Below are 57671 nucleotides of genomic sequence, written 5' to 3'. Positions count from 1 at the left end.
ATAAAGCCATCGAGCTTCTCGCTGTCGCCAGCCAGCTGAACGGTGTAGACCGAGCTGGTGACATCCACGATCTGGCCCCGGAAAATGTCCACCGTGCGCTTGATTTCGGCACGCTGGGAGCCCGTTGCCTTGAGCTTGACCAGCATCAGCTCCCGCTCAATGTGGGAACCTTCGGTCAAGTCCACCAGCTTGACCACCTCAATCAGCTTGTTGAGCTGTTTGGTGATCTGCTCGATGACCTTGTCCGAACCCGTGGTGGTGACGGTCAGGCGAGACAGGGTCTCGTCCTCGGTTGGCGCCACCGTCAGCGTCTCGATGTTGTAGTTGCGCTGGGAGAACAGCCCCACCACCCGTGACAGGGCACCCGGCTCGTTTTCAAGCAAAACAGAAATGATTCGACGCATGATCACACCCTCTCCGTTTTGCTGAGCCACATGTCTTTCATGGAACCACGGGCCACCTGCATCGGATAGACGTGCTCGAACCGGTCCACGTAGATATCCACGAACACCAGATCGTCTTTCATCGCCAGCACTTCCTTGAGCTTGGTCTCCAGATCCTCCTTCTTCTCGATCCGGACGCCCTTATGGCCATAGGCTTCCGCCAGCTTGATGAAGTCTGGCAGGGATTCCATGTAGGACTCGGCGTGGCGCGACTCGTAGTTCATGTCCTGCCACTGCTTGACCATGCCCAGGGCCTGGTTGTTCAGGTTGATGATCTTCACCGGCAGGTTGTACTGCTTGCAGGTGGACAGCTCCTGGATGTTCATCTGGATACTGCCTTCACCGGTGATGCAGAGCACTTCATCGTTCGGGTGCGTCAACTTCACCCCCATGGCTGCCGGCAAACCGAAGCCCATGGTGCCCAGGCCGCCAGAGTTGATCCAGCGATTGGGCTTGTCGAACTTGTAGTACTGGGCCGCAAACATCTGGTGCTGGCCCACGTCCGAGGTCACGAACGCCTCGCCATTGGTCAGCCGGCACAGCATTTCGATGACTTCCTGGGGCTTGATCACGTCCGGGCTGGTCTCGTAACGCATGCCGTGGAACGCCCGCCATTCATCAATCTGCTTCCACCAGGAGGCAATCGCATCCGCATCCGGCTTTTCTTTGGCTTCCTTGACCAGCGACAGCATTTCCTTAAGCACCGCTTCCACCGGGCCCACGATGGGCACGTCTGCGTCAACGGTCTTCGAGATTGAGGCCGGGTCGATATCAATATGGATGATGCGAGCGCCCGGGCAGAACTTCTCGGTGGCGTTGGTCACACGGTCGTCAAACCGGGCGCCGACCGCCAGAATCAGATCCGAGTGGTGCATCGCCATGTTGGCTTCGTAAGTACCGTGCATGCCCAGCCAGCCGAGGTGCTGCTTGTCACTCGCCGGATAGCAGCCAATGCCCATCAGGGTGTTGGTGATCGGGTAACCCAGCAGGCGCACCAGTTCGGTCAGCTGATCGGAGGCCTTGCCAAGAATCACTCCGCCACCGGCATAGATGATCGGCCGTTTGGCCGCCAGCATCATGTCGACCGCTTTCTTGATCTGGCCGGCATGGCCGCGAATGGCCGGATTGTAGGAGCGCAGCTTGACCTTCTTGGGGTAGGCGTACTCATAGCGCTCATTCGGCGTTGTCATATCCTTGGGGATATCAACAACAACCGGACCGGGGCGACCGGTGGCGGCTATGTAGTAAGCCTTGCGAATGATCTCCGGAATTTCTTCCGGGTGACGCACACTCAGGTTGTGCTTAACAACCGGACGGGAGACGCCCATCATGTCGGTTTCCTGGAACGCGTCCTCGCCAATCAGCGTAGACGCGACCTGACCGCACAACACCACCATGGGGATGGAATCCATGAATGCGGTGGCAATGCCGGTAATGGTGTTGGTGGCTCCAGGACCCGAGGTCACCAGTACGGTACCTGGTTTTCCGGTTGCGCGGGCATAGCCGTCGGCCATATGGACCGCCGCCTGCTCGTGCCGAACCAGAATGTGCTTGACTTTGTCCTGCCTGAACAGCGCATCATAAATATGAAGGGCTGCACCACCCGGATAGCCGTATATGTACTCGATACCTTCATCCTGAAGGGACCGGATCAGCATATCGGCGCCAGACAATAACTCCACGATTTTCTACCCTCTTCTACGAGTGAATGAGCCGGGAACACTCCCGGTTGCCTGGATTCACGGTGTCCGTGCTTCTTGTGAAAGCGGAACCGGCTGCTCCTCCACACCTTGATAAGAGGTTGTCTCCTGGCCAGCCGCCCTCCTGAGGGTTGCGGAGAACGGCCAATCAACGGGTTGCACGTAAGCAACAACCATCCCGCGACGAATGCGCGGCACGTTCAGTGTGGTCATTGATGGGGGATACTCGCTCGGGATTGCCTGCCGTATTGACCCCAGTCTTCAGGCAATCGGTAATTCTGACAGCGCGAAACTCCCTGTCAATAGCCGCTGCACCTTTCTGTGCCTATACTGGCCGAAGGTCTGCCGTGTCGGGCGCTGTTCTGGCACAAAGATTTGAACCAGATGGAAGAAAATTCGAGACGCTGGTGGCATGATATGCCTCAGCAAATCGATAAAACGGGCCCGGTAGTTTCAGGTTGTCCGCCTGCCCGGGAGCAGTGAACACACGTGAGTAGAGCCATGAAACCAAGAATTCTGACGCTGACCCTTTTGCTGGCTGCCCTGCCCGGCCTTGCGATGAGCGCCTCTGTTTACAAGTGGACCGATGAAAACGGCGTTACCCACTTCGGCGACAGGCAACCTGTTGGCTCCCAGGCTGAGCAGGTGAATGTCCGCTCCGGCACCTCTTCCGCAGCCTCTGGCAACCGGCCGAGCCCACAGGAACGGATGCAGAATATGGAGGAGAACCAGGCCGCAGCGGAGGAGCAGCGTAAAGAAACAGCCGCCGAAGAGGCACGCCGCAAGCAGCGAGAGGCCAACTGCGCAACCGCCCGGTCCAATCTGGACATCATCGCCAGCAACGCCCGCATCCGGGTGGAAGAGAACGGCGAGCAGCGCTACCTGTCACCCGAAGAGATTGCCGAAAAGCGCGCTCAGTTCGAGGAAATTGCCGCCGAAAACTGCGGGCCGGCGGACGAGTAATCACACAAAAGCGCTTAATAAAAAGGAGCCAGAGGATGCTGTCCGTCTGACTCCTTTTCTATTATTGCCCTGGTCACCAGGGCACTCGACAGGGATAAACCCTCAGCAGGCTCAGGCCTTGCTAAACACCAGCTTGTGATCCTCCACGGTGCCGCGAATCACATCCCCCGGCACGAACTCACCCTGCAGCAAGCGCTGAGCCAGCGGGTTTTCGATCATCCGCTGAATGGCACGCTTGAGCGGCCGCGCACCATAAACCGGGTCGTAGCCGACTTCCGCCAGCAGCTCCATGGCCGCTTCGTCCAGCTCCAGCTTCATGTCCTGATCCTTCAGGCGCTTGCTAAGAGATTCGATCTGGATACGGGCAATGCCCTGGATCTGGTTCTCGGCCAGCGGATGGAACACGACCACCTCGTCCACGCGGTTGATGAACTCCGGGCGGAAGTGGGTGCCGACCACCTCCATGACTGCGTTCTTCATGGCCTCGTAGTTCTCCTCGCCCGCTTTCTGCTGGATGATGTCGGACCCGAGGTTCGAGGTCATCACAATCACCGTGTTGCGGAAGTCCACGGTACGACCCTGGCCGTCCGTCAGACGGCCGTCTTCCAGCACTTGCAGGAGGATGTTGAACACATCCGGGTGCGCCTTTTCCACCTCGTCCAGCAGTAGCACGGAGTAAGGCCGGCGACGCACGGCTTCAGTCAGATAGCCACCTTCCTCATAGCCCACATAGCCGGGGGGCGCACCGATCAGGCGAGCCACCGAGTGCTTCTCCATGAACTCGGACATGTCGATACGCACCATGGCCTCTTCGGTATCGAAGAGGAACGATGCCAGCGCCTTGCACAGCTCTGTCTTGCCCACCCCGGTAGGGCCGAGGAACAGGAACGAGCCGTTCGGTCGGTTGGGATCCGACAGCCCGGCCCGGGAGCGGCGCACGGCGTTCGAGACGGCTTCCACCGCTTCGTCCTGACCGATCACCCGGTCGTGCAGGGCTTCTTCCATGCGCATCAGCTTGTCCCGCTCGCCTTCCAGCATCTTGGAGACCGGGATGCCGGTCCACTTGGAGACGATCTCGGCGATCTCCTCATCGGTGACCCGGTTGCGCAGCAGCTTCATTTCCATCATTTCCGCCTGGCTGGCCATATCCAGCTGGCGCTCCAGCTCCGGAATCTGGCCATATTGCAGCTCGGACATCTTGCCGAGGTCGCCGGCACGGCGGGCGTTCTCGAGATCAATCCGGGCCTGCTCCAGGCGGCTCTTGATCTTCTGGGAACCGTGCAAAGCGGCTTTTTCGGTATTCCAGACCTCTTCCAGATCCGCGTACTCGCGCTCGACACCGGAAATCACATCCGACAGCTCTGACAGGCGCTTCTTGGAGGCCGCATCAGTCTCTTTCTTCAGCGCCTCACGCTCGATTTTGAGCTGGATCAGCCGACGCTCGAGACGATCCAGGGCCTCGGGCTTGGAGTCCATTTCCATGCGAATCTGGGAGGCGGCTTCGTCCACCAGATCAATGGCCTTGTCCGGCAGTTGCCGGTCGGTGATGTAGCGGTGTGAAAGCTTGGCGGCAGCAATGATGGCGCCGTCGGTCACTTCCACGCCATGATGCACCTCATAGCGCTCCTTCAGGCCACGCAGGATGGCAATGGTGTCTTCTTCGTTGGGCTCACTCACCAGTACCTTCTGGAAGCGGCGCTCCAGAGCGGCGTCCTTCTCAATGTTCTCCCGGTATTCGTCAAGGGTGGTGGCGCCCACGCAGTGCAACTCACCTCGGGCCAGGGCCGGCTTGAGCATGTTGCCAGCGTCCATGGAGCCTTCGGCCTTGCCGGCGCCGACCATGGTGTGAATCTCGTCGATAAACAGGATGATTTGCCCTTCCTGCTTGGCCAGTTCGTTCAATACAGCCTTCAGCCGCTCCTCGAACTCGCCCCGGAACTTGGCGCCGGCAATCAGGGCGCCCATGTCAAGCGACAGGACTTTTTTATCCTTGAGGCCGTCCGGCACCTCGCCATTCACAATGCGCTGAGCGAGACCTTCCACGATGGCGGTTTTACCAACGCCGGGCTCCCCGATCAGCACCGGGTTGTTCTTGCGGCGACGTTGTAACACCTGAATGGTGCGGCGAATTTCGTCGTCACGGCCGATCACGGGGTCGAGCTTGCCGGCTTCGGCACGTTCAGTCAGATCGATGGTGTATTTGGACAGCGCCTGGCGGTTTTCTTCCGCACTGGCGTCGTTAACGGCTTCGCCGCCGCGAACGTCGTCGATCGCTTTCTCTAGGGCAGCCTTGTCAACGCCCTGTTCGCGGAGAACACGCCCCAGGGTTCCTCGGTCTTCCAGCGCCGCCAGCAGCATGAGTTCGCTCGAAATAAACTGGTCTTTGCGCTTCTGGGCCAGTTTGTCGGCGATATTGAACAGTCGGCCCATGTCGTTTGACATGGAGACGTCACCGGCCGAACCCTGCACTTCGGGCAGGTGTTCGATCTCGCGGGCGATGGCCTGGCGTATACGACCGGGCTCTGCGCCAGCCTGTTTGAGCAGGGGTTTGACGGCGCTGTTTTCCTGGTCCAGCAGGGCCTGCATCAGGTGCACCGGCTCAATAAAGTTGTGGTCTTTGCCCACCGCCAGCGACTGGGCGTCAGCGAGGGCGGTCTGCAGCCGGCTGGTCAGTTTGTCGATTCTCATGTGTGCGTTCCTCAAATTCTCTGCGAATTCCGGTTCAGGTGTTCAGACGGATATTCGGTTTGCTTTGAGAATTAATGTAGGGGCGCTGAGCGGGACTTCAAGCCGGGTTCCGGGCTATTCGTCAGAAAATTGACGGCCGTCAGTTCTTGGTTTGGTGCCCGGCCGGGGTGGGAGTCGAGCTCCAGAACACGCCGTGAATACTTCCCTGTAGGCTTGGCTGCAGCATCCATGCTGCAGACAGTTCTGGAGCTCGACTCCCACCCCGGCCCTCTAACTTTCAGCACAACCGAACCGATTGTTAGCTGCCTGCCAGCCAAACCAGCGTCGCCATGCGGCCGGTGTGACCATCGCGCCGGTAGGAGAAGAAATGATCGTTATCGCTCACGGTGCACAGGCCGCCACCGGAAACCGAGGTTATGCCCAGGCGGTTCAATCTCTGGGTGGCGAGCGCATAGATGTCCGCCATGAAATGGCCCGGTCGGGCGCCGCTGGTGTGGAAGGCGCTGGCTGCTGCGGGATCGGAAGCCAGAAAGGCGTCCCGGACTTCCGGGCCTACCTCGAAGTGGTCCGGGCCAATGGCGGGGCCGAGCCAGGCCTGGAGGGTGTTCGGCTCGACGGCCATGGCGGTGACCAGGTTTTCGAGCACGCCTCCGCATAGGCTTCGCCAGCCAGCGTGGGCAGCGCCGACGACGGTACCGCGTTCATCTGCGACGATCACCGGGAGGCAGTCGGCGGTCAGGATGGCGCAGGCAATGTCGGGATGGCGTGTGAAGCTGGCGTCCGCTGTCGGCACTTTCGCCACCGTGGCGGGTGTGAGTTCGACGACGTCGGTGCCGTGTACCTGCTTCAACCAGCCGATGCCGTCCGGGTGCAGTCCTGAAGCGTCTGCAAGCCGCTGGCGGTTAGTGCGTACATGGTCCGGGTTATCACCAACGTGGTCGCCGAGATTGAGAGTGCCCCACGGCGGCTGGCTGACGCCGCCGGCGCGGGTGGTGCTGAGTGCGCGCACTTTAGCCGGCACTGGCCAGTCCGGTTTCAGTAGATCGTTGTCAAAACTCACGGTGTTCCAGCTCCCGGGCGTGTTTGCGCAGGGCTTCGATCAGCTCGATCAGGTCGTCCGGTAACGGCACGTCCCAGCTCAGGATTTCGCCGGTTTCCGGGTGTTCCAACGTTAGCTTGCGGGCATGCAATGCCTGGCGGTGGAATGCTGAGAGCGCGTCCCTGAGTTCGTCGGTAGTGCCCTTGGGCAGCCGCAGTCGGCCGCCGTAGAGCGGATCGCCCACCAGTGGATGTTTTACATGGGCCATGTGCACCCGGATCTGGTGGGTTCGGCCGCTCTCAAGCTTGCATCGGATGTGGGTGTGAGCGGCGAACCGTTCAACCAGCCGATAGTGGGTCACAGCCGGCTTTCCCGACGACACAACCGCCATTTTTTTGCGCTCGCGGGGATGACGTCCGATGGGCGCATCCACAGTGGCTCCGCCGGTCAGGGTACCAACCACCACGGCTTCGTATTCCCGGCCCATGGTACGGGTCTGCAACTGATCCACGAGAGAGGTGTGAGCTATCAGACTGCGCGCCACCACCATGATACCCGAGGTGTCTTTATCAAGCCGGTGCACAATGCCGGCTCTTGGCAGGTTCTCCACTTCCGGCGCGTAATTCAGCAGTGCGTTGACCAGCGTGCCGTCGGCGTGACCGGCCGCCGGATGCACCACGAGGCCGGCCGGCTTGTTGATCACCAGGAGGTGTTGATCCTCGTAGACGATGTCGAGGGAGATGGCCTCGGCCTGCCAGCTCACCTGGGCCTCCGGCTCGGCCTCCAGTTCCAGCCGATCGTCCAGCATGACCTTGTCCCGGGGCTTACGGCTCTCGCCATTCACGGTCAGCGCACCGCTCTTGATCCAGGACTGCAAGCGCGAGCGGGAATGTTCCGGCATCAGTTCGGCAGCGGCCTGATCGAGACGCCGGTCGCTCAATTCGGGCGGTACTATAAAGCTGGCAACAATTTTGTTTTCAGATGACATTCAGCCCCCGGGGCCTGGGTGTGTTACGTTTCGGTCAGATTTCTTGCGTCTGCGGGGCAGAACTCTGCACATCGGCCGACTTCCCCGCTACAATGGCTGCCCTTGAATCAATCGACATTATACGGGATTCCGGAATGAGATCAGGTCTTCGTTTATTGCTACTTTCCGCACTGGTGGTGCTGGTCAGTGCCTGCGCGTCCAACAAGCAGGAAGAGGTGCTGCCGGAGAAGACCTATTACGAGAATGCCCGCGAAGCCATGGATTCCGGAAATTTCAACGAGGCGGAAGAGAACCTGGACGCACTCGAGACTTACTACCCATTCGGACGCTATGCGGAGCAGGCCCAGCTGGACCTGATCTACGCCCGCTACCAGAACCTTGATCTGGAAGGCGCCCGTAACGCGGCAGACCGTTTCCTGAGGCTCAACCCGCAGAGTGACCACGCCGACTATGCCCTGTATATGCGTGGCCTGGCGTCCTACAATCTCGACCTTGGCCTCGCCGCCCGCTACTTCCCGATTGACGTCGCCGCGCGGGATCCCGGCGAACAGTTGCAATCGTTCCGGGACTTCTCGGAACTGCTCAACCGCTACCCTGAAAGCCCCTACGTGGCCGATGCCCGCCAGCGCATGATTGCCGTCCGCAACCGGATGGCGGAGCTTGAGATCCATGCTGCCCGATACTACATCAAACGCCAGGCCTATATCGCAGCCAACAACCGGGCCCGGTACGTGGTCGAGAATTACCCCTCCTCACCGGTTACCGAAGAGGCCATCATCATCATGGCCGAGACCTTCCGGTTTCTCGAATTGAAGAAAGGTGCCCGGGACGCGATTGCCCTGCTCAGGTCAAATTTCCCGAACAGCGAGGCGTTCAACGAGGAGGGCGAGTTTGACGTCGATTTGCTCGAGGGCGAGAACCGCTCGCTGACAAACGTGGTGACCTTCGGCCTGATGGGCGACGAGTAATCCGCGATCTGCACCACAAACAAAGGGTCGGATACGCGCGCATCCGACCCTTTTTGTTCTCTGATGCAGCCTGTGCCTCAACCTGGCGCTATTTGCCGCTTTTCCAGCCGTTGGTGATCGGGTATCGACGATCCTTGCCGAAGCCTCGTTCGGTGATTCTCACGCCGATAGGCGCCTGCCTCCGCTTGTATTCGTTGATGTCCACCAAACGAATCACTCGCTCGACGTCCGTCCGGTCAAAGCCCTCGGCAACAATCGCATCGGCACTGAAATCACGCTCCACGTACAGATTCAGGATCTGATCCAGCACGTCGTAACCCGGCAGGCTGTCCTCGTCCTTCTGGTCTGGCGCAAGCTCGGCCGAGGGAGGACGGGTGATGACCCGCTCGGGTATGACCTGAGAGAGGGAGTTGCGGTACTTGGCCAGACGGAAGACCAGGGTCTTGGGCACATCCTTCAGCACATCGAAGCCCCCGGCCATATCGCCGTAGAGGGTGGAATAGCCCACCGCCATCTCGCTCTTGTTGCCGGTTGTCAGCACCAGTGAGCCGAATTTATTGGACAGTGACATGAGCAGAACACCCCTCAAACGAGCCTGGAGGTTTTCCTCGGTGGTGTCCGGGCGCGTGCCCTCGAATGGCTGCGCCAACGCGGCCATGAACGCGTCGTACATGGGCTCAATCGAAAATACGTCGTACTGCACGCCCAGTGCTGTCGCCTCCGCTTCCGCGTCCTCCAGACTCATGCCGGAGGTGTACCGGAACGGCATCATCACGGAGCGCACCCGATCCTTGCCAAGCGCATCGACCGCCACCGCCAGAGTAACAGCCGAATCAATGCCACCGGACAGCCCCAGCACCACGGACTTGAATCCGTTCTTGTTCACATAGTCGCGAACGCCGGTCACCAGCGCCCGATACACATTGGCCTCCAGGGACGGTTCCTCAGGCCGGGGCCGGGAAACCGGCTGGCAGTGGTGTTCGCACAGGAATTCCACCGGATACAGCCCCTCGTCGAACTGGGGGGCTTCTGCCATCAACACCCCCGAGTGATCAAACACCATGGAGCCACCATCAAACACCAGCTCGTCCTGACCACCCACCAGATTCACGTAAACGATGCTCACCCGGTTATCCCGGGACTTGGCCTCCAGTAGCGCCTTGCGCCGGGCCTGCTTGTCGATGTCGTAAGGCGAAGCGTTCAGGTTCAGGATCAGCCGGGCGCCGGCGGCGGCGCAGTCCTCGACCGGCCCTTCCTTCCAGATATCCTCGCAGACGGTAATACCAACCGGAACGCCACGAATCTCCATCGTGAGGGTTTCCGAGCCCTCGGCGAAATAGCGCTTCTCATCAAACACCTGGTAGTTGGGTGGGAAGCGTTTGAAGTAACGACCGGTGATTTCTCCACCCTCAATCACAACGGCACCGTTGTACAGCAATGCACCCTCCCTGAGCGGGGCGCCAATGACCATGGCGGGCTCCAGTTTCTCGGCCCGCAGCTGTTCGATGGCCTCCGCCACGCGAAGATCAAGGCTTGGCCGCAACAGCAGATCCTCCGGCGGGTAGCCGGTCAGACAGAGCTCCGGAAACACCACGATGTCAGCCTGGTGTTCGGTACTGGCCCTGCGGGTGGCCTCAATGACCAGTGCGGTATTGCCTGGAATATCGCCCACCAGGAAATCCAGCTGCGCCATCACGACCTTCAGCTTTTTCGCCGGGGCCGACAGGGTGGCCTTGGTTCCGGAAACGGACATAAAAGGGGCTCCTGTAACTCATTGCCGTTAAAAGGCTATTATAACCCCGCAGACGCATGGATTTCCTCCGACCAACAACGGATTCCCCTGGATCATGGCAGCCGACACCGTTTCCCGTTCCGCTGAAACCCTCAGCCCTACCCCATCCACGCCTTCGGGGCTGCAGCAGGCCAAGCTGTTCAGGATCTACAATCACTACCGGCTGGTGGTCAGTCTGATGCTGGTGGCCCTTCTGTTTGTCGATCCGGTGAACTTCGACATGCGCTTTCGCCTTCTGGACTACTACCAGGCTGGCGTGTCTGCCTATCTTGGCCTTAACGCCTTCATCGCCCTGCTCCTGCTGGCCGGCTTTCACCCAAACCAGCGGCACATTACCCTGTCCATACTGCTGGACATCCTGATCATGCACGGATTGCTGCTCACCAGCACCGGCATCACCAACGGCCTGGCCAATCTGGTCATTGTCTCGGTGGCCGCTGGCAACATCCTGACGCCGAGCCGCATGGGCACTTTCTACGCCGCGCTTGCGGCCATTTGTTCTCTGGGTATTTCCGGCTGGGCGGTACTGGCTCTGGGTGATTCCGCCGATGACATTGTCCGGGCGGGGTCCCTCGGGATTCTCTACTTCGCGGCGGCGTTTGTGCTGCAGAACATCTCCCGCAGGATGATGCGCAGCGAAGCACTTGCCAGCAGCCGTGCCCGCAGCATCGTTGAGCTGGAAAAGATCAACCAGCAAATCATCCAGCGCATGCGCACCGGCATTCTGGTACTGGATCGCTTTGGGCAGATCCGACTGGCCAATGCCGCGGCAGAAGAATTACTTTACGGAGCGGCCAGACGATCCAACCGCCTCAGCGAACACCCCACCGTGTTGCCACGCCCTTTGAAACTGGGACTTGAAACCTGGCTGAAGGATCCAGGACGGCGTATCGAACCGTTCCAGCCGTCACCCACCTCCCCCATGCTTCAGGCGAACTTCACCCAGCTGGACCAGGAGCGCGGTGACCAGATTCTTGTTTTCATCGAGGACATGAGCAAGGTAACCCAGCAGGCACAGCAGATGAAGCTCGCCTCTCTGGGCCGCCTCACCGCAGGCATCGCCCATGAAATCCGCAATCCGCTCGGGGCCATCAGCCACGCAGCGCAGTTGATGGAGGAGTCGCCGAGCCTCGATCCAGGCGACCGACAAATGCTGGAGATCATCCGACGCCATTCCCGGCGGGTAAACGGCATCATCGAGAACGTCCTCGATTTATCCCGCCGCCGGGCCGCCAACGCCGAGCTGATCGAGCTTGCTCCCTGGTTAAAGGAGTTTCGTGAGGACTTCCTGCAAACGCAGGATAACGGCGACAGCCCGGCCAACATTGTTCTGAAAATTGACCCACAACTGCCCCCAGCCCGATTCGACAAGAGCCAAATCGAACAGGTGATGGTAAACCTCTGCGACAACGGGCTGCGCTACAGCGAACAGCATTCCGGACAACGCCAGATAGGCATTCACGCAGGCGCTACCGAAGACGGCGAACGCGCGTTCATCGATATCCGTGACCAGGGACCCGGCATTGCTGCCGAGAACCGAAGCTCGGTCTTCGAACCGTTTTTCACCACAGACAAGCGTGGCACCGGGCTGGGACTTTATCTGGCCCGGGAACTGTGCGAGGCTAATCAGGCCCATCTGGCCCTGGTGGACGACGGCCAGCCCGGCTGCTGTTTCCGGATTACCTTCGCCCACCCCGGGCGGATGATCTGACCAGGCGCCGGCGGAATTCGGGCGTCTGAATAACGACATGGAACCGATAACACACAATGACCACACACACTGCGCTGATCGTCGATGACGAGCCTGACATCCGGGAACTTCTGGAGATTACCCTCACCCGGATGGGCATCACCACCTACACAGCGGAAGATCTCGGCGCGGCCCGTGCGCTTCTCGAAAAACACGCTCCCCAACTCTGCCTGACCGACATGAACCTCCCTGATGGCAACGGCATCGAGCTGGTGCAGTGGATCCAGAAACACTCACCCTCCACACCGGTGGCAGTGATTACCGCTTATGGCAACATGGACACCGCCATTGAATCACTCAAGGCCGGCGCTTTTGATTTCGTCTCCAAACCGGTGGAACTGCCCCGGCTCCGGGAACTGGTGAACAGCGCCCTGAAACTCTCGGAACCGAAAGCCGAGACCGAAGACGCCGCCGACGAACCGGGCCTACTCCTTGGAAAGTCTCCTGAAATCAAGAAATTGCGCAATCAGACCCGCAAACTGGCCCGCAGCCAGGCGCCCGTGTTCATCAGTGGCGAATCGGGGAGCGGGAAAGAGCTGGTCGCCCGCATGATCCATCTCCAGGGCCCGCGGCGTGAAGGCCCTTTCATCGCGGTGAACTGCGGTGCCATTCCCTCGGAATTGATGGAAAGTGAGTTTTTCGGCCACAAGAAAGGCAGCTTTACCGGCGCCGTGGAAAACAAGGACGGCCTGTTTCGATCCGCCAGCGGTGGCACACTGTTTCTCGACGAGGTGGCTGACCTGCCGCTTGCCATGCAGGTCAAGCTGCTGCGTGCCATCCAGGAAAAGGCTGTTCGGCCGGTGGGCGATACCAGGGAAGTCCCGGTGGATATCCGTCTGCTGAGCGCTACCCACAAAAACCTGCCAGAGCTGGTGCAGGAAGGCAGCTTCCGCCAGGACCTGTTTTACCGGATCAACGTGATTGAACTGGCGGTGCCGCCGCTGCGGGAAAGGCAAGACGACATCCCCCTGCTGGCGAATCACATCCTTGAGCGGATTGCGCGGGAGTACGAGTGCCCGCCCGCCTCCCTGACGTCAGACGCCATCGCGCGCCTGCAAGCCTACGACTTCCCCGGTAACGTGCGGGAGCTGGAAAACGTTCTCGAGCGCGCCTTCACCCTCTGCGATGCCGACCAGATTGATGCAGACGATCTACACCTGGGCAACGGTGTTTATCAGCCAGCGTCTGCTTCCCAAATCATTACTGAAGGCCAGGCCGAGGGCGCCGGTGCGATAGAGGTTCCGGATGGCGAAATCGACCTGGAAGGCTACCTTGAGACAATTGAGCGCCAGGCCATCGAGAAGGCTCTGGAAGCCACGCGCTGGAACAAGACAGCGGCGGCAAAACGGCTGGGCATCAGCTTTCGGGCGCTGCGGTACCGGTTGAAGAAGTTGGGAATGGAGTAAGCCGGGACTATAGATCCTGGCGCACCCCCGGCTTATACTGACCCCGACCAGAACAGGAGGTTCTGGTCACTTAATGCTTTTCACTATCTGAATTCGTTACAGGGACGTAGACGATGAACAATTCACGCCAGGCCGGCCTGACGCTGGTCGAGCTGATTGCCGTTATGGCCATCAGCGCCATTATTCTCGCTTTCGCGATTCCAGGGACGTCCAGCCTGATCAATCACTCAGGGCGCCACTCTGCGCTGGCCGATTTGATTGCCACCCTTAACCTTGCACGCAATACCGCCATCAACGAGCAAACAACGGTGACCGTGTGTGCCATCGGAGCCGATTCCAAATGTTCGAATGTCTGGTCACTGCCGATCACCGCGTTTCGAGACCCTGGACGAACCCGGAAAATAACCGATGTCAGCCAGATTGTGCGCGTGATTCAGCCCCTGGAGACGGGCCGTCTGACGATCAGTTCCGGCATCCACAACTATTTCCGGTTTGAAAGCAGCGGGTGGTCCCGGGGAACCCTGGGGAATTTTATCTGGTGTCCAGACTCTGACGACGACCGGTACGCGGCCCAGGTCCGGATCAACATGGGAGGCCGTCCCCGCACGGCACGAGACCACGACGGAGACGGCATTGTTGAGGATTCGTCAGGCAACCCGATCGACTGCAGCAGCCTCTAGCAGGGCGACGGTCAGTCCCAGTTGACCCTCTGGCCATTTGAAAGCAACGCGATGGTTCCACCGCCCTGGCCATTCTTCGGCTGAGCCTCAATACGGAAGGCAGTCGCAGTTTGTGTAGTAATCGCCAGGTCGTAGAATTTGGCGCTGCCATCGAGCGGCGCCTCATCCGGAAAGATAGCGCCGGCAGTACTGCCGATCGTCGCACCAGCGTAGGTCATGTTCTGGGTATGAAAGCGCTCCATGGCGTTTGCCAGCGACATAAGCGCACTCTTGGCGTCCGCTGCGCGGGCGTTCTCGACGTACCGGTTGTAACTGGGCAAGGCGATCGCCGCGATAATGCCGATGATCGCGACAACGATCATCAGTTCGATCAATGTGATGCCAGACTGCCGTTTGACTGCTGTCATTGTTGCTTCCCAACTCTGTTGCTGTGGGCCGGGGCAAACATCTTGCCCCGGCTGTCGTTATCAATCCTGAATATCAATCGTAGAGTTCCTGCCAGCTCATCCGCCCCGTATTCTCGGAGGTGCTGCCAACATCCACCTCTTCCGAAAGGATTTCACTGTCGGACCGCGGAATGAGCGCGTAGTCACCCAGGAAGCCGGTTTTGTTGGGCAGTCCACCCTTGGTCTTGAAGCCAACATAGGGTGCGCCAAGTTTCGGCCAGACGGCACGATCCGGAGTCTGGCCATCAAGGCCAAACGCCATCAGCCAGCCGCTGCCACCCACGTCGCAGGGATTGCTCGAGGGAATGGTGGAGTTCACGAATACATAGTCACCTCGCACCTGGGGAGGCTGAACAATCCGTTCGCCGGTTTCGGTTGTAAAATCGGCATACCAACCATTCTGGGTATCGAAATCTTCGCCGGAGGAAGAGCGAACGTCGAACACCTCGTTTTCCACGGTAATGACGGAGTCGGTAATTGTCCGACCAATCAGATCGGATCGGTCGAGCTCAGACGTGCCCTGGTCCAGCACACCATAGAACGACTGGACATCTTCACTCACCGTGTCGTCCTGAGTCAGATATTGCCCAGTCCCAAAGAGGACCATGACATCCGGGTCCGGATTGTTTTCGTTATCGTTGGGGTTCCGGACTACCATGGGTGCGGCAGTTATAGGCTGTACAACACCAGAGCGCACCGCCGTGAACAGCGGTTTGGGAGTACTGCCCTGGCGATAGGCGGATGCCCAGCTTCCATTCCCTGTGTCGGCGGCCACCCAGATATTGCCTTTGAGGTCACCGGCATAAACGCGGTCGACAATCCGGTCACCATTCAGGTCTACCTGCCGCACGGAAGACAAGCCGGTGGCGTCCGCCGCTGCATCAAACTGTATGTAACGGTAGTCTCCTGAGTCCGTCCAGTCCCCGTCCAGGCCACCCTCAATGTCGAGCATAAACAGCCCGGTAGACGCGCTTGTTGAGTTGTAGCCGTTGGGTACGAAGGCCGTCCAGCGGTAGTCGTTGTTACCCCACTGAACCAGCGACACGGTCGGGGGTTCAATGATGTAGCCCATGCGGCTGTCGTCAGCGCTGCTGAACTCCCACATCACCAGACTCGAAGCGTTCAGCTCGGAGAAATTGGCGGGATTGGTAACATCCAGGGCGAAGACCCCCTTGCCACCGGTCCGGGCACCACCAATCACGATGGTCCGCCAGTCGTCTGCGGTACCACCAGCGCCCTGCGTGTAGACATCCGAAACCACCGGCGTTAGATCCACATAGTAACGGTGCTGGTAGGCCTGCTGCGTCAGGTAGTGAAGACCCGCGTCTGCCTGGTCAGAGAAGATAAACTCCGGGATGTAACCAAAGAGCTCTCTACCGTCACTGCCCCGGAACGCATGCAGCATGCCATCGTTGGCACCCACATAGACCACTGGGGTGCGGTTACGCTGCTCGCTTCTGTAATTGGCATAGGTATCGGTAGCCGTACCGAACGGCACGCCTGTAGGCCAGCCGAGGTCGGGCTCTGCCACGTAAACCGGGGTGGAATTGATAATGTCGCCCAGCAGACTGGCCCTGGTCCTCATTCCGGTAATCGGACTGCCCCGGAGATAGGAGATGCGATTCTCCGCAAGAGTTAGGCTACCGGCTCCGCCGTCGTACTTCAGGTCGTTCTGCTGGCGGGTTGTCAGGCTGCCCCAGTTGGTCCAGTTGAAGGCCAGGCCGTTGGCGCCGTTGTAGGTAATGATCTGGCGCGCATCCTGCGACAGGTCCCGGGCGTCCAGAACGCTGCCGGCTTCCCAGGTTTCGGTCTCGTCGATAGTAGGCGGTCCTGACTGGTTCTCGGTCAGCCCCGTGGCGAACAGATCGCCAGTCCAATTCGCCGAGTCAAACCGGGCACCGAACAGGAGTGTATCGGTCTCGAGCGTGGCCGTGTTGAAGGTCACGCCCGTGGAGCTACCAACGGCTTCCGCAACGATGCTCTCAAAGGCCTTTTCGAGGCTGGCGATCATTCGATCTGCCTGGCCGGCAATGTAATAGTTGTCCGGTCGCTTGAAGCTGGTACCGCCCAGGGAAACGGTTTCGCCGTTGGTGTGCCACCATTCCTCTGGGAGCGCCTCTGTCCGCGTTGCCGGATCAAAATCGTCCGGAACGTCGAAGCCACCGTACTTGGCCGCCAGGTAATACTGGTTGCTGGCCGGTGGCTGCAAAACCTGGTTTTCCAGAACGTCGACCCAATGAGTGGTCGCAGTCTGCTTACCATCATCGTTCGGCCGCATATCGTTAACGAGGTTATCGAATGCCAGACCCGCAATGTAGGCGGAGTTCTGGCGACCAGTAAACGAGTTGGTCTCACCCAGGCTATTGCCAAGGCCTTCGATGATACCCACACGGTTAGTCATGGTAATCACATTCACAGTATCGTCCTGACGAACTTCACTGGGCATGTTCGGTTCGTCATCCCGATAATTTGTCGACTCGTTACCGGGCAGGTTCTTGTCGTCGTGGGTGTTTACATCACCGATGCCCAGGATCGCAGCCGGCTGACACTCGTACTGAACAGGGTCGACCCAGTCAGTAATCACCGGGAATCCGTCCGTGTATTTGTTCGTGGTGGCTGCATCCAGGCCGTTCAGGCTTGAGTAGGCACTGACAGAACCAAGCCCTTTCAGATAGCGTGTTGCCGCGTAATAAAGCTCACTCACCGGGTCCAGCGACTTGTGGTTGTTGCTATTCAGTTGCCCGAATTTGTTGATGTAGTTGATAACACCACTATTCACGACCGTTCCGGGCGTATTCGAGGCAGCCGTTGGATCAGGATTGGTAACCAGAACACCAGTCCTCGCATCCCATTCCGCGTTCGGATTGCTCGTTAATCCGGTGGAGGGCAGGAACTGCTCCGGGCCAATAAATTTTTGCTGGGCTCTCAGAACACCGCCATCCCGGCTGTTGCTGTCGTCGTTCAGATAACCGAATACGCTGTATCGCAAGGTCTCCGAGTTTTTCTGTAAAAGCCCCTCGGGTTTCCAGGCGCTGGCGTACTGAACGCAGTTGGCCTCCAATCCTACGCTTGAATCGCAGACCTTGACTCGAACATGGGCTTCCTGGGCGTTGGCCGCCGAGAACGTCGCCGTAGGATTGTATTTCACCGGATTGTTGTTCACGTCGGTGTCACCTACGCTGAAGCGCATTTCAACGCCCAGGCCCTGAATCCTCACTCGAACGCGATTGGCCGTGAACGGGGTTGCACCCGCAACAACCGTGGAACCGCTGATCTCCCGCACTGCGAGGCCACTTTGGCCCGGATGGCGAGCCTTTTCCAGCCAGGTTTCCGTGGTGGTATCCAGATACCGGTAGCCACCAGTGAGGACCTTGCGGAAGGGGTCGATGGTCTGGGTCGTGGCCCAGTTCAGAAAGTTACCACTCCATTCCCCGGCACCACTGCAGGTTGCCGAAGTCGACACGCTGGAGGGCTTGAAATGTCGCTTTGAGGCATCGGCGTCGTAGTTGTAGAGATAACACTTCTGGGGATCAAAGTAGCCTTCGAACCGACGCTCGGCTGTGTAGGAGCCAAGGTTGGCCAGACTCTGGATCGTCGGAAACTCCACGGAGGGGGTCAACACCAGGTTGCCGGGAACCCCCCGGCCGCCAGCCAGATACAGCGGCTGATTCGCCAGCACGCCCGGTGCCGCATAGCCCTGGACAGGAAGCACGATGGCAACGCCGAAGAAGAAATAACAAAGCTTTCGTTTGAGCTGACTCATAGCATTATCCCCGGAGCTTACGCTCACATTTCCCGTGCGTAGTAGGATTCGATGATGCGGGTAGACTCGCCGGTCGGTCCGGGGCTCCACGCAACGATCCGGAAGGCCTGGGCCTCGGTTGCACCTGTTTCATGGGAGTACCCCTCAACCACCAGATCGGTCAACTGCTCCGGCTGTCGCGCCTCTCCCATATGCTGAATGAAGTACCTCGGTGTCACGCCATCAACGGCATTGGCGGTCCGCACGTTGGTGCTTCCGGTCCAATCGAACGTTTTTGGGTCTGGCGCGGTATCCGTCTCCCCGTACAATCCTCCCGAGCCGTCGAATTCCGACAGGAGGTTCACGTTCTCTATATAAAGTTCCGCATCACGCAGCGCAGACTCCGCAATTTCCAGGGACTGCATACCCTCCCGCTCACCGGAGACCATTCGCTCCTGCATGATGGTTCCCTGCATGCTCGACACTGCCAGAAGCGTGAGCACCAGCAGCATCAGTAATGACAGAATCAGCGCGGCACCTGCCTGCCTGGTGAAATTTACTCTGCCCATCACATCAGATCCTGTTTCTCATGGTGATTGTGGTTGTGTAGACCCGATACAAAAAGGTGTCGTTGGCGGCTGCGGTTGTCGTCAGGCCGGTGTTGGCAACACAGTCGAGCCAACCCGGATAGCAGTACTCCTGCGCCCCGTCCGTCACGCCATCGTCCGGAGAGCGAACCAGAACACTCAGGCGTATCGCGATAGTGTTATCCGCCTGGGTACGACCGGAGGTTGTGAGGCCTTCCGGATCCTCCCAGGCGTTCACCTGACCGTCCTGATCGCTGTCCACGCCGAACTGGAACTGGAAGTTCACGACATCCTGCAAGATGGCCACCGGCGTCGAGAAATTACCGATTCCAGATCCCGATATGCCCACGCCGTCGGTTACCAGTTCGCGCACACCATTCGCGTTGTCAGCCAGATAGAATCGCTGTTGACGGGGCCTGAACACCGACGCGCCGTCAGGGTCATCGTTGTAATTCGTGGAGAGTGATTGGGTAGAGTTACCAGGGCCAACGCTTACGCTACCGGAGTTATGCACAACCACTTCGTTGTTAGTGTTCAGGTTAGTGACCTGAAAAACATCACCGGCACTGCAATTTGTAACGATCAGAATGTCATTCAAATTGAAGGAATCGCTGTCATCCACCTGAAGGTTGGCAGCCTGCTGGCTGGGCTGGAAGGTTACTCTGATCTGAGAGTTACCGTTCACACCACCCAGATAAAGGATGTCAGAATTCCCGGCACCAGAGTTGTTCTCGGCATCGAGACCGCGCAAAAGAGCACCGACGTCAAAGCCGGTGTCATTCAGGATACTGTTCAGGCGCCCATCTCTGACGCCATCACTACCCAAACAACCCCAGTAGGACGAATTACGGATCTCCCGCCCGACAATGGATGTGGCCAACCGACCGGTTTCCTGGATGCGGGCACTGGCCTCAGCCACCCGAAAGCTCTGGCTGTTGGAGGTAAAAATCTGCGTGAGTCCGAGCGTAATGATCAGCGACAGCGCCAATGCAACCATCACTTCAATAATCGAAAGGCCTCTCTGGCGTGCCGAGATCCTCATTGCTCCAACCTCGCTGTCATGGTGTAAGACTGCTGCGCTGCGTCGTTGCCGTATTGCCGCTCATCCCAGGTGATGGTCACGTCAACGGTATTGGTGTTCATGGTGACTGCGCCGGTTGCTCCCGGAACGTCTCGCCCCAGACTCGCTTTCCAGGCATCCACTTCAGCGGTCGTGAGCGCGTCGTTATCGTTTGCTCGGATCATTTCCACCATCTGTTGGGCATGGAGGTTGACCTGCGATCGCAAATTCGCATTGTTGACCTGCTGGAGTGACAGGTATTGCATACCCACAACCCCAAGAAGCCCAACCAGAAGCACCAGTAGAGCAACCAGCACCTCAATAAGCGTAAAACCAGTCTGAGAACGTGAACCTGATCTGACCAACATGAACATTTTTCTCCAGAGATCTCGTCTGTTCCCCGGGATCAGGGACAATTAAAGTCCGCGGTAGACACACGGCCACCCGGCGTTACGGTAACGCTTGTGCCATCAGCCTCGCCCGCGCAAACGTTGAATGTAACGTTCGCTGTGCTGGTGGTAAGTCCGTTCGCCCGAAACGTCACGGAACCCGTGCTGATACTCAAGTCCCCGCTCGCTTCCTCAATCTCCCGGATGACGGTGCCGCTGGAAGCCACGGTCGCCTGCATGGTGTTCGACGCAGACGTCGCTGTGACCCGCTCACCCCTCCGAACAGCCTCGCTGCGGGAATAGTTCAACAGGCCCACGATGGAGTTGCTTGTGGATACCACGCGATTGTTGTCGATGATCCGTCCGAATTGGGGAACCGCGAAGCCAGCGATCACCGCGATGAGCGCAATCACGATCATCAGTTCGACGAGAGTAAAGCCTTCATTGCCTGACTTTGAATGCATAGTCTCTTCCCAGTTTTCCTGTAGACAAATTAATGGCCGAGCGGCAGACCCTCCACCATTATCTGACTAGCGGCAGATGTGAGCGGATGAACGGCAGAAACATCTTCATACTACGTGAACAGAGTCTCATTCCGGGCTGAGGGGTCACCGGAGCGGGATCAGGCGTTTTTAATCAGTGGACGGCGCAAGAGGGTACCGATCTAACGGTACCCCCGAGAGATACGAAAGGGAGGCTGCCAGCTCAGTTTATTTCAACGGCGTCGATGCGGAGCTCCTTCGGCATTGAAAACACAATATTCTCCTCTCGCCCGGCAACTTCCTCCGGCACACTCCCACCAAGCTCCCGGAGCCGGGCAATCACATCACTCACCAGCACTTCGGGCGCCGAAGCACCGGCCGTAACGCCGATGGCCTGCTTGCCATCCAGCCAGGCCGGGTCAATCTGTGCCGCCTCATCGATCAGGTAAGCGGGGGTTCCCATGCGCTCCGCCAGCTCGCGCAGGCGGTTGGAGTTGGAGCTGTTGGGAGAGCCCACCACCAGCATCAGGTCGCAGTCGCCGGCCAGCTGTTTAACGGCGTCCTGACGGTTCTGGGTGGCGTAGCAAATGTCGTCCTTGCGCGGACCCTGGATCTCCGGGAATTTGGCGCGCAGGGCATCGATAACCCGGGCAGTGTCGTCCATGGACAGGGTGGTCTGGGTTACGTAGGACAGCTTTGCAGGGTCTTTCACTTCGAGGTTGGCAACGTCGGCTTCGTCTTCCACCAGGTAGATATCGCCTCCATTGCTGTGGTCGTACTGGCCCATGGTGCCTTCCACTTCCGGGTGGCCATGGTGCCCGATGAGGATGCACTCACGTCCATCGCGACTGTAGCGCATGACTTCCAGATGCACTTTGGTCACCAGCGGGCAGGTGGCGTCGAAGACTTTCAGGCCGCGGCGGGCCGCTTCGTTCTGGACCGCCTGGGACACACCGTGGGCGCTGAATATAACCAGCTTGCCGTCGGGCACTTCATCGAGCTCGTCCACGAAAACGGCGCCCCGATTGCGGAGGTTATCAACCACAAATTTGTTGTGAACGACCTCGTGCCTGACGTAGATCGGCGCACCGAACACATCCAGGGCCCGGTTTACAATTTCAATGGCGCGGTCCACACCAGCACAAAAACCCCGGGGGTTGGCGAGACGGATCTGCATAATACCCTTCTACCCTGCTCAGTGGGCCGGTCCAACCGGCTCCACATCAATGATTTCCACTTCAAATGTCAGTGTACGCCCTGCCAGGGGGTGATTGAAATCCACCTCGACTTCATCACCCTCTACCCGGCTGACAACCCCCGGCAACTCGCTCTGGCGCGCGTCGGCGAATGAAATCATAACGCCGGGTTCCAGCACCATGTCGGCACTGAACTCGTGGCGCTTGAAGGTTTGCACGTTGTTGGGGTTGTGCTGACCGAAGGCTTTCTCCGGTGGCACTTCGTAGCTTTCCCGGTCTCCGGCTTTCATGCCCATCAGGTAGGCTTCGAAATTTTCCGGCAGGTTGTCGTCGCCGATTTCGAGTGTGGCAGGGGCCTTTTCGAAGGTGGAGTCGATTACCTCGCCATCGGGAAACTTCAGCGCAAAATGCAGGGTTACCCGGGTGCCTTTATCAATCGGCAGCTCGTTCATAAAAGCCAGTCACTCCTTTTCTGCATTCCCGCCGGTATCGGCGGGTTTGCGGAAGATATCGAGAATCATCATGCCGGCACCGATGGTGATCGCGGTATCGGCCAGGTTGAAGGCGGGGAAATGCCAGTCCTGCCAGTAAAGGTGCAGGAAATCGACCACGTAACCGTGTACCACGCGATCGTAGACATTACCCAGGGCACCGCCGAGTATCAGTACGATGGCGACGGCGGTCCAGGTTTCGTGTTTCTGGAGGTTTTTCAGCCAGTAGATAAGAACCACACTGACCACCAGGGCCAGGGTAACGAAAAACCAGCGCTGCCACCCAGCGGCATCGGCAAGAAAGCTGAAGGCTGCTCCGGTGTTATGGAGCAGCGTCAGGTTGAACATGGGGATGACCGGCACCGGGTCGCCGTAGCTCAGCATGGCGGTTGCCATCGCCTTGGTACCGAGGTCCAGGGCGATCACCGCTACGGCCAGCCAAAGCCACTTCAACTTGCTACCGGTGACATTTTCCGTCATGGCCGCGTCCATCAGGCGTAAGCGCGGGCTTCGCCGGGCCCTTCCACATTGGTGACGCAGCGACCGCAGAGGTCCTCGTACTTGGCGTTCCGGCCGACATCCTCCCGATGGTGCCAGCAGCGCTCGCACTTGCTGTGGGCAGCCGGGGTCACCTTCACACGCAGCCCTTCGTGGGCCGTCATCTCCGCGTCTCCGGCTTCAGAAACCGGCTTGACGGCGGCCTCGGATGTAATCAGCACAAACCGCAGTTCTTCACCGAGGTGCTTCAGGTCGGCGGCAAGGTCGCCTTCGCAGTACAGGGTCACTTCTGCGCTCAGGGAGCCCTTGATTTCGCCCCGCGCCCGGGCCTCTTCCAGGCATTTGTTCACCGCTTCCTTGACACTGTAGATCTCACGCCAGTACTCGCGACCCAGCTCAGCGTTTTCCGGCAGAGCGGTCAGGCCCTCGTACCAGGTTTCGTAGAAGACGGTGTCGCTGCGCTGGCCGGGCAGATGCTGCCAGATTTCATCCGCGGTGAAGCTCAGAATCGGGGCAATCCAGCGCACCAGCGCTTCGGCAACGTGGTACAGGGCGGTCTGGCACGAGCGCCGCGCCAGACTGTCGGCCTGGGTGGTGTACTGCCGGTCCTTGATGATGTCGAGGTAGAAGCCCCCCAGTGTCGCTTCGCAGAAGTTATAGACCTTCTGGTAGATCCGCAGGAAAGCATAGTTGCCGTAGTCCTCGTGAAGCTCCTGCTGCAACTGCAGCGCCCGGTCAACCATCCAGCGGTCCAGGGCAATCATGTCCTCCGGCGCCACCATATGCTGCTCCGGCTCGAACCCGGTCAGGTTGCTCAGCAGGAAGCGGGCGGTATTGCGAATACGACGATAGCCATCGGCGGTCTGGCGCAGGATGTCCTTGGACACGGTCATCTCACCGCTGTAATCAGTGGCGGCCACCCACAGGCGCAGGATGTCCGCACCCAGCTCGTTCATGACTTCCTGGGGCGCGATCACGTTGCCCAGAGACTTGGACATCTTGTGGCCCTTGCCGTCCACGGTAAAGCCGTGGGTCAGCACCTGCTTGTACGGTGCCACGCCGTTCATCGCGATGGAGGTCTTCAGGGACGACTGGAACCAGCCCCGATGCTGGTCGGATCCCTCAAGGTACATGTCGGCCGGGAACTGACCCAGCTCTTCACGGACCCGAAGCACTGATTCGTGGGTGACGCCCGAGTCAAACCAGACGTCCAGCGTATCCATAACCTTTTCGTACTGCTCGGCATCGCTGCCCAGCAGCGCCGAAGCATCCAGGTCGTACCAGGCGTCAATGCCGCCTTCCTCGATCTGCTGGGCCACCTTCTCGATCAGGTTCTGGGTGTCCGGGTGCAGCTCCTGGGTTTCCTTATGGATGAACAGGGTAATGGGTACGCCCCAGGTCCGCTGACGGGAGATGCACCAATCCGGCGACTGGTTGAACATGGCCTCGATGCGGTTCTGGCCCCAGGACGGCACCCAGCGCACGCCCTTGATGGCTTCCAGGGCATCGGCCCGCAGGTTTTCCTTGTCCATGCTGATGAACCATTGCGGCGTGGCCCGGTAAATCAGCGGTGTCTTGGTCCGCCAGCAATGGGGGTAGCTGTGACGGAACTTTTCCGAGCGAACCAGCTTGCCCTCGCGCTCAAGGGCACTGCACACCGGCTCGTCGGCCTTGTACACGTGCACACCCGCCAGCTCGCCGGCGGCCGAGGTGTAAGTGCCATCGGCCTGCACCAGATTCAGGGTGCCAATGTGGTAGGCCTTGCCCACCTCGAAGTCTTCCATACCGTGATCCGGCGCGGTATGAACGGCACCGGTACCGGCGTCGGTCGACACGTGGTCGCCCAGAATCACCGGCACCTGCTTGTCGTAGATAGGGTGCTGAAGTACCAGGTGTTCCAGATCGGAGCCGGCGCAGGTGGCCAGGACTTCGAACTTCTCGACCTGCCAGCGCGCCATGATGCCGTCCACCATATCGGCCGCCAGGATCATACGCTCGGGTCCGTGACCGACGTCGGTCTGCACCAGGGCGTAGTTCAAATCCGCGTTCAGCGAAACGGCCTGGTTCGCCGGGATGGTCCACGGTGTGGTGGTCCAGATCACGACTGAAACATTGCCCTCACCTTTATCGGTGCCGAACACCGACAGCGCCTTCGCCTGATCGACTGCCGTAAAACGCACGTCAATCTGGGTGGAGGTCTTGTCCTGGTATTCCACCTCGGCCTCTGCCAGGGCGGACTGCCCCACCACACTCCAGTAAACCGGCTTGTAACCACGCACCAGGTGGCCCCGGGCGACGATCTTGCCCAGCGCACGCACGATGCCCGCTTCTACCTTCGGGTCCATGGTCAGGTAGGGTTTGTCCCATTCGCCCATCACGCCCAGACGGATGAAGTCGTCCTTCTGCCCGGCAATCTGCTTGGTGGCATAGTCACGGCACGCCTGGCGGAACGTCTTGTAATCCACCTTCACACCGGCCTTGCCAATTTCCTGCTCAACCTTGTGCTCAATCGGCAGACCATGGCAGTCCCAGCCCGGCACATAGGGCGCGTCATAGCCCATGAAGCTGCGGGACTTGACGATCATGTCCTTGAGGATCTTGTTGACCGCATGACCGATATGAATGCTGCCGTTGGCGTAGGGAGGGCCATCGTGAAGAATGAACTTGTCCCGCCCCTCGCGCTGCTTGCGCAGGTTGCCGTAGACGTCGAGATCCTGCCAGCGCTTGAGCATTTCCGGCTCGCGCTTGGCCAGGTTGCCGCGCATCGGGAAGGCGGTTTCCGGCAGATTCAGGGTGTGCTTGTAGTCGCTCATGGTCTGTGTGCGTACTCTTCCGGGTCTTGGTCAGTGTTGGTCAGTCATGCGTATATCGGCGCGCGCTTACCATCGTTGGGGCGCTGTACGGCGATTCAATCCGTACTTTTCTCCGAGCCGTGTTCGGCGATCCAGGCACGGGCGTCTTCGAAATCGCGGGCAATCTGGTCTTTCAACTGGTCTACGGATTCAAACTTTTCCTCATCCCGCAGCCCGTGGCGGAAGACCACTTCAAGGTGCTGGCCATAAAGTGTGCCAGCAAAGTCAAACAGGTGCACTTCCAGTGACGGCTGTTTGCCGTCCACCGTCGGACGCAAGCCGATGTTGGCCACCCCATCGTATCGTGAGCCGTCATCCAGAGCGGCCGAGACAACATAGACGCCCCTCAGGGGCGCCGTCCGGTGCAGCAGGATGTTGGCGGTGGGCGCACCGATCTGGCGACCCAACTGGCGGCCATACACCACGCGCCCTCTGATCCGGTAAGGGTGGCCCAGCAGCGCTTCGGCCTGCTCCAGGCCATTCACGGTCAGCAGTTCACGCACCCGGGTGCTGCTGACCCGTTCGCCGGCCACGGTGACCGTGCGCGTGTTCTCCACCGAAAAACCGCGGGCGCTACCGACCTCCTGCAACAGGTTGAAATCCCCGGCGCGGTCGCAACCAAACCGGAAATCATCCCCCACCACCAGGTGCCGGACTCCCAGTCCCTGAATCAGAACATCCTCCACAAAGCCCATGGCAGAATAACTGCGAAACGCCTGGTTAAAGCGCAGGCACAACACAATATCCACACCCTCGGCGAGCAGGGACTCGAATTTCTGGCGAAAGTTCATCAGCCGTGGCGGCGCCTCGCTGCCCTGGAAGAATTCCCGTGGCTGGGGCTCGAAGACCATCACCACCGAAGGCACGCCAAGAGCCTCGGCCTTGCTGATGACCTGATCAATGATGGTTTTATGGCCGAGATGAACGCCATCAAAATTGCCGATGGTGGCAACGCAGCCACGCCCGAGAGGGGAATCCCCCCGCTGCGACAGCGCTTTCAGGTTGGTCAGGCCCCGGATCAGACGCATGTAATGCGAACCTTCAATTGCCAGCTAGCTTTCAGCGCACTCCCGTCGGTAACGCTGGTGAGAAAACGCGCGATTATACCTTACCTGTGCCGAAAATGTCTTACCCGAACCCCGGTGAGGGCCAGCACAAGGAAGTACACGAACACCCCGGCCATCACCAGAACCGCCATATCGGCCGCCCGCTGGTAGCCGCCATTGGCCAGCCATTCGGCCACCGGCGGCTTGAGCCACAGAATAACCGCCGCCAGGGCACCGTTGGCAAACAGGATCTGGAGCAGGAACCGCGGCCAACCAGGCTGGCTCTGCCAGGCGCCCTCCTTGCGCAACCCGCGCCACAGCAGAAAGCCATTGAGCCAGGCCGACAGCGAGGTGGCCAGCGCAAGGCCGGCGTGCGCCAGGGGGAACACCAGCATCAGATTGAACACCATGTTGGCCACCATGGCGATGATGCCAATCTTCACCGGCGTTTTTGTGTCTTCACGAGCAAAAAAGCCGGGCGCAAGCACCTTGATCAACATGAAGGCAAGCAGACCCGCCGAATAGGCCCGCAGGCTCTGGGCCGACATGGCCACATCGCGGTCGGTGACCTCACCATAGTGAAACAGGGTGGCGATCAACGGCTCCGCCAGCAGAGCCAGCGCCAGCGCCGCCGGCAAGCCAATCAGCAGCACCGCCCGAACCGCCCAGTCAAGAGTGGCGGCGAACTGATCTGCGGAGGCAGCGGCGTGTTTCCGGGACAGACTGGGCAGGATCACCGTGGCAATGGCGATGCCAAAGACGCCGAGGGGCAATTCCGAGAGCCGATCCGAGTAGTAAAGCCAGGACACACTGCCGGTCTGTAGAAAGGAGGCAAGCACGGTATCGAGCAAAAGGTTGATCTGACTCACCGAGACCCCGAAGAGCGCCGGCACCATCAGCTTGAGGATACGACTGACGCCCTCGTGGCGATAATCCACTCGCGGCCGGGGCATCAGCCCCAGTCGCATCAGGAACGGCAATTGGAAAAACAACTGCAGCGCGCCGGCAATAAAAACACCCCAGGCCAACGCCACGACCGGTTCTGCCATCAGCGGCGTCAACCAGATGGCCGCTGCAATCATTGAAAGATTGAGCAATACAGGCGTAAACGCCGGTACGGCAAATCGGTCGTAGCTGTTAAGAATGCCTCCGGCAAAGGCCGTCAGGGAGATCAGCAACAGGTAGGGAAAGGTGATCCGCAGCATGTCGCTGGTCAGCGCGAACTTCACTTCATCATCAAGAAAACCCGGGGCAAAGATGGCCGTCAGTACCGGCGCGCCCAGGATGGCTACCAGGGTCACCCCCAGCAGGACCAGCCCCAGAGACCCGGCCACCGCATTGACCAGCCGCTGAACCTCCGACAGGGATTGCGTCTGCCGGTAGGAGGAAAGCACCGGCACAAAAGCCTGTGAAAACGCACCCTCCGCAAACAGGCGGCGCAGGAAGTTCGGAATCTTGAACGCCACAAAAAAGGCATCTGCTCCGGCCCCGGCGCCAAAATACCGGGCGATCACCATATCCCGAACCAGCCCGAGCACCCGGGAGAGCATGGTCATCGCTCCCACCAGGCCAGAGGATCTCAACAGACCGGGCGCCCGGGGCAGTTGTTTCTGTTCTGGAGGCGTTTCAGATTGCGAGGACATGCAGGCCCTGGGGTGACATTGTGTGCATCCAAGTTGGCGGGTATTTCGGGAATTACCTGCTTCCCGTTTCAGCCCGCATCCGGTGAGCGGCGAGTTTAGCACAGGCCTTACGGCGTGGGGCATGAAATGGGTTTTGGTCTTGACATTTGGGGGATTGGGCGGCATAGTTCCGCGTCATTTATTTCGACGCGCTGGTTTTGGCGCGCCCGCGATGTAACGAATCATTCAGCAACGAATTCAGGATTTTCAGGAGTTTTACGGTGGCAAATTCCCCGCAAGCCAAGAAGCGCGCACGTCAGAACGAGAAGAACCGCAAGCACAATGCAAGCCTGCGTTCCATGGCTCGTACCTACATCAAGAAAGTTCAGTCCAAGATCGAAGCCGGCAACTACGAAGAAGCCCAGGCCGCTTTCCAGAAGGCCCAGCCGATCATGGACAGCATGGTGAACAAGGGTATCTTCGCGAAGAACAAGGTCGCTCGCAGCAAGAGCCGCCTGAGCGCCAAGATCAAGTCCCTGAAGAGCGCCTGATTCAGGCCCGCTTTCGGGAAAATAAAAAACCGGCCATCTGGCCGGTTTTTTTATGGGCGGCTTTTATCAGCGGAAAGCCCCACTACACAATCACCAGATTGTCCCGGTGAATCATCTCCTCGCCGGACATATAGCCGAGAATCTCGGTAATCCGGTCACTGGAGCGTCCGGCAATGGCCCGGGCCTCGTCCGCGTCATAATTTACCAGCCCCCGGGCAACCTCACGACCGGACTGGTCAACACACGAGACCATCTCGCCGCGCCGGAACTGCCCGGCCACCCCCTTTACACCGACCGGGAGCAGACTGCGACCACCCAGGCACAGCACCTTAACCGCACCATCATCAAGAGTGAGCCTGCCCCGAGTCTGCAGATGACTCGCCAGCCACTGCTTGCGCGCCGCGATTCTACCTTGCTCAGGTAACAACAGGGTACCAATAACGTCGCCCTGCCTGAGCCGGCTGATCACCCCCTCGATGCGACCGCCGACGATCACCGTGAAAGCGCCGGAGCGGGCAGCCAACCGGGCCGCCCGCAACTTGGTCTGCATGCCGCCGCGACCAAGTACACCGGCACCGCCCCCGGCCATGGCATCCAGCTCGTGGTCGCCAGCTTTTCGCTCGGTGACCAGGCGGGCATCCGCGTGCTTGCGCGGATCCTTGTCGAACAACCCCAACTGATCAGTGAGAATGATCAGGCCGTCGGCCTCAATCAGGTTGGCGACCAGCGCCCCCAGGGTATCGTTGTCGCCAAACCGGATTTCGTCGGTCACCACCGTGTCGTTTTCATTGACGATGGGCACCACGCCGAAATTGAGCAGGGCCCGCAGCGTGCTGCGGCCATTCAGGTAGCGTTTGCGATCAGACAAATCATCGTGGGTCAGCAGAATCTGCGCGGTATGGATATCGTGGCGCTTGAACTGCGCCTCCCAGGTCTGCACCAGCCCCATCTGCCCGACCGCGGCGGCGGCCTGCAGTTCATGCAACTGCTCCGGGCGCACGGTCCAGCCAAGACGACTCATACCCTCGGCCACGGAGCCCGATGACACCACCACAACTTCCACACCGTCTTCGACCAGTTCGGCAATCTGGTCCACCCACAAACCCAGGGCAGCCACATCCAGGCCCTTGCCATCGTCTGTCAGCAGGGCACTGCCAATCTTGATCACCAGGCGTCGGGCCTGGCGCAACTGTACGCGTTCAGTCATGATCCGTGGACACTTCCTCTTACGCGACTACTCGGGGGCGTATACCACTTCAACGTCGTAGTCATCGTCGTCGAAGTCGTCGTCATCATCGTCCTCGCGCGCTGCACGACGGGCCTGACGCTCCGCCTCGATCCGCGCCCGGGCCTCTTCGTCCATACGGCGACGCCTTTCCGCCTCGCGCTCGGCAACCTCTGGGTTCTGGGCCTCGGCTTCGGCCTGCTCCTCAATCCAGCGCATCACCGCCTGGGAAAGCGCCTTGGTGCCCTCGCCGCTCAGGGCCGAGATCCGGAATACCGGCCCGTCCCAGCCGAGCTCGTCGATGATCGCCTGGCAATGAGCCTCACGATCCTCTTCCGCCACCATGTCGACCTTGTTCAGCACCAGCCAGCGCGGACGGCTGGCCAGGGTTTCACTGAACTTTTCCAGCTCGTGCGCGATAGCGCGCACCGCCTCGGCTGGAGAGGAGCCATCGTAGGGAGCAACATCCACCAGATGCAGCAACAACCGGGTACGAACCAGATGCTTGAGGAATCGGATACCAAGCCCGGCACCCTCGGCGGCACCCTCGATCAGACCGGGAATGTCCGCGATCACAAAACTCTGGTGCGCCTGCACACTCACTACGCCCAGGTTGGGCACCAGCGTGGTGAACGGGTAATCCGCCACCTTCGGGCGGGCAGCAGACACCGAGCGGATGAACGTGGACTTGCCGGCATTGGGCATTCCCAGAAGTCCCACATCCGCGAGCACTTTCAATTCCAGCCGGAGGTTCCGCAACTCCCCTTCCGAACCCTTGGTGGTCTGGCGCGGCGCGCGGTTCACCGAGGACTTGAAACGGGTGTTACCCAGGCCATGAAAACCGCCCTGAGCAACCTTCAGCCTCTGCCCGACGTGGGTCAGATCCCCCAGCACCTCATGGGTGTCCATGTCCACCACCGTGGTACCCACAGGCACAGGCAGCACAAGATCCTCACCCTTAGTGCCGGTACAGTTGCGGCCGGCGCCGGGCTCGCCGTTCTGGGCCTTGTGTTTGCGCTGGAATCGATAGTCGATCAGGGTATTGAGCGACTCATCGGCCTCCAGATACACCGAGCCACCGTCGCCGCCGTCACCGCCATCGGGACCGCCCTTGGGCACGTATTTCTCACGCCGGAAACTGAGGCAGCCGTGACCACCCTTACCGGCTTCGACAATGATGGTGGCTTCGTCTACGAACTTCATGGATCAACCCTTTGCGCCACGCGCATAAACTAAAAAGCCCCGCAGCCTCAAGGAAGCTTTGCGGGGCTCCGGATGGCTCTGACACCCTGATGTTATCAGGATACCAGCGCCATCCAAGGTTCGACAGAACCGGATCGCCGCTGCTTACGCAGCCGGAACGATGCTCACGAACTTGCGGCTCTGCGGGCCTTTGGTCTCGAACTTCACCTGGCCGTCTGCTTTCGCGAACAGGGTGTGGTCCTTGCCAATGCCAACGTTGCTGCCAGCGTGGAAACGGGTGCCACGCTGACGAATGATGATGCTGCCTGCAGAAACAGTCTCACCGCCGAAGCGCTTCACACCAAGTCGTTTCGACTCGGAATCGCGACCGTTACGGGTACTACCTGCTGCCTTTTTATGAGCCATTACCAGCCTCCTTCTCTAAGGGGTAAATCCAGGGTCTCAGCCCTTGATACCCGTGATCTTGACTTCAGTGAACCACTGACGGTGGCCCTGACGCTTCATGTGATGCTTACGACGACGGAACTTGATGATCTGAACCTTGTCGTGACGGCCGTGGCCGACCACTTCTGCGGTTACCTTGGCACCATCAACCACCGGCGCACCTACCTGAACCTTGTCGCCATCGGCGATCAGCAGAACGCGATCGAACTCAACGTTGCCACCGGTTTCAACTTCGAGCTTTTCCAGCTTCAGGGTTTCGCCTTCTTTAACACGGTGCTGCTTGCCACCGCTAACAATAACTGCGTACATTCACTCGTTCTCCACGATTGACCCATCCCTGCTCTTATCCACCTGGTTCTAAGGGAGGCGCTCTGGCGACCCTATAGCAGGGAGCGCAGGTTGGGATGAGTTGGGCGCGTGATTGTACGAAAAGACGCTTCGCAACACAAGCCAAGTTGACACTCATCTCGGCAATACCTAGCATTGCCGCGACCTGCCTTTAATACCGGTATTTGCGAGAACGAACCATAAGCGCATCACCAGAACATCACCAGATTAGGGAACCACAAGCCGCATGACAGCCCAGCGCATCTACGACACCGTGGCCGATGACTTCAGCCGGGTTAACGATCTGATCATCCAGCGGCTTGCCTCGGATGTTCCCCTGGTGGAGAAAATTGCCCAGTACATCATTGAAAGCGGCGGTAAGCGCCTGAGACCCTTGCTGGTTCTGCTTTCCAGCCAGGCCGCCGGCTACGACCGGAACGACCATCTGAAGCTGGCCGCGGTCATCGAATTCCTGCACACCGCCACCCTGCTTCACGACGACGTGGTCGACACCTCGGACATGCGCCGGGGCCGCAGTACCGCCAATGCGCGCTGGGGCAACGCCCCCAGTGTTCTGGTAGGTGATTTCCTCTACGCCCGGGCGTTCGAGATGATGGTGGAGCTGCAGAGCCTGCGCATCATGGACGTGCTGTCCCATGCTACGGCGGTGATCGCCGAGGGCGAGGTCATGCAGTTGATGAACGTGAAGAACCCGGATCTCACCGAAGAACAGTACATGAAGGTCATCCACAACAAGACCGCCATGCTGTTTGAAGCCGCCTCCCACACCGGAGCCCTTCTTGCCGGTGCGAACCAGGAGCAGGAGCAAGGGCTCAAGGACTTCGGCAAGCACCTGGGGCTGGCGTTCCAGTTGGTGGACGACGTTCTGGACTACCGCGGTGATGCCGAAGCCATGGGCAAGAACGTCGGGGACGATCTGGCAGAGGGTAAGACCACCCTGCCCCTGATCCATGCCATGGTCCATGGCACGGACGACGACCGTCAGCTGATTCGCCAGGCGATCCGCAAGGGCGGCCTGGACGATCTGCCGCGCATTCTGGACATCGTCGAGCGCTCTGGTGCCATCGAATACACCATGACCAAGGCCAGGGAACAGGCAACGCTGGCCGCTGATTGCCTGGAGAGCCTACCCGACTCCGAACATAAGGAGTCCATGGTGTTGCTGACTGAGCTTGCGGTTGCTCGAGTCAGCTAGTGGTTTGTCGGGTTAGGCAAAGCCGTAACCCGACACTGCTTAGCGCTGTAACTCACCGCAGCCCCTCACGCCCATGGGGCGCGTCAAAATCCAGCGCCGGTCCCACCGGCACGATCTGCGTCGGGTTGATGGTGCGCTGGCTCACGTAGTAGTGGCGTTTGATCTGACCGATGTCCACCGTCTCGGCCACGCCCGGCTCCTGATACAGATCCCGCACATACGCAGAGAGCGCGGGGAAGTCCTGAATCCGCTGCCGATTGCATTTGAAATGACTGAAATACACCGCGTCGAAACGGATGAGTGTGGTAAACAGCCGCCAGTCGGCCTCCGTCAGCTGGCCACCGACCAGGTACCGCTGGCCCGATAACCGTTGCTCCAGCCAGTCGAGCGAATCAAACAGCGCTCCGTAGGCTTCTTCGTACTTGTCCTGTGCAGTGGCAAAACCGGCTTTGTAGACGCCGTTATTGACGGTGTCGTAGACCCGGGCGTTCACCGCATCAATGTCTTCCCGCAGTCCTTCCGGGTAGAAGTCCAGGTCGCTCCGCACGCCGTCGAGATCGTTGAACGCCGAGTTGAACATGCGGATGATCTCCGCCGATTCGTTACTGGCAATCGTCTGCTTCTGGGTGTCCCAGAGCGTGGGCACCGTCACCCGACCGGTGTAGTCCGGGGCCGCCCTGGTATAAAGCTCATGCAGAAAGCGCAAGCCATGCAGATGATCCCGGTGCTGCTCGCTGTCGGGCCGAAACTCCCAGCCGTTCTCGACCATATCCGGATGCACCACCGACACGGAAATATGCTGCTCAAGCCCTTTCAACTTGCGGAAGATCAGCGTTCGATGCGCCCACGGGCAGGCCATGGACACATACAGGTGATAACGGCCAGACTCGGCCTTGAAGCCACCCTCACCGTCCGGCCCCGGCGAACCATCGGCCGTCACCCAGTTCCGGAACCGGGCCGCCTCCCGCTCGAACTTGCCGCCGGTCTTGTCGGTGTCGTACCACTTGTCGTGCCATTTGCCGTCGATTAACAGGCCCATGAGGTCCTCCGATTAAAAATCCTGATGATCGGCAATGGCCTCTGGGAGAGACTGCTCGGAGTTTGCCGAGGGTGTCGGGCAAGGCCTTCGCAAACCGTGCATTGCCAGGGATGGCAATGCCGAGCCCCCAGGGACGGGTTCACGGCGTGTTTGCGAAGGCCTTGCCCGACACCCGCTGCCCCAAAAGCCAGAAGCCATTCGAAACTAAGAGCAGAATACCGGCGACCCTGCTACCCTCTCAAACAAGCATTTCTGGCCAACAACCTCAGATTATTCGAACATGCACACAGCCATCACCATAGACGCCCTCAAAGTCCTCGACGCCATTGATCGAAAAGGCAGCTTCGCCGGCGCCGCATCCGAGCTCTTCCGGGTCCCCTCCGCCATCAGCTACACCGTGCAGAAACTGGAGGAAGACCTCAATGTGGCCATCTACGATCGCACCGGCCACAGGGCCCGGCTGACACCGGCTGGCCGATACCTGCTGGAAGAGGGGCGCACCCTGCTCGAAGCCGCAGAAAACCTCGCCCACACCACCCGTCAGGTGGCACAGGGCTGGGAAACCCGCCTGCGAATCGGCTTCAATTCGCTGCTGCCGGCAGAGTGCCTGTTTCCAGCCATCAAGGAATTCTATGAGCTCGGGGTGCCAGTGGATGTCCAGATTGTCGAGGAAGTGTTTGCTGGCACCTGGGATGCCCTGCAAAGCCGGCGGGTGGACCTGATCATTGGTGCCGACAGCCTCAGCAAACCGGCTGGAAGCTACACCACCAAAGCACTGGGCGAGATGCCTTTCGTATTTGCAGTGGCGGCAGACCATCCTCTGGCGAACGTCGACACGCCCCTGCAGGAGGAGGACATTTCCCGCTATCCTGCGGCCGTGGCTGCGGACACCTCGCGTTCGCTCCCTCCCGGGCACGCCGGAATATTCCACCGGCAACGCACGCTTACCGTTGCCAACATCGACCAGAAGGTTGCCGTACAGGTGGCAGGCCTCGGGGTCGGCTGGCTACCCAGATCACGAATCCGTCAACAGCTCAAAGACGGTACCCTCGTGGCCAAGACGGTTCAGGCCTCAAGACAACCGATCACTCTGCATCTGGCGAGGCACGCCGAAGACCAGGGCAAGGCGCTGATGTGGTTCTGGGAACGGCTCGGGCGCGAAGAGGCCGTTTCGGAATGGCTAAGAGACTGAAATAACAGCCAATGGTATGACTTCGACAGATGTACACACTGGTCGACTGAGTCAACGGATACCATCCCCATATCGTTTATACTGCGACAAACTTCATCGCCGAAGGGAGCTCTTTGATGCGGCAGCTGTCGGAACTGGATGCCTCGTTCCTGTACCTGGAATCGGAAACCACACCGATGCACATCGGTGGCATCTACCTTTTCGATGCCGGCGAATGCGACCGGCCATTGGCCTTCAGCACCTTCGTAGCCTATCTTCGCAGCCGCCTCCACGTGGTGCCGGTGTTTCGGCAGCGCCTGAGGGAAATCCCGCTTCGGCTTGGCCGGCCTTACTGGATTGATGACACCGAGTTCAGCCTGGAGCGACATCTGGCCTATGTGAACATGGGCGAACACGGGCAGAAGGCCAACCTGATGACCCTGGCGTCGCGGATACTGGAACAACCCCTGAAAAAAGATCGCCCGCTCTGGCACATCACTTTCGTGGATGGTTTCCGTCTGGGCGAGGACAATACCGGCAACGAAGGGTTTGCACTCATCGTCAAGTTGCACCATGCGGCCATCGACGCCTTCAGCGGTGAGGAGATCATCGGCAAGTTGCTCGAATACACCCCCGAGCCGCGACCGATTACGCCGCCAAGACCCTGGTCACCCCGCCCCCGGCCCTCCGAAGAGCGGGTGATGCTACAGGCCGGCGCCAATATCCTGCGCACTCCCTTGCAGGTCACGTCCCTGGCAGCCAACGCGATCGAGGCCACGACCCGCGGCCTTATCCAGAAACAGTTGCGAAAACTGCCGTTGCCACTGCCTCTGTTCTCGGCGCCCCACAGCCCATTCAACCGGCAGATCACCGCCAACCGGCAGATTGTCGCGGCCAGCGTTGAACTGTCCCGGCTGAAAACCATCAAGGCCACGCTCGGAGACGTCACGTTGAACGACGTGGTGCTGGGGCTCTGTGCCGAAACGCTTCGCCGCTACCTCATCAGTGAAGGTGCGGGCAGCGGCAAGTCACTGGTTGCCATGACACCGATATCGGTTCGCTCCAACAGCCTTCGCAAGGCGACCGGCAATCAGATGTCGGCGATGCTTCTGGATCTGGCTACCAACGAGGCCAATCCGGCTCAACGCATCCGGCGGATTCACTGGAACGCGGTTGCCTCCGAACCCTACCGCGAGGCCATAGCCGCAGACCGACTGACCGAGCTGCTGCCGTCAACCATGCTGGCGCTCTCGGCCCGACTCTACTCGGAACTGCAGATCGCCCAGCGCTACCGACCGCTGTTCAACCTGCCGATCACCAACGTTCCCGGTCCTCAGGTACCCCTGTATCTGCAGGGGGCGAGACTCGTGCAGCAGTACAACACCGCGCCGCTGTTCGACAGCATGGGGCTGGTCATTGTCGCCGTCAGTTACGAAGGTCGCCTGACCCTCAACTTCACGCTCTGCCCGGACGTTGTGGCCAATGGCGATGCCCTCCAGGCGCATGTGGCTGAAAGCCTGGATGCGATTGAAGATGCTGCCCATCGGCTGGGTACGGAAGGTGCTGCGGAACCGGCGCCGGCCACAGCGACCCAGTCGCTGGCCGATGATGCGATGGCGGTAATGGAAGGACTGCTTAAAAGAGCCATGCGCCGCTTTCGGGCCTGAATGCCCGCAAGCGGCGCAAATAACGGCTTTACTCGAAGGCCCAGCGGAGGAACGCTTTCTTTTCCTCGTCGCTCGCGGTCTGCCAGATGGCCTTGAGCTGATCCAGTGCGGTGGTATCTTCGCCCATCTCGACCGAGCCAGACGCCTGCGCAGACTCCGGCAACGGGGTCCGGGCCATTGCGGCTGCCTGCGACGGATCCCAATCTGTAGACGTAGCAACAGTCTGCCCTGACGAAGCAACGATCGCGGCACTGAATTGAGGCAACATCTGCTCCGCTTCGGCGCGGGAGTCCGGTTTCTCAAACTCGAAGGCGTAGGTCTCGCCCGCCGCCGCGTCAAAACGCGCTACCTGAGGCTTGCTCTCGATTACGTGCACTTTGGATTCGCCATTGCGAACCACCTCCGACTTGGCCCAGATGGTCTTGTAAACAAAAACCACCTCATTTTTCCCGGGCAGAAGGGCGTAATCCAGGGCCAGGTCGTCCATCAGAAAGTTGGACATTGTCCGACCATTCACCCGGGTAACGACAATCTCTCCGGGCGCTTTGAGAACGGCCGCATTGGCAGCGGCGTCGGGATTGCCCTCCCAGGTTTCCACCACACTCACGCTGGACGCGCAACCCGACAGGACTAGCAACAGTAACGGGAGCAAAACGGCGCTTTTGCCAATGGCGTGCGATCTGGGTCGCCGTAGGCTGTGAATGAACGAACCGAATACTTGGGAAATGGTCATTGACTCTCCTTGAAAACATGAACGAAAGGGCCCGGGGCGTTGACCGCCGCTGTTGCATTCTGACGACTGCGTTTGACAAGGGCAAGACACCGAGACGGGTGGTGTCCATGGCGGCGTTTGGCGTTGCCTTGATCCCGACTGAGACCTGGCTCGTAAAAATGTAAAAAAATGTTGAATTCGGCCCGATTTGGATTAACTTAAAACAGATCGGCAATGACAAACACGGCGCCCGAAAAGCAAAAACGAAAAGTGGGCACAGGAGATAACATGGATACCCAACGCAGGACCGGAGAAGAAGGGCCGGTTCCCTTTCGCAGTAGCCGATTTTTCTGTGTAGGGAGCAAATGGTACTTCACCACCCGGGAGGGGTTTGACAGTGGTCCCTTCGCTTCTCGGGAACGCGCCGAAACCGGCCTCAAGCGATTTTTGCATGTTGTTCGCCTGTTGCCCGAAGAGCAGCAGATACACTAGGCCAACGATCCCGGTCAGCGTCTAGACCATGACCGGGACCAGCCAGTAATCCACTGCCCAGAGGCAGGCCAGGGCCATTGCGCCGGCAACCACATCGTCCACCATGATGCCCAGCCCGCCCGGGAGACGCCTGTCGAGCCAGCCAATCGGCCAGGGTTTGGCAATGTCGAACAGCCTGAACAAAGCAAAGGCGCCCAAAACCCCGTAAATCGTATCCGGGAACAGCCCCAGGGCAATCCACATACCCACAAACTCATCCCACACGATGCCACTGTGGTCGTGTACCTTGAGATCCTCGGCGGTCTTTCCGCACAGCCAGACACCGACTAGGAAGGCCGCCAGAACCACCAGCCAGTAGGCCAGCGATGGCATCCAGGCAATGCCATACCACAGGGGAATGGCGGCAAGGCTGCCCCAGGTACCGGGCGCTCTGGACGTAGCGCCGCTGCCAAGACCAAAGGCCAGCAGATGCACCGGATTACGCAGAAAACCCGGCGGAAGAATCAGCGGCGGATCGTCCTGCTCTGGCGCCTGGTTGGAATGACTCATTGACGCCTCCTGAAATGATCGAATCCGGCATCCGGGCCTGAGGGTCCACAGTCGGTGCCATCCAGGTAAAGCCCCGGGGCAGCTTCGATGGTTCCGATCACCGTAAGCTGCCGCCTGAGTGCCTCAGGGGCACTTTCCCAGCGCTCGGGCGGGAAAGTCAGGCAAAGCTCGTAGTCATCGCCGGCCCGCAAGGCCAGCTCCGGCGCCCGCTCTCCGGTCAGTCGTACCAGGGCCGGCGAAAGCGGCAGCGAACCGGATTCGAGTCTCGCCCCAACTTCTGATGCCTCCAGAATGTGACCAAGGTCAGCCAGCAAGCCATCGGAGATATCAATGCCTGCACTGGCGAACGGGGCTGCGGCCACGCCGAGCTGAAGTCTTGGTTGCGGCCGGTGATAGCGCTCAAGCACCGCCGCGGCATCGGCCGACGGCTCAGTTTCTGACAGGTACGCCAGGGCCGCACCGGCATCGCCCAGGGTGCCGGAGACCGCCACCAGATCGCCGGGCCGGGCGCCATTTCGACAGATGGCGTTGCCTCGGGAGACGGTGCCGTGCACCTGCAGGGTCAGGGTCAGCGGTCCAGCGGTGGTATCACCTCCCGCCAGAGCGAGCCCGAACGCCTGCGCTGCCTCGGCCAGGCCCCGGGCAAAACCTTCGAGCCAGTCTTCATCGGCCTTCGGCAAGGTCAACGCCAGTGTAAAGCATTCCGGCTGCGCCCCCATTGCAGCCAGGTCGCTGGCAGCAACCGCCAGCGACCGCCAGCCAAGGTAGTCCGGGTGATAACGGTGGGGGAAATGCACCCCTTCAACCAGGGTATCAATGGAAAAGACCAGATCCTGGCCGGCAGGCAACCGCTGAATGGCACAGTCATCGCCCGGCCCCATCACCAGCGAGGAGCCTTGCTGCCTGGAGGCCAGCGGCAGGAAGTACCGCCGGATCAGGTCAAACTCCCCCATGGGTCAGCGGGAGCGGGTCTCGGCCAGACGCAGCCGACCGCTCAACTTGTCGAGAATACTGTTGACGAACTTGTGCCCCTCGGTACCGCCAAAGCGCTTCGCCATTTCAATCCCCTCATTGATTACCACCTTGTAGGGCACATCCAGGCGGTGCTTGAGTTCGTAGGCCCCAAGCCGCACGATGGCGAGCTCCACCGGGTCCACTTCCTTGATGGGGCGATCCAGGAAAGGCTCAATCAGCTTGTCGAGTTCGCCCTGTTCCCGGTGGACGCCGCGCAGCAGATCCCGGAAATACAAAAGGTCCACCTTGGACATGTCATTGTCCACCATAAACTCGGCCTCGATGTCCGAGATCGCGGTCTTGCTGAAATGGCGCTGATACAGCCCCTGCATCGCCAGCGCTCGCGCGCGACGGCGGTCACCGGCCTTGGGCTGGCCCGAGGCGGCCGGCTTCGGTGACGTCTCTTCAGATTCGCTCATTACTCACCCAGTTTCCTGAACAGGCTGACCATTTCCAGGGCAGTAATGGCCGCTTCGGCGCCCTTGTTGCCGGCCTTGGTTCCGGAGCGCTCGATCGCCTGTTCGATGGAGTCCACAGTCAGCACACCAAAGGTGACTGGTACATTGGTATCCAGGCTGACAGCGCCCAGGCCGCTGGAGGCCTCACCAGCAACGTAGTCAAAATGGGGCGTTCCGCCTCGAATCACCGCACCCAGCGCAATGATCGCGTCGTATTCGCCGGTTTCCGCAACCCGTTTGACGGCCAGCGGCATTTCGTAAGCCCCGGGCACACGCACGATCGTGATGTCGTCACTGGAAATGCCGTGGCGGCGCAAGGTATCCAATGCGCCGTCAACGAGGCTCTCGACCACAAAACCGTTAAACCGGCCCACCACCAGGGCGTAGCGGCCGGCACACTCGGTAAAATCACCTTCAATTACTCGGATATCTGCCATCGATGGCTCCTTCACGGGTGACTGCCCCAAGGCCGTCACCGGGTTCGTCATTCAGGGGTATAGGGCACGTATTCAACCACTTCCAGGTCGAAACCGGAAATGGCGGAGAACTTGATGGGCGGGCTCAGCAGGCGCATCTTGCCAACGCCCAGATCCCGCAGGATCTGGGAGCCGGTACCCACGGTAAAATAGACACCGGAGCCGCCCTTGCCCGTGGTCCCCTGACCTTCGTTGAAAAATTCCTGGATACGGTCTTCCAGGTTGTAGCTGTCTTCGGCACTGTTGAGCAGCACCACCACACCCTTGCCTTCTTCGGCTACTTTCTCCAGGGCATGGTGCAGCGGCCAGCTCCGCGAATCCTTGCGCCGGGCGCCCAGCAAATCCCGCAGGGTGTCGGTGATGTGCACCCGAACATAGACTGGCTCGTGGGGCGTGATCTCGCCCATCACCATGGCCAGATGAGTGGCGCCCTGGATATTGTCCCGGTAGGTACGCAGATTGAACAGGCCATACTCGGTGTCGAGCTCGTTCTCTTCCACGCACTCCACGGTGCGCTCGTTCATCGTGCGGTAGTGGATCAGGTCGGCAATGGTGCCAATCTTCAGGCCGTGCTCCTGGGCAAAACGCTCCAGATCCTCACGGCGCGCCATGGAGCCATCATCGTTCATGATCTCGCAGATCACGCCCGCAGGTTCGCATCCGGCCAGGGCCGCCAGATCACAGGAGGCCTCCGTGTGGCCAGCCCGGCTCAGTACGCCGCCGGGATCTGACATCAAAGGAAAAATGTGGCCCGGCTGCACCAGGTCGCTGGCCCTGGCGTTGCGCGCCACCGCCGCCTGCACGGTGCGAGCACGATCGGCCGCGGAAATACCGGTGGTCACACCTTCGGCCGCCTCGATGGACAGGGTGAACTTGGTGCCAAAGCCGGACGCATTCTGCTGCACCATCAGGGGAAGCCCGAGCTGCTCACAGCGGTCACGGGTCATCGGCATGCAGATCAGGCCGCGGCCGAATCGGGCCATGAAGTTAATGGCCTCGGCGGTACAGTGTTCCGCCGCCATCACCAGATCACCCTCGTTCTCACGATCTTCGTCGTCCATCAGGATGACCATCTTGCCCTGACGGATATCTTCAATGATCTCTTCAATGCTGTTCAGTGCCATGGGGTTTTGCACCTTTGCGGCGTTCCGGCACACGGAACACCCTGAATGTATGGATTACTCGCGGGCCAGGATCAGGCGTTGATCCTCACCCACCTGACGTCGGTCCAGCACCTTCCATTGTACTTTATCTGCCATGGTTTCCAGCGGCAGGTGGGCAGTCGGTCGCCCGGTACTGCCCAGGAACACGGGAGCCTGATAGAGCCATAATTCGTCGACCAGGCCTTCGCTGATAAACGTGCCGGCGAGCGTTGGCCCGGCTTCCACCAACAGTTCGTTGATGCCCAGTTCGCCCAGCGAGTCGAGCAATTCCGCCAGATCAATGCCATTGTCCTTCCAGGCCACGCCAGTGAGGCTGACCCCAAGCGCCGCCAGATCCTGGGCAGGCGCCGTTGCCAGGGTGGAGGACGCGCAGAACACCTGAACATTCCCTCCTTGGAGGATCTTGGCCGACGACGGCGTACGGGCATCCCGGTCCGCGATCACGCGCAGGGGCTGCCGGGAAGGTTCTGTGGCATCGCCGATATCCCCCAATTCCTCACGTCTCACGGTCAGGGACGGGTCGTCCGCCAGCACGGTGCCCACCCCGGTCAGGATGGCGTCACTGATGGCCCGAAGACGCTGGACGTCCCGGCGGGAATCGGCGCCCGTGATCCACTGGCTCTCGCCGGAAGCCATGGCGGTGCGGCCATCCAGGCTCGCGGCCATCTTCAGCCGCACCCAGGGCCGTCCGGTGTTCATCCGTTTCATGAATCCGGGATTGAGCCGTGCGGCTTCCTCGGCCAGAAGGCCTTCGGTTACCCGCACGCCGGCGTCCCTGAGCATATCCAGTCCACGACCGGACACCGAAGGGTTCGGATCTTTGGTAGCCGCGAATACATGGGCGACCCCGGCATCAATCAATGCCCGGGCGCAGGGCGGCGTGCGCCCAAAGTGGCTACAAGGCTCAAGAGTCACGTAGGCGGTGGCGCCACGGGCGTCAGGGCCAGCCTGACTGAGCGCCCGGGTTTCAGCATGGGCTTCGCCAGCACGCTCATGCCAGCCCTCGCCCAGGATCCGGTCGCCACGGGCAATCACACAACCCACTCGGGGATTGGGATGGGTGGAGTACCGACCGCGCCAGGCAAGCTGGACAGCCCGGGCCATCATGGCCCTGTCGCGGTTCTCGATCATGCCTGTCCTTTCGGGGAATGGTTGTCTGCCAGCGCCTTGGCCACATCAACGGCGGTATCGCCATTGCTGGCAGAGAGCCGTTCGATCTCTTCCTTGAACTCGTTGATATCCTGGAAACTGCGATAGACCGAAGCAAAGCGGACGTAGGCCACCTTGTCGAGCTGACGCAACTCGGTCATCACCTCTTCACCGAGCTGCATCGACTTCACTTCCCGCTCGCCGGTGGCTCTCAGTCGATACTTGATGCGATTGAGGGCACCGTCGATCTCTTCGATGCTCACCGGCCGCTTTTCCAGTGCTTTCATGATGCCGGACCGCAACTTGTCTTCGTCAAAGGGCTGACGGGTACCGTCCTGCTTGACCACCCTCGGCATCACCAGCTCGGCGGACTCGAAGGTTGTAAAGCGCTCCCGGCAAGACAGGCACTCCCTGCGGCGACGTACCTGATCGCCCTCGGCCACCAGCCGGGAGTCAATCACCTTGGTGTCGGCTTCACCACAGAAGGGACAATGCATAGTCAGGAGCTCCGGAAAGGACGCCGGGCCGATGGATCGGCCCGGCAGAACATCACACTAGTCTAGACGGAAAACGCTCAGCCGTAGACCGGGAAGCGGGCACACAGGGCTTCCACCTGCTCACGAACCCGGGTGTTAACCGCTTCGTCCTCGAGGTTGTCGAGAATGTCGCAAATCCAGCCCGCCAGATCACGGCATTCGGACTCGCCGAAACCGCGCGTGGTGATGGCCGGCGTACCAATCCGCAGGCCCGAGGTCACAAACGGCGAGCGCGGGTCGTTGGGCACCGCGTTCTTGTTGACGGTGATGTGGGCACGACCCAGAGCTGCGTCTGCGTCCTTACCCGTAATGTCCTGCTTGATCAGGCTGACCAGGAACAGGTGGTTCCTGGTGCCACCGGAGACAACGTCGTAACCGCGATCCACGAACACCTGGGCCATGGCCGATGCATTCTTGACCACCTGCTGCTGGTAGGTCTTGAACTCGTCACTCATGGCTTCCTTGAAGCACACTGCCTTGGCGGCAATGACGTGCATCAGCGGGCCGCCCTGGCCGCCCGGGAACACGGCGGAGTTCAGCTTTTTCTGCAGATCGGCGTCGTCGCACGCCAGGATCAGGCCGCCACGAGGCCCACGAAGGGTCTTGTGCGTGGTGGTCGCTACCACGTGGGCATGGGGGACCGGATCCGGATACACGCCGGCGGCAACCAGGCCTGCCACGTGGGCCATATCCACGAACAGGTAAGCACCCACCTTGTCGGCGATTTCGCGGAAGCGGGCAAAATCCAGCTCCTGGGAATAAGCGGAGAAGCCGGCAATAATCATCTTTGGCTTGTGCTCGAGCGCCAGGGCCTCAACTTCGTCGTAATCGATCAGGCCGGTTTCCGGGTTCAGGCCATACTGCACGGCGTGATAGATCTTGCCAGAGAAGTTGACGCTGGCGCCGTGTGTCAGGTGGCCGCCATGGGCCAGGCTCATGCCCAGCACGGTATCACCGGGCTTGAGCAGGGCCATGAACACGGCGGAATTGGCCTGGGAGCCGGAGTGCGGCTGAACGTTGGCGTAGGCAGCTCCGAACAGCTCCTTGGCGCGCTCAATCGCCAGTTCCTCGGCAATATCAACGAACTCACAGCCACCGTAGTATCGCTTGCCAGGGTAGCCTTCAGCGTACTTGTTGGTCAGCACGCTGCCCTGGGCTTCCATTACCCGGGGGCTGGTGTAGTTTTCGGAAGCGATCAGCTCGATGTGAGCTTCCTGGCGCTTCTCTTCCGCCTGCATGGCGTTCCAGAGTTCGTCGTCAAAGCCGGCGATTTTCATTTCACGATTAAACATGGATGCGCTGCCCCTGTGTGCTTGGCTGGCCCGGAGTGCATTCGCAAGCTCCACGCCCCTGAAAAATTGGGCCGCTATTCTATCTTACAAACGGGTAAAAAATCATCTTTTATACCGTCCGCAGATACCGGCATGCGGCGGGCTCCGGTTTCTGCTCAATTGCTATCAATGGTGCGTTTCGTTACCTTAGCCGATTACTGTTCTCAGGTACCGGCATCGGTGGTGTCGGCCTTCGGGGCGGGCGGTCCGGGATACGCTGTGAATACATCCCTGTACGCTCGGCAAAATCATCCCTGATTTTGACGATCCCGGACCGCCCGCCCCGAAGCCCTTGATCAGGCACCTGACGTGTATTCATTTCTCAAGCGACTGTTTGATAAAAGGATTCTGCCAACATGGCCCAATACGTCTACACCATGAACCGCGTGGGCAAGGTGGTTCCGCCCAAGCGCGAGATCCTCAAGGATATTTCCCTCAGTTTCTTTCCCGGCGCCAAGATTGGCGTGCTCGGCCTGAACGGCGCCGGTAAGTCCACCCTGCTGCGTATTATGGCGGGCGTGGACCAGGATTACATCGGCGAGGCACGGCCCCAACCTGGCATCAACGTGGGCTACCTGCCCCAGGAACCGGAGCTGGACGAAGAGAAAACCGTCAAGGAAATCGTGGATGAAGCCGTGTCCGGCGTCCATGACGCCCTGGCAGAGCTGGATCAGGTCTATGCCGCCTACGCCGAACCGGACGCGGACTTCGATGCCCTGGCAAAACGGCAGGGCGAGCTCGAGGCCTATATTCAGGCCACCGACGGCCATGACATCGAGCGCAAGATGGAAGTGGCCGCCGACGCGCTGCGTCTGCCACCCTGGGACCAGAAGGTGAAAGTTCTGTCCGGTGGTGAGCGCCGCCGGGTGGCACTGTGCCGGCTGCTGCTTTCCGGCCCGGACATGCTGCTACTGGACGAGCCCACCAACCATCTGGACGCCGAATCCGTCGCCTGGCTGGAGCGCTTCCTGCACGATTACGAAGGCACCGTGGTGGCCATTACCCACGACCGCTACTTCCTGGACAACGTCGCCGGCTGGATTCTGGAACTGGACCGCGGCCACGGCATTCCGTTCGAGGGCAACTACAGCCAGTGGCTGGAGAACAAGGAGAAGCGCCTGGAGATGGAAGCCAAACAGGAGGCTTCCCACCAGAAAGCCATCAAGCAGGAACTGGAGTGGGTTCGCAGCAACGCCAAGGGCCGTCAGTCCAAGAGCAAGGCCCGTCTGGCCCGCTTCGAGGAAATGAGCTCCCAGGAATTCCAGAAGCGCAACGAAACCAACGAGCTGTACATTCCGCCCGGCCCGCGCCTGGGTAACAAGGTGATCGAGGTGGACGGCATCAGCAAGTCCTTCGACGACCGTTTGCTCTATGAGGATGTGTCCTTCAGCGTACCGCCCGGTGCCATTGTCGGCATCATTGGTGGTAACGGCGCCGGCAAATCCACCCTGTTCAAGATGATCGCCGGGTTCGACAAGCCGGACTCCGGGAACATCACCGTGGGTGAAACCGTGGAGCTGGCCTACGTCGACCAGATGCGCGATCTGGATGGCAGCAAGACCGTCTGGGAAGAGCTCTCCGACGGCAACGACATCATCAAGGTGGGCAATTACGAGACGCCTTCGCGCGCCTACGTGGGTCGCTTCAACTTCAAGGGCAGCGACCAGCAGAAGCGTGTTGGCGACCTGTCCGGCGGTGAACGCAACCGCCTGCACCTGGCGAAACTGCTCAAGCAGGGCGGCAACGTGCTGCTACTGGACGAGCCCACCAACGACCTGGACGTGGAAACCCTGCGCGCCCTGGAGGAAGCCCTGCTGAACTTCCCGGGCTCGGCACTGGTCATCTCACACGACCGTTGGTTCCTGGACCGGGTGGCCACGCACATTTTGGCGTTCGAGGATGACGGCGAGGTGGTCTACTTCGAGGGTAACTTCTCCGAGTACGACGAGGACTTCAAGAAGCGCAAAGGCGATTCCGCCATGCAGCCCAAGCGCATGAAGTACAAGAAGCTGGCCTGATGGCAAAAACCAAGACCGCCTACGTCTGCACTGAATGCGGTGCCGACTATTCCAAATGGCAGGGCCAGTGCACGGCCTGCCAGGCCTGGAATACCATCAACGAAGTCCGCGGCGTCAGCAGCAACAACAAAGGCGCCCGCGGCGCTCGCTTCGAGGGGTTTGCCGGCAGCTTGTCTGAGGTGCAAAGCCTGGACGACGTGAGCCTGGCCGAACGCCCCCGCATCAGCTCCGGCATGCAGGAGTTCGACCGGGTGCTGGGCGGCGGCCTGGTGGAAGGCTCGGCGGTATTGATGGGCGGCCACCCGGGCGCCGGCAAAAGCACCCTGCTGCTGCAGGCGGTCTGCCACCTGGCGGCCAGCGTTCCGGCCCTGTACGTAACTGGCGAGGAATCCCTGCAGCAGGTAGCCATGCGCGCCAAACGCCTGGGCCTTCCCACCAAAGATCTGAAAATGTTGTCCGAGACCAGCGTGGAGCGGGTCATGCAGGTGGCGGAAGCCGAGCAGCCGCGGATCCTGGTAGTGGACAGTATCCAGGTGATGCACGTGGCAGAGATCGAATCCGCCCCGGGCAGCGTGTCCCAGGTTCGCGAAAGCGCGGCCTACCTGACCCGCTTCGCCAAGCAGACCGGCACCATCCTGTTCCTGGTGGGCCATGTCACCAAGGACGGCAGCCTGGCGGGCCCGAAAGTCCTGGAGCACATGATCGACTGTTCGATCCTGCTCGAGGGCTCGAGCGACAGCCGCTACCGGACTCTTCGGGGCATCAAGAACCGCTTCGGTGCGGTCAATGAGCTGGGCGTCTTCGCCATGCTCGAGCAGGGCCTGAAGGAAGTGAAGAACCCTAGCGCGATCTTCCTGAACCGTGGCGAGGACGCCGCGCCGGGGAGCGTGGTGATGGTGGTCTGGGAAGGCACCCGGCCGATGCTGGTGGAGATCCAGGCCCTGGTGGACATGGCCCAGGGCGGCTACCCGAGGCGCGTTGCCGTAGGCCTGGACCAGAACCGCTTGGCCATGCTGCTGGCAGTCCTGCATCGCCACGGCGGCATGCACGTGTCCGATCAGGATGTATTCGTAAACGTCGTAGGCGGCGTTAAGGTCAACGAAACCAGTGCCGACCTGGCCCTGCTGGCCGCCATCGTTTCCTCCTTCCGCGACCGCGCCCTGCCCCAGGATTTGGTGATCTTCGGCGAAGTGGGCCTGTCCGGCGAAATCCGCCCGGTACCCAGTGGCCAGGAACGCATCTACGAGGCCGCCAAACACGGCTTCACCCGCGCCCTGGTGCCCAAGGCCAATGCCCCGCGCAAGGCCATCGACGGCATGAAGGTGATTCCGGTGACCAAGCTGAGTGATGCACTTTCGGCTCTGGAGGAGCTCTAGGCTTTGTTGCTTTGGAGTTTACGGAGGGGTTGGCGGAAGGGGCTTCCAAAAACCGCTACGAGCACATCCATGTGCGCTTGTCCTCGGCCATCCCTGGCCTCCGACATTTTTGGAAGCCCCTTCCGCCAACCGCCAGCTAGACCTCAAAACACAAATCTCAAATAGCGTGAGCCTGAAGATACGGTATCAGCGGCGAAACATGGATTGGGACTACATAGAGTCGATCTGGGACAGCTAGGTAGGTGGGATTAGGCAAAGCCGTAATCCGACAAAACCTGCCTAATCAATAAGGTGCGCAAACTCCCTCTCCAGCAGAGCTTGATCACCAAGATTAAGTTCAACCAGACGCTTCAGGTGCGTGGCACTATCAAGGTCAATGTACTGGCATTTAAAGCCCAGCCGATGCGGTTCCACATGCCGCAACTCCACGGCCATCACGATCCCGGCCTCATGGTCGTTGAGATGGATAATCACCTCACAGGGCTGCTTTAACGGCACCTTCCAGCCTTCCGGTCGTTTGACCAGAACACCCTTCAGAGAAATATCCAGCACCTCCGTCTTCCAGACAGATTCCTGGCAGTGAAGCTCGCAGGGCGCATCGAACTCGATACGATGGAACCGGCGTTTTTCGGGGGTTTTGGTGGGCAAGAGGTTACTCCTGTTTACCGGTCTTGTTTCACCTGACTATAGACCGGACAGGTCGTTGCATCCAGAGGAGTTTTCGAAGGGGATCAGGTTGTCGGATTACGGCACGCTTTGCGCGCCTGATCCGACCTACGAGACTGCACTGGAAATTGGCCGACAAATCTCCAATGCATGAGCGAGGCTGTTGTGGGGCCCTTTCCAAAAATGTCGTAGGCCAGGGATGGCCGGAGACAAGCCACAGGGAGGTGCTCGGAGCGGTTTTTGGAAAGGGCCCCACAACAGACTCATGCCCCAGACTCGAAGGCTAGGAAAGACTATATCTCCGAGCTCAGCGGTGGTACTCGGGGCTTAGCTCCACCACAGCCTCGATGAACGCACGGGCGTGCTCCGGATCCACATCCGGGGTAATGCCATGCCCGAGGTTGAAGATATGCCCGCTGCCAGAGCCATAACGCCGAAGAATGTCCGCCACCTCTTCCCGGATTCGCGCCGGCGGCGCGTACAGCATGGCCGGGTCCATGTTGCCCTGCAGGGCGACACGGTCACCGATGCGGGCACGGGCATTGCCAATGTCCGTGGTCCAGTCCAGGCCAATCGCATCGGCGCCTGAATCGGCGATGGATTCCAGCCACTGGCCGCCGTTCTTGGTGAACAGGATCACCGGTACACGCCGGCCGTCGTTCTCGCGAATCAGGCCATCGACAATCTTCTTCATGTAGCGCAGTGAGAATTCCTCGTAGGCCCAGCTGCTGAGCACGCCACCCCAGGTGTCGAAGATCTGTACCGCCTGGGCACCGGCCCTGATCTGGCCGTTGAGGTAATCAATAACGCTGTCTGCCAGATGGTCCAGCAACCGATGCATCACCTCCGGCTGGCCGTACATCAGCTTTTTCGCTTCCCGGAAGTCTTTGGAGGAGCCGCCTTCGATCATGTAGGTGGCCAGGGTCCAGGGGCTGCCGGAGAAACCGATCAGCGGCACCCGGCCATTGAGCGCGCCGCGGATGGTCGACACCGCGTTCATCACGTAATCCAGGTCCACCTCGGCATTGATGGTCGGCAGCGCCGCCACATCGGCCGCGGAGCGGATGGTGTTCCGGAACTTGGGGCCTTCGCCGGTCTCGAAATACAGCCCGAGACCGAGCGCATCGGGAATGGTCAGGATGTCGGAGAACAGGATGGCGGCATCCAGCGGATACCGCTCCAGCGGCTGCAGGGTCACCTCACAGGCCAGCGGTGTGTTCTTGCACAGGCTGAGAAAGTTGCCCGCTTTCGCCCGTGTGGCCCGGTATTCCGGCAGGTATCGTCCCGCCTGGCGCATCATCCACACCGGGGTGCGATCCACGGGCTGGCGCATCAGGGCGCGCAGGAAACGGTCGTTCTTCAGCTCAGTCATAGAAAATCCAGGATGTTCTGTGTATCAGGGGCTGTGGAATGGGGAGCCATAATACCCGGTTTGCCGGAATAAAAAAGGGCGGCTTTCCCGTAGGAAGCCGCCCCTCTGATCCGGATCAAGCCGGGCCTCAGATATCCAGGTAATCCATGATACCTTCGGCAGCCTGGCGGCCTTCCCAGATAGCGGTTACGACCAGATCGGAGCCACGGACCATGTCGCCGCCGGCAAAGATCTTCGGGTTGCTCGTCTGGAACATGAACTCGGCTTCTTCCGGCGCGGTCACGCGGCCGGAATCGTCGGTGCTCACTTTCAGTTCGTCAAACCAGTCCGCCGGGCTCGGGCGGAAGCCGAAGGCCACCAGAACGGCATCGGCGGGAATGACTTCTTCACTGCCCGGAACCACTTCCGGACGACGACGACCGTTCTCGTCCGGCTCACCGAGACGGGTCTGGACCACTTTCACACCCTCAACCTGATCCTCGCCAATGATGGCAATCGGCTGGCGGTTGAACAGGAACTTCACGCCTTCTTCCTTGGCGTTGGCCACTTCGCGGCGGGAACCGGGCATGTTGGCTTCGTCGCGGCGATAGGCACAGGTCACGCTCTCCGCCTGCTGCCGAATGGACGTGCGGTTACAGTCCATGGCGGTATCGCCACCGCCAAGCACCACCACGCGCTTGCCCTTCATATCGATGAAGTCCGCGGCATCTTTCTCGAAGCCCAGGCGACGATTGACGTTGGACACCAGGAACGGCAGTGCATCGTACACGCCGGGCAGGTTCTCGCCCGGGAAGCCGCCTTTCATGTAGGTGTAGGTGCCCATGCCCATGAACACCGCGTCGTACTCGTCGATGATGTCCTGCAGCTGAACGTCCTTGCCCACTTCGGTGGACAGCCGGAATTCCACGCCCATTTCCTCGAACACCTTGCGGCGACGGGTCATGACCGATTTTTCCAGCTTGAACTCGGGGATACCAAAGGTCAGCAGGCCGCCGATTTCCGGGTAGATATCGAACACCACCGGCTTGACGCCATTGCGCACCAGCACGTCGGCACAGCCAAGACCCGCGGGGCCGGCGCCAATGACGGCGACCTTCTTGTCGGTCCACTTGACCGCCGACATGTCCGGCTTCCAGCCAAGGGCGAAGGCGGTATCGGTGATGTATTTCTCGACCGAACCGATGGTGACCGCACCATACCCATCGTTCAGGGTACAGGCACCCTCACACAGGCGATCCTGGGGACAAACACGGCCACAGACCTCCGGCAGCGAGTTGGTCTGGTGACACAGCTCCACCGCCCGCATGATGTTGCCTTCCGACACCAGTTTCAGCCAGTTCGGAATGTAGTTGTGTACCGGGCACTTCCACTCGCAATACGGGTTGCCGCACTCCAGGCACCGGTGGGCCTGGGACGATGCGTGATCGGCGGTAAACGGATGATAGATCTCGCCGAACTCTTTCTTGCGCTTTTTCGCAGGCACTTTCTTCGGGTCAATTCGCCCTACTTCCACGAACTGGAAGTCGTTACTCAGTCGTTCTTTCATTATGACGCTCTCATCAACTCGATTTCGACAGGGGCCGCAGCAAGGCTGTCGGCCCCGAACCCTGGTTCCCGGCCCGTTATTCCGGACGTGCCCGGGTACTCGCCAACAGGCTGCGCAGGTTGGCCGCCTTGGGTTTCACCAGCCAGAAACGGCCGATGTAGTCGTCGAAATTCTCAAGAATGTGCTCTGCCCACTCACTGCCGGTTTCGGAAATGTGCTCCCGGATAACACCGCGCAGGTGATTACGGTAGGACTCCATGTCTTCGCTGGAAATCCGCTGGATCTCCACCAGTTCGTGGTTGTACTTGTCCACGAAGGTGTTGTTCAGGTCCATCACGTAGGCAAAGCCACCGGTCATGCCGGCGCCGAAGTTGTGCCCGGTGGAACCCAGGACGGTCACCAGCCCGCCGGTCATGTATTCGCAGCAGTGGTCGCCTGCGCCCTCGACCACGGCGTGGGCGCCGGAGTTACGCACCGCGAAACGCTCGCCCGCGGTTCCGGCGGCGAACAGCTTGCCGCCGGTGGCGCCGTACAGACAGGTGTTACCCACGATGGAGGTTTCCTGGCTCTTGAAGGCGCTGCCGCGGGGCGGCTTGACCACCAGCTTGCCACCGGTCATGCCCTTGCCCACGTAGTCGTTGGCATCGCCTTCCAGGATGAGGTTCAGGCCGCCGACGTTCCAGACACCAAAGCTCTGGCCAGCGGTACCGGTCAGGTCCAGGGTGATGGGCGCGTCCACCATGCCCTGGTTGCCGTGCAACTGGGCGATTTCGCCAGACAACCGGGCACCGATAGAACGGTCGCAGTTGGTCACCTTATAGGACCAGGCACCACCGCTCTTCTCCTTGATGGCCGCAGCAGTGTCCGCCACCATCTGCTCGGCCAGGGTGCCCCGGTCAAACGGATGGTTCCGCTCTACCTGGCAGGTCTGGGGCTTGTCCGCCGGAATGTGATCGTTGGACAGCAAGCGGGAGAGATCCAGCTTTTTCTGGCGCTCGGTATCGCCCGGCAGCCGCTCCAGCAGGTCTACCCGGCCCACCAGCTCCTCCAGGCTGCGCACGCCCAGCTTGGCCAGCCACTCACGGGTTTCCTCGGCGACAAAGCGGAAGAAATTCATGGCCATTTCCACCGTGCCTTTGAAGTGCTCTTCACGGAGGTGGTCGTTCTGGGTGGCCACACCGGTGGCGCAGTTGTTCAGGTGGCAGATGCGCAGGTACTTGCAGCCCAGTGCCACCATCGGGGTGGTTCCGAAACCGAAGCTCTCGGCGCCGAGGATGGCGCCCTTGACCACGTCCAGACCGGTCTTGATGCCACCGTCGGTCTGCAGGCGGATCTTGCCCCGCAGATCATTGGCACGCAGGGCCTGTTGGGTCTCCGTCAGGCCCAGCTCCCAGGGCGAACCGGCATAGCGGATGGAGGTCAGCGGGCTGGCCGCTGTACCGCCATCGTATCCGGAGATGGTGATCAGGTCGGCGTAGGCCTTGGCCACACCGGCTGCGATCGTACCCACACCGGGCTCGGATACCAGCTTGACTGACACCAGGGCCTGCGGGTTGACCTGCTTGAGGTCGAAGATCAACTGGGCCAGGTCCTCAATCGAGTAGATATCGTGGTGCGGCGGCGGCGAAATCAGGGTAACGCCTGGCACCGAGTAACGCAGGCGAGCGATCAGATCGTTCACCTTGCCGCCCGGCAGCTGGCCACCCTCACCGGGCTTGGCGCCCTGGGCCACTTTGATCTGCATAACGTCGGCGCTGCGCAGGTATTCGGCGGTAACGCCGAAGCGGCCGGAGGCCACCTGCTTGATCTTGGAGCGCTTCTCGGTGCCATAACGGGCCGGGTCTTCCCCGCCCTCACCGGAGTTGGAGCGCCCGCCCAGGGTGTTCATGGCCACCGCCAACGCCTCGTGGGCCTCCGGAGACAGGGCACCCAGGGACATGGCCGCCGAGTCAAAGCGCGGGAAGATCTTCTCCACCGGCTCCACGTCGGAAATGTCGATGGGCTTGATATCCTTACGGAACCCCAGCAAGTCGCGGAGTGTGGCCACCGGGCGCTCGTTCACAAGGCCGGCGTATTCCTTGTAGTGGCCGTAGTCGCCGCTGGTCACGGCTTCCTGGAGCTTGCCCACCACGTCCGGGTTGAAAGCATGGTATTCCTGGCCGTGCACATATTTGAGCAGGCCACCCTGGGTGATCGGCTTGCGCGGTTTCCAGGCGGTCGACGCCAGTTGCTCCTGGTCCTGCTGGAACTCGTAGAAGCTGGCACCCTGGATACGGCTGGGCACGCCCCGGAAGCACAGGTCCACAACTTCATCCGCCAGACCAATGGCTTCAAACAGCTGGGCACCGCGGTAGGAGGTTATGGTTGAGATACCCATCTTGGAGAGGATCTTCAGCAGGCCCTTGTTGATGCCCTTGCGGTAGTTGTTCTTGGCCTCGATCGGATCCATCAGCAGCTCGCCGGTACGGATCAGATCGTTCAGTACCTGATAGGCCAGGTACGGATAGACGGCGGTAGCACCGAAACCGAACAGCACCGCGAACTGGTGCGGATCCCGCGCCCAGCCGGTTTCCACGATGATGTTGGAATCGCAGCGCAGACCCTGCTGTACAAGATGGTGGTGAACGGCGCCGGTAGCCATCAGGGCATTGACCGGCAGCTCGCCTTCCCTGAGATCCTTGTCACTCAGGATCAGCAGTACCTTGCCATTGCGAACGGCCTGCTCGGCCTCCTCGCACACCTGGCGGATGGCCTGTTCCAGGCCCTGTTCCGGCCGGTAGCTCATGGCAATGCGCGCCACCTCGAAGCCGGGCCGCTCATTGTTGGCAATCTTCAGGAACTTGGCTGGCGACAGGACCGGCGTGGTCAGAATGATCCGGTCGGCATGCTCGGCGGTCTCCTCGAACACGTTCCGCTCGGCGCCCAGGCAGGTCTCCAGGGACATGACGATGGCCTCGCGCAGCGGGTCGATCGCGGGGTTTGTCACCTGGGCGAATTTCTGCCGGAAATAATCGGCAACATGACGCACTTTGCTGGAAAGCACCGCCATCGGTGTGTCGTCTCCCATGGAGCCCACCGCTTCCTGACCATTCTCGGCCAGCGGGCGCAGCACCTGATCACGCTCTTCGTAAGTGACCATGAACATCTTCTGGTGCACCAGCAGCTCATCGGCATCCATCAGACGGAAGTCCGGCGTGTCCTGGTTCAGGGTGGTCTCCACCCGCAGTGCATTCTCGCGCAGCCAGCGCTTATACGGCTGGGCGGTTTTCAGACGCTGATCGATGTCCTTGGTGTGCAGGACCTCACCGGACTCGGTGTCGATGGCCAGCATCTGGCCGGGCCCCACTCGACCCTTGGCCACCACATCGTCCGGCTGGTAACCGTAGGTGCCGATCTCGGAGGCCAGGGTAATGAAATCGTCCTTGGTGATCACCCAGCGCGCGGGGCGCAGGCCGTTACGATCGAGCATACAGACCGCGTAGCGGCCGTCCGACATAACCAGGCCGGCGGGGCCGTCCCAGGGCTCCATGTGCATGGAATTGTATTCGTAGAACGCGCGCAGCTCCGAATCCATGCTGTCGACGTTCTGCCAGGCCGGCGGAATCATCATCCGCACGGCGCGGAACAGATCCACACCGCCGGCCAGCAGCACTTCCAGCATGTTGTCCATGCTGGAAGAATCAGAACCGGTCAGGTTTACCAGCGGTTGCAGCGTCTGCAGGTCCGGCAGGTGTGGCGAGCTGAACTTCGCCGCCCGGGCAATGGCCCAGTTGCGGTTGCCGTCGATGGTGTTGATCTCACCATTGTGCGCCAGATAGCGGAACGGCTGGGCCAGCGGCCACTTGGGCATGGTGTTGGTGGAGAACCGCTGGTGGAACACGCAAATGGCGGTCTCCAGATCGGGATCGCCCAGATCCTTGTAGAAGTTGGCCAGGTCCGCCGGCATCATCAGACCTTTATAGGCCAGTGTCCGATGCGAAAGGCTGCAGATGTAGAACTCTGGATCGTCCGCCATGTCGCTCTCGGCGTGGCGGCGGCCCACGAAGAGACTGATCGCGAAGTCACGCTCTTCCTTGCCACCGGGAACCACGAACACCTGCTCGATACGCGGCAGGCAATCCAGCGCCATGGGGCCAAGGCAGCTGTCATCCACCGGCACTTCGCGCCAGCCCATGATTTCAAGCCCCTGCTCGGTAAGACGCTTTTCCAGTGCGGCCCGACCTGCGGCCGCTTTGCTCTCATCCGGGTTCAGGAAGACCTGGCCCACGGCAAAAAGATCACCGGGCTCTTTGCCAAACGCCGCTTTGGCGGCTTTCTTCAAGAAACCATCCGGGCTCTGGATCAGCAGGCCACAACCATCGCCGGTCTTACCGTCTGCAGCGATACCACCGCGGTGGGTCATGCAGGTCAGAGACTCGATGGCAGTTTGCAACAACTTGTGGCTGGCCTCGCCCTTCATGTGGGCGATCAGACCGAATCCGCAGTTGTCCCTGAATTCATCGGGATGATACAAACCTGTCATCATAAGCGTTCTCTCGCGTAGAAATGCTTTTCAATCAAAGAGTTAATGAGCGCAAGGCCCTACAACCACCCTTTGACACTGAAAATGGGGGCTGGCTATTTTACACACGTAGAAATACGTACTCAAATCGGAGTGAAATTATTGTGGGAAGCCCAGACCGGAATTACCAGCCCAAGGTATGGGCCACAAGGGATTGGGATGGAACTCCAATCCCTCACAAATCGCTGGCGGAACGGATCCAGGGAGACCGGGAGGCAAGCGCTTCCGGCAACCTCGATACCGCGGCGCTGGCGCCCTCAAAACTGTCGAAGTCGCCATAGAATACCATAAACCAGGGGCGCTCTTGCCTTTCGCCTACGGTGTATACAATATCATCGAGGCGGGCATGGCGCTGCACTAGATCGACAGCAGTCTGCTCAAGATTGCCTGCGACCAGTTGAATCGTCCATCCTCCACGGTTCCTGAGCTGTTCCAGAGGGACAAAGTACTCCGGATATGCTGGCTGGAAACCGGTTCCGGCCTGCAGCTCTGGCTCTGGCTCTGGCTCTGGCTCTGGCTCTGGCTCTGGCTCTGGCTCTGGCTCTGGCTCTGGCTCTGGCTCTGGCTCTGGCTCTGGCTCT

General features: G+C 60.1%; 49 protein-coding genes (1 of these 49 running past the window's edge). 12 read left to right on the top strand and 37 right to left on the bottom strand.

Annotation, left to right across the window (positions count from 1 at the left end; genetic code table 11):
• Both ilvN and BM344_RS16805 read right to left on the bottom strand, forming a co-directional pair.
• On the bottom strand, positions 1–404 hold the 5' portion of the coding sequence (ilvN, locus tag BM344_RS16810) for an acetolactate synthase small subunit (protein WP_070970156.1). 88 nt of this gene lie to the left of the window's left edge; only the first 404 of its 492 coding nucleotides appear in the window; it begins with the start codon at positions 402–404; its stop codon lies beyond the left edge, outside the window.
• Between the two features lie 2 nt (positions 405–406).
• Entirely contained in the window at positions 407–2125 is a 1719-nt protein-coding gene (locus tag BM344_RS16805) for an acetolactate synthase 3 large subunit (RefSeq protein ID WP_091992337.1), read from the bottom strand.
• A 519-nt stretch (positions 2126–2644) separates the two neighbouring features.
• On the opposite strand from BM344_RS16805, the gene BM344_RS16800 reads away from it, so the two are divergent.
• A complete protein-coding gene (locus BM344_RS16800) occupies positions 2645–3106 on the top strand; it encodes a DUF4124 domain-containing protein (protein WP_091992336.1) in 462 nt (153 codons plus the stop codon).
• 111 nt (positions 3107–3217) lie between these two features.
• Here BM344_RS16800 and clpB read toward each other — a convergent pair whose 3' ends face one another.
• The 3 genes from clpB to rluD all read right to left on the bottom strand — a co-directional run bounded on the left by clpB (position 3218) and on the right by rluD (position 7821).
• Positions 3218–5794: an ATP-dependent chaperone ClpB gene (clpB, locus tag BM344_RS16795; RefSeq protein ID WP_091992335.1), complete on the bottom strand. Its 2577-nt coding sequence runs from the start codon at positions 5792–5794 to the stop codon at positions 3218–3220.
• Positions 5795–6092: 298 nt separating this feature from the next.
• Complete coding sequence (pgeF, locus tag BM344_RS16790; protein WP_091992334.1) at positions 6093–6854, bottom strand: peptidoglycan editing factor PgeF; 762 nt, start codon at positions 6852–6854, stop codon at positions 6093–6095.
• Complete coding sequence (gene rluD / locus BM344_RS16785; RefSeq protein WP_091992333.1) at positions 6844–7821, bottom strand: 23S rRNA pseudouridine(1911/1915/1917) synthase RluD; 978 nt, start codon at positions 7819–7821, stop codon at positions 6844–6846. The genes pgeF and rluD overlap by 11 nt, the downstream gene beginning before the upstream one ends.
• A gap of 134 nt (positions 7822–7955) precedes the next feature.
• Between rluD and BM344_RS16780 the strand changes: the two genes are divergently transcribed.
• Positions 7956–8789: an outer membrane protein assembly factor BamD gene (locus BM344_RS16780; protein ID WP_091992332.1), complete on the top strand. Its 834-nt coding sequence runs from the start codon at positions 7956–7958 to the stop codon at positions 8787–8789.
• A gap of 88 nt (positions 8790–8877) precedes the next feature.
• Here BM344_RS16780 and BM344_RS16775 read toward each other — a convergent pair whose 3' ends face one another.
• Positions 8878–10542 (bottom strand): NAD+ synthase, encoded by a 1665-nt coding sequence (locus BM344_RS16775; protein ID WP_091992331.1) that lies wholly within the window; start codon positions 10540–10542, stop codon positions 8878–8880.
• 94 nt (positions 10543–10636) lie between these two features.
• Here BM344_RS16775 and BM344_RS16770 point away from each other — a divergent pair, with 94 nt between their 5' ends.
• From BM344_RS16770 to BM344_RS16760, 3 genes are all read left to right on the top strand, one after another.
• Positions 10637–12292 carry a sensor histidine kinase gene (locus tag BM344_RS16770; RefSeq protein ID WP_091992330.1) on the top strand — a complete coding sequence of 552 codons (1656 nt, stop codon included), beginning with the start codon at positions 10637–10639 and terminating at the stop codon, positions 12290–12292.
• A 56-nt stretch (positions 12293–12348) separates the two neighbouring features.
• On the top strand, positions 12349–13737 hold the full coding sequence (locus BM344_RS16765) for a sigma-54-dependent transcriptional regulator (RefSeq protein WP_091992329.1): 1389 nt from the start codon (positions 12349–12351) through the stop codon (positions 13735–13737).
• A gap of 113 nt (positions 13738–13850) precedes the next feature.
• The gene (locus BM344_RS16760) at positions 13851–14417 is read left to right on the top strand and encodes a GspH/FimT family pseudopilin (protein WP_091992328.1); all 567 of its coding nucleotides are present in this window, start codon (positions 13851–13853) and stop codon (positions 14415–14417) included.
• Between the two features lie 11 nt (positions 14418–14428).
• Here BM344_RS16760 and BM344_RS16755 read toward each other — a convergent pair whose 3' ends face one another.
• The 12 genes from BM344_RS16755 to murJ all read right to left on the bottom strand — a co-directional run bounded on the left by BM344_RS16755 (position 14429) and on the right by murJ (position 28849).
• The gene (locus BM344_RS16755; protein ID WP_091992327.1) at positions 14429–14824 is read right to left on the bottom strand and encodes a type IV pilin protein; all 396 of its coding nucleotides are present in this window, start codon (positions 14822–14824) and stop codon (positions 14429–14431) included.
• Positions 14825–14897: 73 nt separating this feature from the next.
• Entirely contained in the window at positions 14898–18626 is a 3729-nt protein-coding gene (locus BM344_RS16750) for a pilus assembly protein (RefSeq protein ID WP_091992326.1), read from the bottom strand.
• 23 nt (positions 18627–18649) lie between these two features.
• Entirely contained in the window at positions 18650–19174 is a 525-nt protein-coding gene (locus BM344_RS16745) for a pilus assembly PilX family protein (RefSeq protein ID WP_091992325.1), read from the bottom strand.
• Between the two features lie 4 nt (positions 19175–19178).
• Positions 19179–20234 carry a PilW family protein gene (locus tag BM344_RS16740; RefSeq protein ID WP_091992324.1) on the bottom strand — a complete coding sequence of 352 codons (1056 nt, stop codon included), beginning with the start codon at positions 20232–20234 and terminating at the stop codon, positions 19179–19181.
• The gene (pilV, locus tag BM344_RS16735) at positions 20231–20620 is read right to left on the bottom strand and encodes a type IV pilus modification protein PilV (RefSeq protein ID WP_167363258.1); all 390 of its coding nucleotides are present in this window, start codon (positions 20618–20620) and stop codon (positions 20231–20233) included. Before pilV ends, BM344_RS16740 begins: the two co-directional genes overlap by 4 nt.
• A gap of 38 nt (positions 20621–20658) precedes the next feature.
• Positions 20659–21105 carry a GspH/FimT family pseudopilin gene (locus BM344_RS16730; RefSeq protein ID WP_091992351.1) on the bottom strand — a complete coding sequence of 149 codons (447 nt, stop codon included), beginning with the start codon at positions 21103–21105 and terminating at the stop codon, positions 20659–20661.
• Between the two features lie 241 nt (positions 21106–21346).
• Complete coding sequence (gene ispH / locus BM344_RS16725; protein ID WP_091992322.1) at positions 21347–22300, bottom strand: 4-hydroxy-3-methylbut-2-enyl diphosphate reductase; 954 nt, start codon at positions 22298–22300, stop codon at positions 21347–21349.
• An 18-nt stretch (positions 22301–22318) separates the two neighbouring features.
• On the bottom strand, positions 22319–22771 hold the full coding sequence (gene fkpB / locus BM344_RS16720; protein ID WP_091992321.1) for an FKBP-type peptidyl-prolyl cis-trans isomerase: 453 nt from the start codon (positions 22769–22771) through the stop codon (positions 22319–22321).
• Positions 22772–22780: 9 nt separating this feature from the next.
• Positions 22781–23302 (bottom strand): signal peptidase II, encoded by a 522-nt coding sequence (gene lspA / locus BM344_RS16715; protein ID WP_091992320.1) that lies wholly within the window; start codon positions 23300–23302, stop codon positions 22781–22783.
• Complete coding sequence (gene ileS / locus BM344_RS16710) at positions 23302–26121, bottom strand: isoleucine--tRNA ligase (RefSeq protein WP_091992319.1); 2820 nt, start codon at positions 26119–26121, stop codon at positions 23302–23304. The genes lspA and ileS overlap by 1 nt, the downstream gene beginning before the upstream one ends.
• Positions 26122–26216: 95 nt before the next feature.
• On the bottom strand, positions 26217–27188 hold the full coding sequence (gene ribF, locus BM344_RS16705; RefSeq protein WP_091992318.1) for a bifunctional riboflavin kinase/FAD synthetase: 972 nt from the start codon (positions 27186–27188) through the stop codon (positions 26217–26219).
• Between the two features lie 80 nt (positions 27189–27268).
• The gene (gene murJ / locus BM344_RS16700) at positions 27269–28849 is read right to left on the bottom strand and encodes a murein biosynthesis integral membrane protein MurJ (RefSeq protein WP_091992317.1); all 1581 of its coding nucleotides are present in this window, start codon (positions 28847–28849) and stop codon (positions 27269–27271) included.
• Positions 28850–29109: 260 nt separating this feature from the next.
• Here murJ and rpsT point away from each other — a divergent pair, with 260 nt between their 5' ends.
• Positions 29110–29379: a 30S ribosomal protein S20 gene (gene rpsT, locus BM344_RS16695; protein WP_091992316.1), complete on the top strand. Its 270-nt coding sequence runs from the start codon at positions 29110–29112 to the stop codon at positions 29377–29379.
• Between the two features lie 82 nt (positions 29380–29461).
• On the opposite strand, the gene proB is transcribed toward rpsT, so the two are convergent.
• From proB to rplU, 4 genes are all read right to left on the bottom strand, one after another.
• Complete coding sequence (proB, locus tag BM344_RS16690; protein WP_091992315.1) at positions 29462–30586, bottom strand: glutamate 5-kinase; 1125 nt, start codon at positions 30584–30586, stop codon at positions 29462–29464.
• 27 nt (positions 30587–30613) lie between these two features.
• A complete protein-coding gene (gene cgtA, locus BM344_RS16685) occupies positions 30614–31807 on the bottom strand; it encodes an Obg family GTPase CgtA (RefSeq protein ID WP_091992314.1) in 1194 nt (397 codons plus the stop codon).
• Positions 31808–31951: 144 nt separating this feature from the next.
• Positions 31952–32212, bottom strand: a complete 261-nt coding sequence (gene rpmA / locus BM344_RS16680; RefSeq protein ID WP_008170742.1) for a 50S ribosomal protein L27 — start codon at positions 32210–32212, stop codon at positions 31952–31954.
• Between the two features lie 36 nt (positions 32213–32248).
• Positions 32249–32560, bottom strand: coding sequence for a 50S ribosomal protein L21 (rplU, locus tag BM344_RS16675; protein ID WP_091992313.1), 312 nt, complete (start codon positions 32558–32560; stop codon positions 32249–32251).
• A gap of 265 nt (positions 32561–32825) precedes the next feature.
• Here rplU and ispB point away from each other — a divergent pair, with 265 nt between their 5' ends.
• Positions 32826–33794: an octaprenyl diphosphate synthase gene (ispB, locus tag BM344_RS16670; RefSeq protein ID WP_091992312.1), complete on the top strand. Its 969-nt coding sequence runs from the start codon at positions 32826–32828 to the stop codon at positions 33792–33794.
• Between the two features lie 52 nt (positions 33795–33846).
• Here ispB and BM344_RS16665 read toward each other — a convergent pair whose 3' ends face one another.
• On the bottom strand, positions 33847–34833 hold the full coding sequence (locus tag BM344_RS16665) for a glutathione S-transferase family protein (protein WP_091992311.1): 987 nt from the start codon (positions 34831–34833) through the stop codon (positions 33847–33849).
• A gap of 280 nt (positions 34834–35113) precedes the next feature.
• Between BM344_RS16665 and BM344_RS16660 the strand changes: the two genes are divergently transcribed.
• On the top strand, positions 35114–36025 hold the full coding sequence (locus tag BM344_RS16660) for a LysR substrate-binding domain-containing protein (protein ID WP_091992310.1): 912 nt from the start codon (positions 35114–35116) through the stop codon (positions 36023–36025).
• A 116-nt stretch (positions 36026–36141) separates the two neighbouring features.
• Complete coding sequence (locus BM344_RS16655) at positions 36142–37671, top strand: wax ester/triacylglycerol synthase family O-acyltransferase (protein WP_091992309.1); 1530 nt, start codon at positions 36142–36144, stop codon at positions 37669–37671.
• A 28-nt stretch (positions 37672–37699) separates the two neighbouring features.
• On the opposite strand, the gene BM344_RS16650 is transcribed toward BM344_RS16655, so the two are convergent.
• Positions 37700–38404 carry a DUF2057 family protein gene (locus BM344_RS16650; protein ID WP_091992308.1) on the bottom strand — a complete coding sequence of 235 codons (705 nt, stop codon included), beginning with the start codon at positions 38402–38404 and terminating at the stop codon, positions 37700–37702.
• A 213-nt stretch (positions 38405–38617) separates the two neighbouring features.
• On the opposite strand from BM344_RS16650, the gene BM344_RS17695 reads away from it, so the two are divergent.
• A complete protein-coding gene (locus BM344_RS17695; RefSeq protein WP_322853422.1) occupies positions 38618–38875 on the top strand; it encodes a DUF6316 family protein in 258 nt (85 codons plus the stop codon).
• A gap of 21 nt (positions 38876–38896) precedes the next feature.
• On the opposite strand, the gene BM344_RS16640 is transcribed toward BM344_RS17695, so the two are convergent.
• The 8 genes from BM344_RS16640 to glyA form a co-directional block, all read right to left on the bottom strand.
• Complete coding sequence (locus BM344_RS16640) at positions 38897–39424, bottom strand: phosphatidylglycerophosphatase A family protein (protein WP_091992306.1); 528 nt, start codon at positions 39422–39424, stop codon at positions 38897–38899.
• The gene (gene thiL / locus BM344_RS16635; protein ID WP_091992305.1) at positions 39421–40377 is read right to left on the bottom strand and encodes a thiamine-phosphate kinase; all 957 of its coding nucleotides are present in this window, start codon (positions 40375–40377) and stop codon (positions 39421–39423) included. The genes BM344_RS16640 and thiL overlap by 4 nt, the downstream gene beginning before the upstream one ends.
• A 3-nt stretch (positions 40378–40380) precedes the next feature.
• Positions 40381–40857, bottom strand: a complete 477-nt coding sequence (nusB, locus tag BM344_RS16630) for a transcription antitermination factor NusB (RefSeq protein ID WP_091992304.1) — start codon at positions 40855–40857, stop codon at positions 40381–40383.
• The gene (gene ribH, locus BM344_RS16625; RefSeq protein ID WP_091992303.1) at positions 40857–41333 is read right to left on the bottom strand and encodes a 6,7-dimethyl-8-ribityllumazine synthase; all 477 of its coding nucleotides are present in this window, start codon (positions 41331–41333) and stop codon (positions 40857–40859) included. The genes nusB and ribH overlap by 1 nt, the downstream gene beginning before the upstream one ends.
• A gap of 47 nt (positions 41334–41380) precedes the next feature.
• Positions 41381–42496, bottom strand: a complete 1116-nt coding sequence (gene ribBA / locus BM344_RS16620) for a bifunctional 3,4-dihydroxy-2-butanone-4-phosphate synthase/GTP cyclohydrolase II (RefSeq protein ID WP_091992302.1) — start codon at positions 42494–42496, stop codon at positions 41381–41383.
• Positions 42497–42550: 54 nt separating this feature from the next.
• Complete coding sequence (gene ribD, locus BM344_RS16615; protein WP_091992301.1) at positions 42551–43666, bottom strand: bifunctional diaminohydroxyphosphoribosylaminopyrimidine deaminase/5-amino-6-(5-phosphoribosylamino)uracil reductase RibD; 1116 nt, start codon at positions 43664–43666, stop codon at positions 42551–42553.
• Entirely contained in the window at positions 43663–44181 is a 519-nt protein-coding gene (gene nrdR, locus BM344_RS16610; RefSeq protein ID WP_091992300.1) for a transcriptional regulator NrdR, read from the bottom strand. The genes ribD and nrdR overlap by 4 nt, the downstream gene beginning before the upstream one ends.
• Before the next feature lie 77 nt (positions 44182–44258).
• Entirely contained in the window at positions 44259–45512 is a 1254-nt protein-coding gene (glyA, locus tag BM344_RS16605) for a serine hydroxymethyltransferase (RefSeq protein ID WP_091992299.1), read from the bottom strand.
• Between the two features lie 395 nt (positions 45513–45907).
• Here glyA and ettA point away from each other — a divergent pair, with 395 nt between their 5' ends.
• Both ettA and radA read left to right on the top strand, forming a co-directional pair.
• Positions 45908–47569 carry an energy-dependent translational throttle protein EttA gene (gene ettA / locus BM344_RS16600; protein WP_091992298.1) on the top strand — a complete coding sequence of 554 codons (1662 nt, stop codon included), beginning with the start codon at positions 45908–45910 and terminating at the stop codon, positions 47567–47569.
• Complete coding sequence (gene radA, locus BM344_RS16595) at positions 47569–48945, top strand: DNA repair protein RadA (RefSeq protein WP_091992297.1); 1377 nt, start codon at positions 47569–47571, stop codon at positions 48943–48945. Before ettA ends, radA begins: the two co-directional genes overlap by 1 nt.
• Before the next feature lie 279 nt (positions 48946–49224).
• On the opposite strand, the gene BM344_RS16590 is transcribed toward radA, so the two are convergent.
• The 5 genes from BM344_RS16590 to BM344_RS17690 all read right to left on the bottom strand — a co-directional run.
• Positions 49225–49593, bottom strand: a complete 369-nt coding sequence (locus BM344_RS16590; RefSeq protein ID WP_091992296.1) for a PilZ domain-containing protein — start codon at positions 49591–49593, stop codon at positions 49225–49227.
• A 325-nt stretch (positions 49594–49918) separates the two neighbouring features.
• A complete protein-coding gene (hemE, locus tag BM344_RS16585; RefSeq protein WP_091992295.1) occupies positions 49919–50983 on the bottom strand; it encodes a uroporphyrinogen decarboxylase in 1065 nt (354 codons plus the stop codon).
• A gap of 127 nt (positions 50984–51110) precedes the next feature.
• Complete coding sequence (locus BM344_RS16580; protein WP_091992294.1) at positions 51111–52529, bottom strand: FAD-dependent oxidoreductase; 1419 nt, start codon at positions 52527–52529, stop codon at positions 51111–51113.
• A gap of 76 nt (positions 52530–52605) precedes the next feature.
• On the bottom strand, positions 52606–57054 hold the full coding sequence (gene gltB / locus BM344_RS16575) for a glutamate synthase large subunit (RefSeq protein ID WP_091992293.1): 4449 nt from the start codon (positions 57052–57054) through the stop codon (positions 52606–52608).
• A gap of 211 nt (positions 57055–57265) precedes the next feature.
• Positions 57266–57671: SPOR domain-containing protein (locus BM344_RS17690; RefSeq protein WP_228143672.1), on the bottom strand; the 406-nt coding region annotated here is incomplete at its 5' end.

The sequence above is a fragment of the Marinobacter gudaonensis genome (assembly GCF_900115175.1).
Lineage (GTDB): Bacteria > Pseudomonadota > Gammaproteobacteria > Pseudomonadales > Oleiphilaceae > Marinobacter > Marinobacter gudaonensis.
This window is presented reverse-complemented; position numbering and strand designations above follow the sequence as displayed.

Coding starts and splice junctions, on each gene's coding strand:
- ribBA (WP_091992302.1), bottom strand. CDS start 42,496: ATGGCACTGAACAGCATTGAAGAGATCATTGAAGATATCCGTCAGGGC.
- ettA (WP_091992298.1), top strand. CDS start 45,908: ATGGCCCAATACGTCTACACCATGAACCGCGTGGGCAAGGTGGTTCCG.
- BM344_RS16775 (WP_091992331.1), bottom strand. CDS start 10,542: ATGTCCGTTTCCGGAACCAAGGCCACCCTGTCGGCCCCGGCGAAAAAG.
- BM344_RS16655 (WP_091992309.1), top strand. CDS start 36,142: ATGCGGCAGCTGTCGGAACTGGATGCCTCGTTCCTGTACCTGGAATCG.
- BM344_RS16800 (WP_091992336.1), top strand. CDS start 2,645: ATGAAACCAAGAATTCTGACGCTGACCCTTTTGCTGGCTGCCCTGCCC.
- BM344_RS16755 (WP_091992327.1), bottom strand. CDS start 14,824: ATGACAGCAGTCAAACGGCAGTCTGGCATCACATTGATCGAACTGATG.
- pilV (WP_167363258.1), bottom strand. CDS start 20,620: ATGTTGGTCAGATCAGGTTCACGTTCTCAGACTGGTTTTACGCTTATT.
- ribH (WP_091992303.1), bottom strand. CDS start 41,333: ATGGCAGATATCCGAGTAATTGAAGGTGATTTTACCGAGTGTGCCGGC.
- BM344_RS16745 (WP_091992325.1), bottom strand. CDS start 19,174: ATGGGCAGAGTAAATTTCACCAGGCAGGCAGGTGCCGCGCTGATTCTG.
- BM344_RS16765 (WP_091992329.1), top strand. CDS start 12,349: ATGACCACACACACTGCGCTGATCGTCGATGACGAGCCTGACATCCGG.
- BM344_RS16760 (WP_091992328.1), top strand. CDS start 13,851: ATGAACAATTCACGCCAGGCCGGCCTGACGCTGGTCGAGCTGATTGCC.
- ribD (WP_091992301.1), bottom strand. CDS start 43,666: ATGATCGAGAACCGCGACAGGGCCATGATGGCCCGGGCTGTCCAGCTT.
- nusB (WP_091992304.1), bottom strand. CDS start 40,857: ATGAGCGAATCTGAAGAGACGTCACCGAAGCCGGCCGCCTCGGGCCAG.
- BM344_RS16660 (WP_091992310.1), top strand. CDS start 35,114: ATGCACACAGCCATCACCATAGACGCCCTCAAAGTCCTCGACGCCATT.
- murJ (WP_091992317.1), bottom strand. CDS start 28,849: ATGTCCTCGCAATCTGAAACGCCTCCAGAACAGAAACAACTGCCCCGG.
- rplU (WP_091992313.1), bottom strand. CDS start 32,560: ATGTACGCAGTTATTGTTAGCGGTGGCAAGCAGCACCGTGTTAAAGAA.
- hemE (WP_091992295.1), bottom strand. CDS start 50,983: ATGACTGAGCTGAAGAACGACCGTTTCCTGCGCGCCCTGATGCGCCAG.
- ispB (WP_091992312.1), top strand. CDS start 32,826: ATGACAGCCCAGCGCATCTACGACACCGTGGCCGATGACTTCAGCCGG.
- rluD (WP_091992333.1), bottom strand. CDS start 7,821: ATGTCATCTGAAAACAAAATTGTTGCCAGCTTTATAGTACCGCCCGAA.
- BM344_RS16770 (WP_091992330.1), top strand. CDS start 10,637: ATGGCAGCCGACACCGTTTCCCGTTCCGCTGAAACCCTCAGCCCTACC.
- BM344_RS16780 (WP_091992332.1), top strand. CDS start 7,956: ATGAGATCAGGTCTTCGTTTATTGCTACTTTCCGCACTGGTGGTGCTG.
- BM344_RS16750 (WP_091992326.1), bottom strand. CDS start 18,626: ATGAGTCAGCTCAAACGAAAGCTTTGTTATTTCTTCTTCGGCGTTGCC.
- ribF (WP_091992318.1), bottom strand. CDS start 27,188: ATGCGTCTGATCCGGGGCCTGACCAACCTGAAAGCGCTGTCGCAGCGG.
- BM344_RS16580 (WP_091992294.1), bottom strand. CDS start 52,529: ATGAAAGAACGACTGAGTAACGACTTCCAGTTCGTGGAAGTAGGGCGA.
- BM344_RS16730 (WP_091992351.1), bottom strand. CDS start 21,105: ATGCATTCAAAGTCAGGCAATGAAGGCTTTACTCTCGTCGAACTGATG.
- ileS (WP_091992319.1), bottom strand. CDS start 26,121: ATGAGCGACTACAAGCACACCCTGAATCTGCCGGAAACCGCCTTCCCG.
- glyA (WP_091992299.1), bottom strand. CDS start 45,512: ATGTTTAATCGTGAAATGAAAATCGCCGGCTTTGACGACGAACTCTGG.
- lspA (WP_091992320.1), bottom strand. CDS start 23,302: ATGGACGCGGCCATGACGGAAAATGTCACCGGTAGCAAGTTGAAGTGG.
- cgtA (WP_091992314.1), bottom strand. CDS start 31,807: ATGAAGTTCGTAGACGAAGCCACCATCATTGTCGAAGCCGGTAAGGGT.
- BM344_RS16640 (WP_091992306.1), bottom strand. CDS start 39,424: ATGAGTCATTCCAACCAGGCGCCAGAGCAGGACGATCCGCCGCTGATT.
- BM344_RS16740 (WP_091992324.1), bottom strand. CDS start 20,234: ATGAGGATCTCGGCACGCCAGAGAGGCCTTTCGATTATTGAAGTGATG.
- thiL (WP_091992305.1), bottom strand. CDS start 40,377: ATGGGGGAGTTTGACCTGATCCGGCGGTACTTCCTGCCGCTGGCCTCC.
- nrdR (WP_091992300.1), bottom strand. CDS start 44,181: ATGCATTGTCCCTTCTGTGGTGAAGCCGACACCAAGGTGATTGACTCC.
- radA (WP_091992297.1), top strand. CDS start 47,569: ATGGCAAAAACCAAGACCGCCTACGTCTGCACTGAATGCGGTGCCGAC.
- rpmA (WP_008170742.1), bottom strand. CDS start 32,212: ATGGCTCATAAAAAGGCAGCAGGTAGTACCCGTAACGGTCGCGATTCC.
- proB (WP_091992315.1), bottom strand. CDS start 30,586: ATGACTGAACGCGTACAGTTGCGCCAGGCCCGACGCCTGGTGATCAAG.
- BM344_RS16650 (WP_091992308.1), bottom strand. CDS start 38,404: ATGACCATTTCCCAAGTATTCGGTTCGTTCATTCACAGCCTACGGCGA.
- gltB (WP_091992293.1), bottom strand. CDS start 57,054: ATGATGACAGGTTTGTATCATCCCGATGAATTCAGGGACAACTGCGGA.
- ispH (WP_091992322.1), bottom strand. CDS start 22,300: ATGCAGATCCGTCTCGCCAACCCCCGGGGTTTTTGTGCTGGTGTGGAC.
- BM344_RS16665 (WP_091992311.1), bottom strand. CDS start 34,833: ATGGGCCTGTTAATCGACGGCAAATGGCACGACAAGTGGTACGACACC.
- BM344_RS17695 (WP_322853422.1), top strand. CDS start 38,618: ATGACAAACACGGCGCCCGAAAAGCAAAAACGAAAAGTGGGCACAGGA.
- clpB (WP_091992335.1), bottom strand. CDS start 5,794: ATGAGAATCGACAAACTGACCAGCCGGCTGCAGACCGCCCTCGCTGAC.
- fkpB (WP_091992321.1), bottom strand. CDS start 22,771: ATGAACGAGCTGCCGATTGATAAAGGCACCCGGGTAACCCTGCATTTT.